Genomic DNA, 57,671 nt, shown 5'->3' with positions numbered 1-57,671 from the left:
GTTACAAGGGCCAATGGCTGCCGGCCACCGAAGCGCTGGCGATTGCCGGCCTCGAGCCACTGACCCTGGCTGCCAAAGAAGGCCTGGCCCTGCTCAACGGTACCCAGGCTTCCACGGCCTACGCCCTGCGCGGTCTGTTCCAGGCCGAAGACCTTTACGCTGCCGCCATTGCCTGTGGTGGCCTGACCGTCGAAGCCGCGCTGGGCTCGCGCTCGCCGTTCGATGCCCGCGTGCATGCCGTACGTGGCCAGCGCGGCCAGATCGACACCGCGGCCTGCTTCCGCGACCTGCTGGGCGACTCCAGCGAAGTGTCGCTGTCGCACAAGAACTGCGACAAGGTCCAGGACCCGTACTCGCTGCGTTGCCAGCCACAGGTCATGGGCGCTTGCCTGACCCAGCTGCGCCAGGCTGCCGAGGTACTGGGCATCGAAGCCAACGCCGTGTCGGACAACCCGCTGGTATTCGCTGCCGAAGGCGACGTCATCTCCGGTGGTAACTTCCACGCCGAACCGGTGGCCATGGCCGCCGACAACATTGCCCTGGCCATCGCCGAAATCGGCTCGCTCAGCGAGCGCCGCATCTCGCTGATGATGGACAAGCACATGTCCCAGCTGCCGCCGTTCCTGGTGGAAAACGGCGGGGTCAACTCCGGCTTCATGATCGCCCAGGTTACCGCTGCCGCCCTGGCCAGCGAAAACAAGGCCCTGTCGCACCCGCACAGCGTCGACAGCCTGCCTACTTCGGCCAACCAGGAAGACCACGTGTCGATGGCCCCGGCTGCCGGCAAGCGCCTGTGGGAAATGGCCGAGAACACCCGCGGCGTGCTGGCCATCGAATGGCTGGGTGCCTGCCAGGGCCTGGACCTGCGCAAAGGCCTGAAGACTTCGGCCAAGCTGGAGCAGGCGCGCCAGGCGCTGCGCAGCGAAGTGCCGCACTACGACCGTGACCGTTTCTTCGCGCCGGACATCGAAAAGGCCGTGGAACTGTTGGCCAAGGGTAGCCTGACCGGCCTGCTGCCGGCAGGTGTGCTGCCAAGCCTGTAATGCCCCCAGGGGCCGCTGTGCGGCCCATTCGCGGGACAAGCCCGCTCCCACAGGAGTACCAAAGGTTTCAGACCTTTGCGGTACCTGTGGGAGCGGGCTTGCCCGCGAATTGGCTGCAAGGCAGCCCCTTCGATCTCACGACCACAAAAACAATTTAAGGACGTGACATGCAACAAGCTCAAGGTCTAAAGCGCGGGCTAAATGCCCGCCACATCCGCTTCATGGCCCTCGGTTCCGCCATCGGCACCGGGCTGTTCTATGGTTCCGCCTCCGCCATCCAGATGGCCGGCCCGGCCGTGCTGCTGGCCTACCTGATCGGCGGCGCCGCCGTGTTCATGGTCATGCGCGCCCTCGGTGAAATGGCCGTGCACAACCCGGTGGCCGGCTCCTTCGGCCACTACGCTACCACCTACCTCGGCCCCATGGCCGGCTTCATCCTCGGCTGGACCTACGCCTTCGAGATGGTCATCGTTGCCATCGCCGACGTCACTGCCTTCGGTATCTACATGGGCTTCTGGTTCCCGGAAGTGGCCCGCTGGATCTGGGTGCTGGGCATCGTGTTCCTGATCGGCGGCCTCAACCTGTGCAATGTCAAAGTGTTTGGCGAAATGGAATTCTGGCTGTCGCTGCTCAAGGTCGGCGCCATCGTGGCGATGATCCTGGCCGGCCTCGGCATCATGGCCTTCGGCTTCAGCCAGGTAGGCACCGGGCATGCCATGGGTGTAAGCAACCTGTTCGACCACGGCGGCTTCATGCCTAACGGCGTGGGCGGCCTGATCGCGTCGTTTGCCGTGGTGATGTTCGCCTTCGGCGGCATCGAGATCATCGGTGTCACCGCCGGTGAAGCCAAGGACCCGCAGCGCGTCATCCCCAAGGCGATCAACGCCGTGCCACTGCGCATCCTGCTGTTCTACGTACTCACCCTGTTCGTGCTGATGTGCCTGTACCCATGGCCGCAAATCGGTAGCCAGGGCAGCCCGTTCGTGCAGATCTTCAGCAACCTGGGCATCGGCTCTGCCGCTGCCGTGCTGAACGTGGTGGTGATTTCCGCCGCCATCTCCGCCATCAACAGCGACATCTTCGGCGCAGGCCGCATGATGTACGGCCTGGCCCATCAAGGCCACGCCCCGCGCAGTTTCAGCAAACTGTCGAAGCACGGTGTGCCATGGATGACCGTCGTGGTGATGGGCGCCGCGCTGCTGGTCGGCGTGCTGCTCAACTACCTGATCCCGGAAAACGTGTTCCTGCTGATTGCCTCGATCGCCACCTTCGCTACCGTGTGGGTCTGGCTGATGATCCTGCTCACCCAGGTTGCCATGCGCCGCAGCATGAGCCGTGAAGAAGTGGCCAAGCTGCAGTTCCCGGTACCGTTCTGGCCGTATGGCCCGGCCATGGCCATTGCGTTCATGGTGTTCATCTTTGGTGTGCTCGGCTACTTCCCGGATACCCAGGCGGCATTGATCGTCGGCGTGATCTGGGTGGTGTTCCTGGTGGCGTCCTATCTGCTGTGGTGCAAGCCGCGCGCAGGGCAGGGCCAGCCAGTAGCAGAGCCTGTCGAGTTGCACCGCTAGTAAAAGGAGATTGTGCATGAGAACCGTCTGGCAGCATTGCCATGTGGCAACCATGGCCGAGGGCCGCTACTCGGCCATCGAAGACGCGGCCATCGTCACCAGCGCCGGGTTGATCGAGTGGATCGGCCCACGCGCCGAGCTGGCGCCGGTCGATGCTGAGCGCACGGTGGACCTGGACGGCGCCTGGGTTACCCCGGGGCTGATCGACTGCCACACCCACGCGGTGTTCGGCGGCAACCGCAGCGGTGAGTTCGAGCAGCGCCTGCAGGGCATGAGCTATGCCGAAATCGCCGCACAGGGCGGTGGCATCGCCAGCACCGTGCGGGCCACCCGCGCGGCCAGCGAGGACGAGCTGTTCGCCAGTGCTCGCCAGCGGGTTCAGGCATTGATGCGCGACGGCGTGACCACCCTCGAAGTCAAGTCCGGCTACGGCCTGGACCTGGCCAACGAGCGCAAGATGCTGCGCGTGGCCCGGCGCCTGGCCGACGAGCTGCCGCTGGCGGTGCGCACGACCTGCCTGGCCGCGCATGCCTTGCCGCCGGAGTACGCTGGCCGTGCCGACGATTACATCGCGCACATCTGCGACGAAATGCTGCCGGCCCTGGCCGCCGAAGGCCTGGTGGACGCCGTGGATGCTTTCTGCGAACACCTGGCGTTCTCCCCGGCCCAGGTCGAGCGGCTGTTCATCAAGGCGCGCGAGTTGGGCCTGCCGGTCAAGCTGCACGCCGAACAGCTGTCGTCGCTGCACGGCTCCAGCCTGGCGGCGCGCTACCAGGCGCTATCGGCCGACCACCTGGAGTTCATGACCGAAGAAGACGCCATCGCCATGGCCGCAGCCGGCACCGTCGCCGTGCTGTTGCCGGGCGCGTTCTACTTCCTGCGTGAAACCCAGCTGCCGCCAATGGACGTATTGCGCCGCCACGGCGTGAAAATTGCCTTGGCCAGCGACCTCAACCCCGGCACCTCGCCAGGGCTGTCGCTGCGCCTGATGCTGAACATGGGCTGCACCTGCTTCCGCATGACCCCGGAAGAAGCCCTGGCCGGTGTCACGGTGCATGCCGCCACGGCACTGGGCCTGGGCGACAGCCATGGCTCGCTGGAAATCGGCAAGGTCGCCGACTTTGTTGCCTGGCAAATCGAACGCCCCGCCGACCTGGCCTACTGGCTGGGCGGCGACCTGCCCAAGCGCGTGGTGCGCAAGGGCCATGAAATTTCCAATTGAGCGAGGCATGATGGACAAGGTACTGAGTTTTCACCAGGGCCGCCTGCCGCTGCTGATCAGCATGCCGCATGCCGGCCTGCGCCTGAGCGACGCCGTGCGCGACGGCCTGGTCGACCAGGCGCGCAGCCTGCCGGATACCGACTGGCATATTCCCCAGCTGTACGACTTCGCCCGCGACATGGGCGCCAGCGTGGTGGCGGCGGAGTATTCGCGCTTCGTCATCGACCTGAACCGCCCGGATGACGACAAGCCGCTGTACGCCGGGGCCACCACCGGGCTGTACCCGGCCACGCTGTTCGAGGGCGAGCCGCTGTTCAAGGCGGGCCTGGAGCCGACCAGCGAGCAACGCAAGCAGTACCTGGAGCAGGTCTGGCGCCCCTATCACGACACCATCCGCAACGAGCTGGACCGCCTGCGTGAACAGTTCGGCTACGCCTTGCTGTGGGATGCCCATTCGATCCGTTCGCTGATCCCGCACCTGTTCGACGGCAAGCTGCCGGACTTCAACCTGGGTACCTTCAATGGTGCCAGTTGCGATGCGGCACTGGCCGAGCGCCTGCAAGGTGTGTGTGCCCAGGCGCAGGGCTACAGCCATGTGCTCAATGGTCGCTTCAAGGGCGGGCATATCACCCGCCATTACGGCGACCCGGCCAACCATATCCATGCCGTGCAACTGGAGCTGGCGCAGAGCACCTACATGGAAGAGCGCGAGCCGTTCGCTTACCGCGAGGAGCTGGCACAGCCAACTCAACAGGTGCTCAAGCACTTGTTGCAAGCCTGCCTGGCGTGGGGCGCGGAACGATACGGGCGCTGAGCTTCGCCTGTGAAACCGGGGACGCGCGTGTCGATCATGCGCGTCGCAGGTGGTTGCAGGTACTCAGTTACTGTTGACCTGTGCAATGGTCAAGTCGCGCAGCAGTTCTTGTTCTTCCTGGTCCTTTTCCCGCTGCAAATCCTGCTGCAGGCTCAGTTCTTCCTGAAGCGGGTAATCTGCATTGGCCAGTTCGAGTACGCGTAGGCGGAAACGGGTTTCTATCTCGGCGAAACGCTCCGCAAATTCAGCGCGCAAGCGTGCAGTCCAGTCGTTGTTTGCCAGCATATAGTCGATGAGCGCACTGCCAAGCTCGCTGGTACGGACCTTCTCCAGCACGCTGGACAGCTCATCGCGTGCCAGATTCGCAGCACTTCGAAAACGCATGCTGTCGGCGATCGGCAGGTCCAGCTCCCTGGCCAGCTCTCGGCGGTAGGCCAGGCGTACCGACACCAGGTCGCCCGAACCGGACCGCTGGTTGGCCAACAGCTCCAGCTGTTCGATGCGGAACAGCTGCAACAGGCGCCGACGCAGCGTTTGCAGGGTATCGCCAGCCTCTACCAGCAAGCGCTGGCCCATCAGGTACAGCTCGATGTTGTTGAACTCCTGCAGGGCACCATCGTGACAGGTCTGCGAGCCGGTCTGCGGGTCTGGCAAGGCGGCGCTTGCGATGCTCTCCATGATCGGGCGTTCTGCTTCGTTGCTGGCTGCTACCACCAGCATCATGCGTACTCGCTCGCAGAAAGCGGCGCGGGTGTTCGGGTCAACGTAGGGTGCGGCATTGTGCAGGCGGCCGGTCAGGCGCAGCAGGTCGCTGCCCTCAAGCTGTTCCCAGCAGTCCTGCAGCGCCTCGTTCTGTGCCGCGCTGCCCAGCAGCCAGTCTTCCAGCCTGGGCGTGTCGTCACCCAACAGCGGGAAGTGAGGGTGATCGAGAGAACCTTCGCTCGACGAATCGACAAACATCAGGTCGCCGGGGATATCCAGGGCAAAGGAATAACTGTGCTGGCTGTCCGAAAACGTGCGAACGCGCAGGATGGTATCCAGTGGCAACGGGTTGTCGAACAGGGAAATCGACGAGATCGGCATCGGATTGTTCAGGTTGGAGAGGATGTGCTCGGGTAGTTCGGTGAGGTTGTTCGAGCTCAAGTCGAGCAGCTCGAGCGGCAACAGGCTGTCGCACCAGCTTGGCCAACTGTGCAGGTTCATGTTGGTGAGCCCGAGAGATTGCAGGTTGGCGGACAACCGTGCGGGGGCTTGGGCGATAGTGCCAACACGGTTCCCTGACAGGTCCAGCGATGTCAGCTGATCCAGCCTGGCGAATATTTCCAGCATGCCCTGGTCGACGTCCAGGCCCATGTTGCGAAACTCCAGGTGGGTGAGTTGGGGCAGGCGTACCAATGCAGATGCCAACGAGGATGTGGCTGCCTGGTGCGCGTCAATGGTCAACCGGGTGACGTTGGGGAAGCGGCGCAGTAACGCGTCCAGCTCGGCAGCGCTGCCGCTCAGGCGGGTCAGTGTCATGGCGCGAACCCGCTCACCGAAAAACGCAGGGAGGCGCCTGGGGAAGTGCGCGATAGCCACGTCCTCAAGTTGCAGCCACAAATGTTCCAGACCGCGCTCCTGTCGTTCCCAGAAGCGGCTGATAGCCGTTTCGATACGCTGCCGGTCTGCCAGAGCCCCCTGGGTCAGCGGGTTGCTTGAGCTTGAAGCCTGCGCCCAGCCGTCAATCGCGTCGCGCATCTGCTGGCGTTCGTTGCGCATGCGTGCAAGCCGGCCGCTCAGTTCCGGGGACTGATCCACGCTGATGCTGGCAGTCTCAGCCCGCTCGTTCAGCAGCAGGCGCTGCAGGTGGCTTTCGTTGATAGCGTTGCCCTGCAGCGAGATGACGGGCGGGCCGGGCAGCGTTTCCGCCTCGTTGAGCAGGAACGCGGGCAACGACCTCAAATTGTTGTTACGCAGGGACAGGTGGCCGATGCGCCCCAAGGCATCGCTACCAATGCCTATCGGCCATTGGCTCAGCTGCATCTGGTCCAGGCCCAGGTAGTCCAGGGCAAGCTCATGGAAGCTTGGGCTGTTGTTCTGTGCCAGGCGGTTGCCACTGAGATCCAGGTGCCTTAGCTGGCCAAGGCCGGCCAGCAGGTTCAGGTCACCCTCGGAAAGCGCAATGTTCTGGTTGGTCAGTATCAATCGGTTCAGCGCGGGCAAGCTCTCGGTGATGGTCAGGATGCTGAACAGGAAGGTGGAGGGCGTTGCCCTGGGGTCATATGGCCTGCTGATCTCCAGCGACCGGATATGCGGCATCTGCCTGAGCAGGCGTTGCAGCAGGCGTTCGTGTTGCGCCCAGCCGGCGAGCGCGCCCGAAGGCAAATCGAGCAGGCTCAGGCTGTGTACACGTGCGCTGAAGAAGTCGGGCAGGATCAGCGGGACATCCGCCAGCGGCACGCGCTGTATGCGCAGCTCGGCCGCATGTCCCAGGCCCTGCTCCAAGGCGCTGTCGTACCAGTGTTGCAGGATGGCTTCGCGCAGGGCGTGGTAATCGCTAGCTGCCTGATCCGTCGCCGGTGAAATGGCTTCGCTCCAGTCGTTCAGCCTGTCCAGCAAGGTGTTGCGTTGCTCACCTAACAACAGCAGGTGTTCAAGCGCCTGTTGCCTGGTGCGGCCCGAGGAAACGATCCTCAGCACTTGCTCCGCTGTCTGTCGTGTGTGCTCGGTCAGGCCGGTGGCGGTGGCGGCATCCAGCAATGCCTGGCGGGAAACGTCGCCCGATGCTGCCGAATGGCCGCCACTCAGCGGGTAGCCCAAGCGGCCATCGGCCAGGCGCATGGGCGAGTGGAAACCGGGGCGTACGGTTAGCATGCCGAGCACTTGCCTGAGGGCATTGCGCGGTAGCAAAGGTGCGTTCTGCACCTGCTGGCGCAGTCCGGCTTCATCTCCGGCCCCCAGGCTCGCCATCGCTTCAGGCAGTGCTTCGCACAGGGCCGCATAAAGGTTTGGATGTACCTTGGCGGTGGCTTCTGCCTGGGTTGCGAGGTGGACGATGTAGCCTTCCTCGGTACTGCTGATGGCCTTGATAGTGCGAGCCCGCACGGACCCTATGCTGTGGTGTTGGCTGGGCCAGTAGCTGTGCTGGTGTAGTTCAAGCCTGGTATCGGTTGGCCAGCCAGGCAACTGCTCAAGCGAATGTGCGATCAAACGGTCAGTGTCCCAGCTACGCACGCTGCCCAGGTACAACCCTTCGTAGGCGCGGGCCAGGCGAACCTGCTGCTGGTAATGGCGGATTTCCTCGGCAATGCGCAGCGGCACTTTACCGCCCGCCAGGCTCAGCTGTTCGGAGGCCGTGGCATTGCGCAGGAGTTCGTGGGCGATGGCCGTGGGCAGGCTCGGATAAACCCGTTGGATAATGCCTGCATCGGATGTTGCCAGTTGGCGATAGCGCTTCTCGAACTCGGCGTTGCGCGCCGAGATCCCGGCTTCCGGCAGTGCTTGGGCGACCTGCCGATCCAGTGCAAAGCGTTGCAGGGTGTCCTCAAGCAACGCTGGCAGCCGTTGGTTTTCGCTAAGGATTCTGCGTAGGACGTTTTCGTCCGTACAGCTGACGCGCAGTATCTGGCTTGCGCTCTGAGCGTCGAATCCCCGGGCCAGATGGCCTAGCCGGCGGAACAGCTGCATGCCGCCCCATTCTTGCGGCTCGTCAAGCTCATGCAGCCAGGTATCTGCACCATTATGATGCAGCTTCGGTTGGTAGCCGTGGGGGCGGGCAGGGTGTATCAGCCGGTGTTCAGCGTTCGTGCTGCTGACGGCGTAGGTGCTTTCTTCAATCGGCAGCCAGGTTTTGCCTTGGTGATGGTACAAGCCAAACCGATCAGGCTTCAGGCCGGCAGGCAGCACGATGTCATGAGCGAAGGGGCGTAGGTCGCGGCGCCAGAGGCGGACGTCGCCACTGGGGCTTTCCACGGGCTTGAGTTCTTCAATGAAGGAAGGGGTCTCCACAGGAATTTTGTCGATTGCAGGTTTTGCTCCTGCACCCGTTGTGGCCCCGAGTGCGCCGATCAAGGCCAGGTTCTCGACCACATCCATCAGGTAACCGAATGCTTGCTCGCGCTCGCCGTCGGCCCAGTCGGCAAGCCCTTCGAAAACCTCGTGGCCGAGTTGCAGCACGGTCAGGCCCAGCATCAACGGGGCCAGTCCGGGGATGAAGAAGGCGCCGATGTTCAGTGCGTTGAGGGCCAGTGATTCAAAGTAGGCCCAGCGCTTGGCTGCCGTTTTTTCGTCTTCCGCTGCAGTCGACACGGCGTGGAAGGCGGCATCGTCTTTCAGGCGCTGCTGCCGTTGGCTGGCCAGTGCATCCAGCAGCGGCTGGGCAAACGGTTGTAGATGAAGGGAAACCCAGGCGTTTGGGTCCTTTATGCGTTCCTGGTAACCCTTCGCCGGGTTCCAGGTATACGGTTCGAGCGTGTCCTGGAGTTTGCTCAGGAATACCGACTTGTCTCGTTCGGGTATCAACTGCAAGGCCTCGGCGCTGCGAAACGCAGGCAACTGTTCAAGCAGGAACGCTTCGGCCTGCTGTCGGGAAGTGTGCACGGTCAGCGGTGCAGGTGTGCCGGGCAGGTAGAGCACCACCCAACCACCATAAGGAAAGGTCAGTGGCGGAAACTTTCCGGAGGCGGTGGGGCCCGCGGCGGCAATGCCAAAGGCCACGGCGCCGGTAAGGGTGGCGTGCAGCAGGGTAATGCGCGAGCACAGCACCGGCTGGTCCTGATAGTTGGCGTGGCCAAGCGAGGCGAGCCTTGTCAGCACCTCATGCGTGGCGTCATCGATGGCGCCGCGAAGGTAAGCCAGGTGCACCTGCAGGCTCAAGGTGGCTTGCTCGGCGCGGCGCAAGGCGCCCTGGGCAGCCTCGCCAGCTATTGCCGCATCGACCAGGGCCTGATACTGGCCGCCGATATCCAGGTCACGCACCATCGCCGCGAACGCTTCGGGCACGATGGCTATCTGCCTGGCCGGTGAGCCGACAATGCTGACCTTGTTGCTGTCGAGGATCAGCGATGGGTTGCCGCCTGCTTCCAGTCCCCCAGGTTGAGCTTCGGCGGCTTCGAAGTTCTGCAGGGCGCAGTCCAGCAACGACTGCGTGGCCCTTTTCACGGCGCGATCGCTGGTAACGAACGGGTCGCCACTCATTGAGCCCTTGTAGGCCGCCGCCTTGCTTGCATTCAGCAGGTAAGTGGCGGTTACATCCAGGTCCAGTTCGAAGCGCTTGCGGACTTCTGCGCCGAGCAACGTGCTGGCGAAGGGCTTCAGCGCCGGCAGTGCCGCCAGCAGCGTGCGTACTTCGGCTTCTGCCTTGCGTTGTGTGCCGTACTCTTCAATCAGTTGGCGGGCGATGGCGGGGTGTGCCTGGCACGCCGCTGCAAACCATTTTTCCGGTTTGGCTGCGGCCTCGCGCATGTGCCAGTGTTCGTCAGGCCGGGTTCCGGCAACCCAGGCAGGCAGCTTGCTGGCGACCAGGGCCAGTGGCCGGGAAGGGTTGGGGGTTGTAGCAGCAGATGAGTCGATCATGCGGTGCCTCGCTTTTCGGGAAGCTCCGATGCTATTTACCCGCGTGCTGCGCAAGCACATAACATGATCTCGCCACAGACACATGCTCTTGGCGCAATTCAGGTTTATGATGGCCCACGGCCGAATAATCCTCACATGGAGTGCGCAATGCAGACCCTCTACCCGCAGATCAAACCCTACGCCCGGCACGATCTGGCCGTGGAAGCGCCGCATGTGCTGTATGTCGACGAGAGCGGCTCGCCAGAAGGTCTGCCGGTGGTGTTCATCCACGGTGGCCCCGGCGCCGGTTGCGACGCCCAGAGCCGTTGCTACTTCGACCCTACCCTGTATCGCATCATCACCTTCGACCAGCGCGGCTGCGGCCGCTCCACGCCGCACGCAAGCCTGGAGAACAACACGACCTGGCACCTGGTCGAGGACCTGGAGCGCATCCGCGAGCACCTGGGTATCGACAAATGGGTGCTGTTCGGTGGCTCGTGGGGCTCCACCCTGGCCCTGGCCTACGCCCAGACCCACCCGGAGCGGGTGCATGGCCTGATCCTGCGCGGCATCTTCCTGTGCCGCCCCCAGGAAATCCAATGGTTCTATCAGGAGGGTGCCAGCCGCCTGTTCCCGGACTACTGGCAGGACTACATCGCCCCGATTCCGCCGGAAGAGCGCGGCGACCTGGTCAAAGCCTTCCACAAGCGCCTGACCGGCAACGACCAGATTGCCCAGATGCACGCTGCCAAGGCCTGGTCTACCTGGGAGGGACGCACGGCAACCCTGCGCCCCAACCCGCTGGTGGTCGACCGCTTCTCCGAGCCGCAGCGGGCGCTGTCGATTGCCCGCATCGAATGCCACTACTTCATGAACAACGCCTTCCTCGAGCCAAACCAGCTGATCCGCGACCTGCCGAAAATCGCCCACCTGCCAGCGGTGATCGTGCACGGGCGCTACGACGTGATTTGCCCGCTGGAGAACGCCTGGGCGTTGCACCAGGCCTGGCCGAACAGCGAACTGAAGGTGATTCGCGACGCCGGCCACGCAGCCTCCGAGCCGGGTATTACCGATGCCCTGGTGCGCGCCGCCGACCAGATGGCCCGGCGCCTGCTCGACCTGCCCCTGGAAGAAGCATGAGGGGCCTGCTGCAGCGTGTGCGCGGTGCGCGGGTAGAGGTGGCAGGGGAGGTGGTTGGCGCCATCGACCAGGGTTTGCTGGTGCTGGTGGCGGTCGAGCCTGAAGATTCCCGCGAACAGGCCGATAAGTTGTTGCACAAACTGTTGAACTACCGTGTGTTCAGCGATGAGCAGGGCAAGATGAACCTGTCGCTCAAGGATGTTGGGGGCGGGTTGCTGCTGGTGTCGCAGTTCACCTTGGCGGCGGATACCCGCAACGGCATGCGCCCGAGCTTCTCGACGGCAGCGCCGCCGGCCCTTGGTGCCGAATTGTTCGACTATCTTTTGCAGCAAGCAAAGAGCCAGCACGCCGATGTGGCGAGTGGGCAGTTCGGCGCGGACATGCAGGTGCACCTGGTCAATGATGGCCCCGTAACATTTATGTTACAAATGTGAGGGAAAAAAACCCCTTGTTCATAGGAAAACAAGGCGTTTTGTACGATAAATAGTTGTTCCAGCCTGATGCGTTGTCACGCGACCTGCTGGATAATCGCGCGCTGCATGGACCTGCGTTCGCAGGTTCGTTTCACTCTGACTCGAGCATTGTCTGGATCCGTTTGGGGAATCATTACGCCCTCACGGGGTCCGAACAGTGCTCGCCAACCCGGCATTTGTCGCTGGCCGTTGGTTTCATGATCTGTTTTCGGCGAGGGTTGCTCGTGATTGTTAGTCCCCAAAATGCATCTAGAATCCCCGGAACCGGGCTGCGCAAGGCCCTGATGGCCAGTGTGGCACTGGTCGGCCTGATGAGCGCGGGCCAGCTGTGGGCATTCAATCTTGACGATGTTGCAGCCAAGGCAAAGGATCTGGCCGGCCAGAAGTACGAAGCTCCGAAAAGCAACCTGCCGGCTGTATTCCGCGACATGAAGTTCGCGGACTATCAGAAAATTCACTTCCTGCAGGAAAAGGCCGAGTGGGCCAAGGACAAGACCCCGTTCAAGTTGTCGTTCTATCACCAGGGCATGCACTTCGATACCCCGGTGAAAATCAACGAGGTCACCGCCACCAAGGTCGAGGAAATCAAGTACGACCCGAGCCGCTTCGAGTTCGGTGACGTGCCACACGACCCGGAAACCACCAAGAACCTGGGTTATGCCGGTTTCCGCGTGCTGTACCCGATCAACAAGGCCGACAAGCAGGACGAGATCATGACCCTGCTTGGCGCCAGTTATTTCCGTGTGGTCGGCAAGGGCCATGTCTATGGCCTGTCGGCCCGTGGCCTGGCCATCGACACCGCACTGCCGTCGGGCGAAGAATTCCCGCGCTTCACCGAGTTCTGGGTGGAAAAACCCAAACCAGCCGACAAGCACCTGGTGATCTACGCCCTGCTCGACTCGCCGCGCTCCGCCGGTGCCTACAAACTGACCCTGCGCCCAGGCAGCGACACCGTGGTCGACGTGCAGTCGCGGGTGTTCCTGCGTGACCACGTCAGCCGCCTGGGCATTGCGCCGCTGACCAGCATGTACCTGTTCGGCCCTAACCAGCCGTCCAAGGTCCTCAACTACCGCCCAGCCCTGCACGACTCCGAAGGCCTGTCGATTCATGCCGGCAATGGCGAGTGGATCTGGCGCCCGCTGAACAACCCGAAACACTTGGCCGTGAGCAACTTCAGCGTCGAGAACCCGCGTGGTTTCGGCCTGATGCAGCGTCAGCGCGCCTTCAGCGACTACGAAGACCTTGACGACAACTACCAGAAGCGCCCGAGCGCCTGGATCGAGCCGAAGGGTGATTGGGGCAAGGGCACCGTCGACCTGGTCGAAATTCCGACCGCCGACGAGACCAACGACAACATCGTGGCCTTCTGGAGCCCGGAAAAACTGCCGGAGGCCGGCCAGCCGATCGAGTACGCCTACCGCCTGCACTGGACCATCGACGAGCAGAAGTTCCAGGCCCCCGAGCTGGGCTGGGTCAAGCAGACCCTGCGTTCCACCGGCGACGTCAAGCAGTCCAACCTGATCCGCCAGCCAGACGGCAGCGTGGCATTCCTGGTCGATTTCGCCAGCCCGGCCCTGGCCGCCCTGCCGGAAGACACCGCCGTGCGCAGCCAGATCAGCGTCGGCGACAACGCCGAGGTGGTCGAGAACAATCTGCGCTATAACCCAGAGACCAAGGGCTGGCGCCTGACCCTGCGGCTGAAGGTCAAGGAAGCCAACAAATCGACCGAAATGCGTGCCGCACTGGTGCGTGATGTACCGGTCGAACCTGCCAAGCCTGCCCAGGAAACCAAGCAGGACAAGGCCGCAGCCAAGCATGCCAAGGCCGAGAAAGCAGCCAAGGCTGAGCAAGCTGCCAAGGCCGAACAACCTGCCGCCGATGCGGCGCCCACCAACGGGACCCCGGCCACCACCGAGAAGGTGCTGACCGAGACCTGGAGCTATCAGTTGCCTGCCGATGAGTAACTCAAACGCAAGGCCAGTATCGCTTGGCGAGTACCTGGCTCACTTACCACTGAGCGACGAGCAGCGGGCGGAACTCGCCAGCTGCACCTCGTTCGGTGAGCTGCACCAACGCCTGGCGGCCAACCCGGCCGCCAACGCTACCGAGGCCGTACAGGCCTCGGTAGGCCCGCGCCTGACCGTGGGCAGCGCCGCCGAGCTGGAAGACGCCGAAATGCTTGGCGTCGACGGCAGCGGCCGCCTGTGCCTGAAGATTGCCCCGCCGATCAAACGTACCAAAGTTGTGCCAGAGCCCTGGCGCACCAACGTACTGATCCGCATGTGGCGGCGCATGACCGGCCGTCCCAACGCGCCGCAGCCGCCCAAGCGCGAGCTGCCGCCGGCACGCTGGCGCACGGTCGGCTCGATCCGCCGCTATATCCTGCTGACCTTGATGATCGGCCAGACCATCGTTGCCGGCTGGTACATGAAAGGCATCCTGCCGTACCAGGGCTGGTCGTTCGTCGACCTCGACGAAATCCTCAGCCAATCGCTGTGGGACACGGTCGTGCAGGTGTGGCCGTATGCCTTGCAGACTTCCATTCTGGTGCTCTTCGGCATCCTGTTCTGCTGGGTGTCGGCGGGCTTCTGGACCGCGCTGATGGGCTTCCTCGAGCTGCTCACCGGGCGTGACAAATACAAGATTTCGGGCAGCAGCGCCGGCAATGAGCCGATTGCACCCGAAGCGCGTACCGCGCTGGTGATGCCGATCTGCAACGAAGATGTGCCGCGCGTATTCGCCGGCCTGCGCGCAACGTTCGAGTCGGTGGCCGCCAGCGGCAACCTCGACCGCTTCGACTTCTTCGTGCTCAGCGACACCAACGACACCGACATCGCCGTGGCCGAGCAACAGGCCTGGCTGGACGTGTGTCGCGAAACCAAAGGCTTCGGCCGCATCTTCTACCGCCGCCGTCGGCGCCGGGTGAAGCGCAAGAGCGGTAACCTCGACGACTTCTGCCGTCGCTGGGGCGGTGAGTACAAGTACATGGTCGTGCTCGACGCCGACAGCGTCATGAGCGGCGAATGCCTGAGCAGCCTGGTGCGCCTGATGGAGGCCAACCCGGACGCCGGCATCATCCAGACCGGGCCGAAAGCCTCGGGCATGGACACCCTGTATGCGCGCATGCAGCAGTTCGCCACCCGCGTGTACGGCCCGCTGTTCACCGCCGGCCTGCACTTCTGGCAGCTGGGCGAGTCGCACTACTGGGGCCACAACGCGATCATCCGCATGAAGCCGTTCATCGAGCACTGCGCCCTGGCGCCGTTGCCGGGCAAGGGCGCGTTCGCCGGTGCAATCCTGTCCCACGACTTCGTTGAAGCCGCGCTGATGCGCCGTGCCGGCTGGGGTGTGTGGATCGCCTACGACCTGCCGGGCAGCTACGAAGAACTGCCGCCTAACCTGCTGGACGAGCTCAAGCGCGACCGCCGCTGGTGCCACGGCAACCTGATGAACTTCCGCCTGTTCCTGGTCAAGGGCATGCACCCGGTGCACCGTGCGGTGTTCCTGACCGGGGTGATGTCGTACCTGTCGGCACCGTTGTGGTTCCTGTTCCTGGTGCTGTCGACCGCGCTGCTGGCGACCAACACGTTGATGGAGCCGCAGTACTTCATCGAGCCGTACCAGCTTTACCCGCTGTGGCCGCAGTGGCACCCGGAGAAAGCCGTGGCGCTGTTCTCCACCACCATCGTGCTGTTGTTCCTGCCCAAGCTGCTCAGTGTCATCCTGATCTGGGCCAAGGGCGCCATCGAGTTCGGTGGGCGGATCAAGGTCACCCTGTCGATGCTGATGGAGATGCTGTTCTCCATGCTGCTGGCGCCGGTGCGCATGATCTTCCACACCCGCTTCGTGCTGGCCGCGTTCCTCGGCTGGGCCGCGACCTGGAACTCGCCGCAGCGTGATGACGACTCCACGCCGTGGAGCGAAGCGGTACGTCGGCATGGTCCTCAGACCCTGCTGGGCATTGCCTGGGCCGGCCTGGTGGCCTGGCTGAACCCGAGCTTCCTGTGGTGGCTGGCGCCTATCGTCGGTTCGCTGGTGTTGTCGATCCCGGTATCGGTGATTTCCAGCCGCACGCGCCTGGGCCTGGCAGCCAAGGACGAGAAGCTGTTCCTCATCCCCGAGGAATACGCTACCCCGCAAGAGTTGCTGGCAACCGACCAGTACACCCACGAAAACCGCTGGCATGCCCTGCATGACGGCTTCGTGCGGGCCGTGGTCGACCCGCGCCAGAACGCCCTGGCCTGCGCCATGGCTACTGCCCGCCATGGCCAGGCGGCGCCGATCGAGGCGCTGCGTGCCGAGCGCGTGGCCAAGGCGATCGAAGTCGGGCCGAAAGGGCTGGACCTCAACACCCGCCTGGCCCTGCTCAGCGACCCGGTGGCGTTGACCCGCCTGCATGAGCAGGTGTGGGCCGAGCACAACGCGGCGTGGATCGATGTGTGGCGTGCCTCCATCAAGAACGACCCGCACTCGCCGCTGTTGCCCCTGCATCCGGAGAATGAGGGCCAACCGGCACTCGTCGGCGCCTGATCGGGATGCACGGCGCCTGACAGGGCCTATTCGCGGGTGAACCCGCTCCTACAGGGATACTCATTCCCATGTAGGAGCGGGTTCACCCGCGAAGCTTTTAGGGCCCTACCCCTATTTTGGCCAACAAAGTCCCCCCCAGCTCTAGGTCCCCGGCCCGCCATGCGTTAGCATCCCTCTCCGATACGACGCATCGGCCAGTAAGGTCGTGCCAACACAATAAGATTCGCTCTTTTCTTGCTAGGGGACTTGGTGATGATCAAGAAATACCTTTCGCGACTGCTGGTCGGTGTTACCGCCCTGGTCGCCGTGACGGCGGCGCAGGCGGGCGCCATCGATGACGCGGTCAAGCGCGGCACCCTGCGGGTGGGCATGGACCCAACCTACATGCCGTTCCAGATGACCAACAAACGTGGCGAGATCATCGGCTTCGAAGTCGACATTCTCAAAGCCATGGCCAAGTCGATGGGCGTCAAGTTCGAGGCTGTTTCCACTGCCTATGACGGCATCATCCCAGCCCTGCTGACCGACAAGTTCGACATGATCGGCAGCGGCATGACCCTGACCCAGGAACGCAACCTGCGCCTGAATTTCAGCGAGCCCTTCATCGTGGTTGGCCAGACCCTGCTGATCCGCAAGGAGCTGGCTGGCGAGATCAAGTCGTACAAAGACCTGAACAACGAGAAGTACCGCCTGACCTCCAAGCTCGGTACCACCGGCGAAATGGTGTCCAAGAAGCTGATCGGCAAAGCCAAGTACCACGGCTATGACAACGAGCAGGAAGCGGTGATGGACGTGGTCAACGGCAAGGCAGACGCCTTTGTCTACGACGCGCCGTACAACGTGGTGGCAGTAGAGAAGGCCGGTGCCGGCAAGCTGCTGTTCCTCGAAGAACCCTTCACCTACGAGCCGCTGGCCTTCGGCCTGAAGAAAGGCGACTACGACAGCATCAACTTCATCAACAACTTCCTGCACCAGATCAAGCATGACGGGACCTACGATCGTATTCACGACAAGTGGTTCAAGAACAAGGACTGGCTGAAGGAAATGGAATAAGGCCCAGGCCACAAGCCCGGCTTTATGACCCCGACGCGCAGGCAAACCCTGCGCGTTCGCATTTACGGAAGTACCCCACGTGATCAAACACAAGAAAGCCCAGTGGCCCTGGCATGGGCTGACCGCCCTGGTCCTGGTGGGCCTGGCGCTCAGCCTGTACATGGCCACCTCGATGATTTCCTACGAGTGGCGCTGGAACCGCGTACCGCAGTACTTCGCCTACAAGGCCGAAGAAACACAGCGCGCTGCCGCCTACGGTACCGTGCAGGAAATCGTCATCTCCGGCGATAACGCCCGCGTCACGCTGAAAGACGAAAGCGGTGCCGAGCAAGTACTCGATGTGGCCAAGGACAGCCTGCAACTGAGCCGTGGCGACGATGTTGCCGAAGGCGACCAGATTGGCGTCACCCGGCATTGGGCTGCAGGCCCGCTGGCCTGGGGCCTGTGGACCACCTTGTGGATTTCGGTGGTGTCCGGGGCGCTGGGCCTGGTAATCGGCCTGTTCGCCGGCTTGTGCCGGTTGTCGAACAACCCCACCTTGCGTGACTTGTCGACCGTTTATGTGGAGCTGGTGCGCGGCACGCCGCTGCTGGTGCAGATCTTCATCTTCTACTTCTTCATCGGCACCGTGCTCAACCTGTCCCGCGAGTTTGCCGGTGTAGCGGCGCTGGCGCTGTTCACCGGCGCCTACGTGGCGGAAATTGTCCGCGCCGGTGTGCAGTCGATCGCCAAGGGCCAGAACGAAGCGGCTCGCTCGCTGGGCCTGAACGCTGGTCAGTCGATGCGCCACGTCATCCTGCCGCAGGCGTTCAAGCGCGTGCTGCCGCCGTTGGCCGGCCAGTTCATCAGCCTGGTCAAGGACACCTCGCTGGTGTCGGTAATCGCCATCACCGAACTGACCAAGAGCGGCCGTGAGGCCATCACCACCTCGTTCTCGACCTTCGAGATCTGGTTCTGCGTGGCAGGCCTGTACCTGCTGATCAACCTGCCGCTGTCGCACATTGCCAGCCGGCTTGAGCGGAGGCTTGCGCAAAGTGATTGAAGTCCGTGACCTGCTGAAAGTCTTCGACACCCGTGGCCAGGTGGTACGGGCTGTGGATAACGTCACCACGCAAGTTGCCAAGGGCGAAGTGGTGGTTGTGCTCGGCCCCTCGGGTTCGGGCAAGTCGACCTTCCTGCGCTGCCTCAACGGCCTGGAGCATTTCGACCAAGGCCACGTGGCCATCGACGGCCTGCAACTGGCCGACCCGAAGACCGACATCAACGCCTACCGCCGCGAAGTCGGCATGGTGTTCCAGCACTTCAACCTGTTCCCGCACATGACCGTGCTGGAAAACCTCTGCCTGGCGCAGAAGGTGGTGCGCAAGCGGAACAAGGCTGACCGCGAGGCCAAGGCCCGGGCGTTGTTGGAGAAGGTTGGCATTGCACAGAAGGCCAACGAGTTCCCGTCGCGTCTGTCCGGTGGCCAGCAGCAGCGGGTAGCGATTGCCCGCGCCCTGGCCATGGACCCGAAAGTGATGCTGTTCGACGAGCCAACCTCGGCGCTCGACCCGGAAATGGTCGGCGAGGTGCTGGATGTGATGAAGACCCTGGCCCAGGAAGGCATGACCATGGTCTGCGTCACCCACGAAATGGGCTTTGCCCGCGAAGTGGCTGACCGGGTGCTGTTCTTTGACCACGGCAAGCTGCTGGAAGACTCGGCCCCGGCCGCGTTCTTCGCTGCCCCGAGAGACCCGCGTGCGCAGGCCTTCCTGCGCCAGGTGCTTTAACCGCTGGGGGCGCTTTGCGCCCCATCCGACCGGTCCGGCGCCCCGGCAAGGCCGCTCCTACAGGGGGACGCGATCTCCTGTAGGAGCGGCCTTGTGTCGCGATGGGCTGCAAAGCAGCCCCGGCGATCTCAAATGTTGAACCGCCCCACCATCCCCCGCAATTGCTGCCCCAGCTGCTCCAGCTTCCCACTCGAAGCCGCCGTCTGCTCACTGGCCGCACTGGTCTGATCCGACACATCCCGCACATTGATCACACTTCGGTTGATCTGCTCGGCCACCACACTCTGCTCTTCGCTGGCCGTGGCGATCTGCTGGTTCATGCCCTGAATGCTCGACACCGTATCGGTGATCTGGCCAAGCGCATGCCCGGCCCTGCGGCTCAGTTCCACGCTTTGCTCAGTCAGGTTCTTGCTGCTGTCGAGCAAGCGGGTCACTTCATCGGTACCGTTGTGCAGGCTGTCGATCAGTTGGCCAATCTCCTCGGTCGCTGTCGAAGTTCGCTGGGCCAAACCGCGTACCTCATCGGCCACCACGGCAAAGCCGCGCCCGGCTTCACCGGCCCGCGCCGCTTCGATCGCCGCGTTCAGGGCCAGCAGATTGGTTTGCTCGGACACCGACTTGATCACATCGAGGATGCTGCCAATGCGCTGGCTCTCGCCCGCCAGGTGCTGCATGGCCGCCAGGCAATGGTCCATTTGCCCGGCCAGTTGCTCAATACGGCCAATGGCTTCGGCCACCACCTGGTCGCCCACCTGCGCCTGCTGGTCGGCGTTGGTCGCGGCCTGTGAGGCCTGTTCGGCGTTCTGCGCCACTTCCTGCACGGTAGCGCTCATCTGGTTCATGGCGGTGGCGACCTGGTCGGTTTCCTCGCGCTGCTGGTTGATGCGCAGCTTGGTGTCTTCGCTGCTGGCGGCCAGCTGCGAGGCCGCCTGCGACAGCTGGCCGACGCCCTGGTCGATACCACCGATCAACTCGCGCAGGCTGATAGTCATTTCGCGCATGCTGGTCTGCAACTGGCCCATCTCGTCGCGGCGCTGCACCGCGTCGACCTGGCTCAAGTCGCCTTTGGCGATGCGCGCAGCCACGGTCAGCGTCTGGTGCAACGGTTGGGTGATCTGCAAGGTGATCAACCAGGCGGCCAGCACGCCCACTGCCAGCGCCAGCAGCGCCACGCTGGTCAGCAGCGAGCGAGCCGCGAGGGCCTCGCTGTCGCGTTGCTCGACCTTGCGTTTGCTCAGTTCAAGGCTCACTGCGCGCAACTCATTGCCCATTTTCTCCATGTTGTTCTGCAGCTGCTCGACGCGCACGGCGGCGCGACGGTACTGGTCCAGGCTGGCGCGGTACTTGGCCAGCTCGACCCCAGGCTGCTCGCTGACAGTGCGTGGCAAGCCCAGCGGCGCAAGGCCCCTGAGCAATTGCTCAAGGCTGCTGTCGGCAGCGTTCAGGGCGTTGTCGCCGACCTTGGCGAAGTCCTCGACCGGGGCAAATGTGTAGGCCGGCACCAGGCTCTGCTGATTGGCACCGTCGACATGCCGGCTGAGGGTGTCCATCAGGCCCAGCACACCGCTTTGCTGGCTGTCGGCAGCCATTTTCAGCAAGGCCTGGGTCTGCAGTTCGTCGATCACGTCGTTGAGTTTTTGCTCCTGCACCTGCATGGCTTCACGCAGGGCGATGCGGTTGGCAACGCTGCGCTGCAGCTCGCTGAAGTCATCACGCAGGCGCTGCAGCAACGTCAGCTTTTCGCTCAGCATCTGCCGTGATTCATCGACGTTGCTGCGTTGTTGCAGGGTGGTCAGCATGCTGTTCAGCTGGTCGAGGATGCTGGTGATACGTGACTGGCTGGCGTCGTCGTTGAGCACGCGGTAGGTGATGCGTTCTGCGCGCAGGTCTTTGGTCAGGTCGTTGATCAGGCCAATTTCGCTAAGTTGCTGCGAACGGACAATGGCGCCATCCAGCGCGCGCCAGCCGCTGACGGTGGTGGCCAGGGTAAGCAGCAGGACCACGGCGAAGCCGAGGGCCAGCTTGGCAGCGACACTGATGTTGCCGAGCTGGCGGTTGAGGTAGCCGAGCATGAGGAGTCTCCGTGCAAGTGAGAGAGGGATGCAGGCGGATTGCTGGCATCACACCTCTGCCCATCGGCAGCGGAGCTGTAGGACTTGACCTGATAATCGTGTAGGAAAATTCGCCGCAAAGAGTAGGAAGTTTTTCGCCTGTGCCGGCCTCTTCGCGGGTAAACCCGCTCCTACAAGGTACTGCATAGCCCTTGTAGGAGCGGGTTTACCCGCGAAGAGGCCAGAACAGGCGGCCCATTGCTTCAGATCAGAGCCTGAACCGCCCCACCAACCCCTGCAAATGGGTACCCAGCCGCGCCAGTTCCACGCTGGAACTGGCCGTCTCTTCACTGGCCGCCGAGGTCTGGTCGGAAATATCCCGCACATTCATCACGCTGCGGTTGATCTCTTCGGCCACGGCCGTCTGTTCCTCTGCCGCGGTGGCAATTTGCTGGTTCATCGCCTGGATAGACGACACCGTGCGGGTGATGGTCTCCAGCGAGCTGCCGGCACGTCGGGTCAGCTCGACGCTGCTGTCGGTCAGCTGGCGGCTGTTGTCCATCACGCTGGCCACGCGCTGGGTGCCGCTTTGCAGGCCGGCAATCAGCTCTTCGATCTCTTCGGTCGACTGCTGGGTGCGTTGGGCCAGGCTGCGCACTTCGTCGGCGACCACGGCAAAGCCACGCCCGGCCTCACCGGCGCGGGCCGCCTCGATTGCGGCGTTGAGCGCCAGCAGGTTGGTCTGTTGGGCTACCGACTTGATCACGTCGAGCACGCTGCCGATCTTGTCGCTTTCGGTCTTGAGCTGGTTCATCGCTTCGCTGGAGTTGACCACTTCGCCGGCCAGGCGCTCGATCTGCGCCACGGCCTCGCCTACCACGCGGTCGCCTTCGCGGGCTTGCTGGTCGGCCATCAGAGCGGCTTCCGAGGCCTGCTCGGCATTACGCGCCACTTCGTGCACGGTGGCGGTCATCTGGTTCATGGCGGTCGCCACCTGGTCGGTCTCGACCTTCTGGTTGTTGACCCCGGCGCTGGTCTGCTCGGTGACTGCCGAAAGCTGCTCGGCGGCGCTGGCAATCTGCGTAACGCCATCACCGATGCCGCCGATCAGCTCGCGCAGGCCCTGGGTCATGCGCTGCATGCTGGCCTGCAGCTGGCCCAGTTCATCACGGCGGTTCACCTGCAGGTTCTGGGTCAGGTCGCCACTGGCCACACGCTCTGCGGCGCGCAAGGTCTGGCGCAGCGGAATGATGATCTGCCGGGTGATCGCCCAGGCCGCCAGCAGGCCCAAGGCCAGGGCTAGCGCGGTGGCGATCATGAGCAGGGTCTTGGCCTGGGCGGCCGCAGCGTCGCGCACCTCGGTTTGCGAGGTGGTCATCGCCTGGCTGGTCTGTAGCAGCACCGAGCCTTGGTCGGCCATGTGTTGCAGGGCTTGCTCGCTGGCCGTCTGGGCGCTGCCGAACTGGTTGACTGCGTCGCGGTAGCCGCCCATGGCGGTAGCGGCATCGTCCAGGCTGGCGGCATATTCGGCCGGCAGCTTGGCCGGCAGGGCGCGCAGTTCAGCCACGGCCTGGTCAATGGCCTTCAGCGCTGTTTGCTGGAAGTCGGCATTGCCGCTGTAGGTGTAGCCACGCACCTGGAAACGGGCTTGCTGCAGCAGGGCGCTGACTTCCACGGCGTGCTGATACTGGTTGATGTCGCCGCCCTGCAGCAGGCGCTGCTGCACGCGGCCGACCAGTTCCACGGCCTTGTCGGCGCTGTCGCCCAGCATGTCACGGCTGGCTTCACGGCGCTGGCCAGCCTGCTTCAGCTCGTTGAATGACTGCTGGTAGATGCGCACGGCCTCGCGTTGTTGTTCCAGGCGCTGGCGGTCGGCGGGGTGTTCGATCTGCCCGAGCATCAACTGCACCTGGCGGTCGAGCTGAGTCAGGGCCTTTTCCAGCTCTGCCACCGAGGCTTCGTCACGCTGGCGTTGGTAATGCTGGCGGGCGATGCGCAATTCCTGGGTGTGTTGCTGGATGACCGAGATGTTCCCCAGCTTGTCGCCACGGTCGATGATGCTGTCCATGCCGTGCCAGCCGGTCAGGGTGATGGTCAGGGTCAACAGCAGTACCAGGCCGAAGCCCAGCCCCAGTTTGCGATTGACGCTCACATTGCCCAACGATTGGGCTAACCATTGATACATGTACGACTCCCCGGCGGCTTGGCAGCACAAATAGTTGTTGTGTTGCCAAGGCCATCGGCCCGGGAGAGGGAAACTTGATGGGCGAGAACGCGGCGTATGCGTCAGAAAATACGCGAAAGCAGCGCGGTGACGGCGGTCTCGACCCGCAGGATGCGGTCACCCAATTGCACGGGCGCCAGGCCGGCCTTGCCCAGCAGGTCGACTTCGTAGGGGATCCAGCCGCCCTCGGGGCCGATGGCCAGGGTCACGGCCTGCTCCACGGCGCGCGGGCAGGCGGGGTAGGGGCCGGGGTGGCCGACCAGGCCCAGGGTGCCTGCGGCGATCGCGGGCAGGCGGTCTTCGACGAACGGCTTGAAGCGCTTCTCGATGATCACCTCGGGCAGCACCGTGTCGCGCGCCTGCTCAAGGCCCAGGATGAGGTTGTCACGAATGCTGTCGGGCTGCAGGAACGGCGTTTGCCAGAAGCTTTTCTCGACCTTGTAGCTGTTCACCAGGATCAGCCGTGGCACGCCCAGCGTTGCCACGGTCTGGAACAACCGGCGCAGCATCTTCGGGCGGGGCACCGCCAGCACCAGGGTCAGCGGCAGCTTGGCCGGCGGCGGCTGGTCGAAGGCTACTTCCAGCTCGGCTTGGTGCTGTTCCAGGCGCAGCACTGTGGCCTTGCCCATCAAGCCATTGATACGGCCCACGCGCAGGTTGTCGCCCACCGCCACGCGGTGGATTTCCTGCATGTGGGTGAAACGCCGATCGGCAAGAACGACGCGGTCTGCCGAGACAAAGTCGGCCTCTTCAAGAAGCAACAGGTTCACGGTTGGGTCGCTGGTGGCTGGTCGTTATGGTCGTCGGCGGCTTCGTCGTGGGCACTGCGCTTGCGGATCAGGCTGCCGCACAGCACGCCAATCTCGAACAGTAGCCACATGGGCACGGCCAGCAGGGTCTGGGAGAAGATATCCGGCGGGGTCAGGACCATGCCGACCACGAAGCAGCCGATGATCACATAAGGGCGGATCTTCTTCAGGTACTTCACGTCGACCACGCCGATCCACACCAGCAGCACCACCGCTACCGGGATTTCGAAGGCCACGCCAAAGGCGAAGAACAGCGTCATCACGAAGTCGAGGTAGTTGGCGATGTCGGTCATCATCGCCACGCCTGCCGGGGTGGCGGCGGCGAAGAACTTGAACATCAGCGGGAACACCAGGAAATAGGCAAAGGCCATGCCGGCGTAGAACAACAGGATGCTCGACACCAACAGCGGAATGGCGATGCGCTTTTCATGGCGGTACAGCCCGGGTGCGATAAAGCCCCAGATCTGCTGGAGGATGAACGGGATCGCCAGGAACAGCGAGACGATCATGGTCAGCTTGAACGGTGTGAGGAACGGCGAGGCCACGTCGGTGGCGATCATCGTCGCATTGGCCGGCAAGTGATCACGCAGCGGCGCCGAAACAATGGTGTAGATCTGCTGGGCGAAGCTGAAAAGCCCGGCAAAGATCAGGAAAATGACCGCAACGCAGCGCAGCAGGCGGGTGCGCAGTTCGGTCAGGTGCGAAACCAGCGGCATCGGCTGGTCGTGTTCCGGATTCTCGCTCATGGGGCTCGCGGCGGTTGAGGCGGTTCAGAAGGGGCGGCCGGGGCGGCAGGTGTTTCCACCGGCCTGGCTTCGAGCCCGACAGGAAGCTGCACGGTGGCCGTGGTGACCGGTGGCTGCGCCGGTGGCGTCAGCGGGTTGAGGATGCGCTTGGCTTCCTCTTCCATCTGCAGGATGTGCTCGTTGTGCAGCTGGCGGCGGATGTCGTCGGCGCCGATTTCGCGCTCAACTTCCATCTTTATGCTGTTGAAGCTGCGCTTGAGCCGGCCGATCCACAGGCCTGCCGTGCGCGCGGCACCCGGCAGGCGCTCGGGGCCGAGCACCAGCAGGGCGACCAGGCCGACGAGCAGTAGCTCGCTGAAGCTGATGCCGAACATGGGTCAGTCTTTCCGCTGTGGCTCTTGGACCGGCTGGGCCTGGCCCTCGATGGTGTGGCCTTGCTGTGGCTGGGCAGTGTTCTGCACCGGCGGCACAGGCTGGGCTGGCGGCGGGGTTTGCTCGGCCGGCTTGTTCTCTTCTTCGTTCATGGCCTTGCGGAAGCCCTTGATCGACTCGCCCAGGTCACTGCCGAAGTTCTTCAGCTTCTTGGTGCCGAACACCAGGACCACGACCACCAGCAGGACGATCCAGTGTTTCCAGTCAAAGATACCCATTTCGTACTCCTGAAAATTGTGTGTTGGCCCTGCAGGGCTCGGTAAATCGTTCCGACGGCGCGTTCCACTGTGGGAGCGGGTTTACCCGCGAACACCGGCGCAGCCGGTGCCATACACCGCGTTGCATTCTTCGCGGGTGAACCCGCTCCCACAGGGGGGCGTGCAATGCGCCCTAAAATACATCAGGCCGAAGGCGTTCGTGCGGCCTTCTCATCATGCCCGGACAAACCAAAACGGCGGTCCAGCTCATCCAGCACGGCCTGCGGATGTTGGCCCAGCGCGCTGAGCATCACCAGGCTATGAAACCACAGGTCGGCAGTTTCGTAGATGACATCGCTGCAATCCTTGCTGACCGCAGCATCCTTGGCGGCAATGATCGTTTCGATCGACTCTTCGCCGAGCTTTTCAAGGATCTTGTTCAGGCCCTTGTGGTACAGGCTGGCCACGTAGGAGCTGTCGGGCGCCGCTTGCTTGCGTTCTTCAAGCACTTCGGCCAAGCGGTTGAGGGTGTCGCTCATGTCAGTGTCCTGCGCTGTAGATGGCATCCGGGTCCTTCAGGACCGGGTCGACGATTTTCCACTGGTCGCCTTCATAGACGCGGTAGAAGCAGCTTTCGCGGCCGGTGTGGCAGGCAATATGGCCCAGTTGCTCGACCATCAGGATGATCACGTCGGCGTCGCAGTCCAGGCGCATTTCATGCAGCTTTTGCACATGGCCGGATTCTTCGCCCTTGCGCCACAGCTTGCCACGCGAACGCGACCAGTAGATGGCGCGTTGCTCGGCGGCGGTCAGGGCCAGCGATTCGCGGTTCATCCAGGCCATCATCAGCACGCGTCCGGTCTTGTGGTCCTGGGCGATCGCCGGTACCAGGCCTTCGCTGTTCCACTTGATCTCGTCCAGCCAGTCTTTCATCGTCGACTCCAAAGCGGGCCCGCTCCTGTACCGGGCCCTTTACGCTAGTGTGCCAGCCACAGGCGCGGCTGGCTATTGGCGCACGATCAGGTAAAGGCCGGCAGCCAGCATCAGCCAGGCCGGCCAGGCAGCCGGGGCGGCCAGGCTGGCGGCTTCGGCGGCGCCGGCAGCAAGCACCGCGCCACCACCGAGCAGGCCGGCGCCCAGCAGGCGCAGCGCCCAGCGGTCGCCCTTACGGCGGCGTTCCGGCAGTTGCGGGTCGTGCAGGTGCGGTTGTGACAGGCGCTCAAGCAGGTCGCGGGTCATGCCGGCCAGGTGTGGCAGTTGCTCCACCTGGCTGTGCAGGTTGCCGAACATGGCCTTGGGGCTGTAGCGATCCCGCATCCAGCGCTCAAGATAAGGCTTGGCGGTGCTCCACAGGTCCAGGTCGGGGTACAGCTGGCGCCCCAGGCCTTCGATGTTGAGCAGGGTCTTCTGCAACAGCACCAGCTGCGGCTGCACTTCCATGTTGAAGCGCCGCGCGGTCTGGAACAGGCGCATCAGCACCTGGCCGAAGGAAATATCCTTTAACGGCTTTTCGAAGATTGGCTCGCACACGGTGCGGATTGCCGCCTCGAATTCGTTGACCTTGGTGTGCGCCGGCACCCAGCCCGAGTCGATGTGCAGCTGGGCGACGCGGCGGTAGTCGCGCTTGAAGAAGGCGATCAGGTTGCGTGCTAGGTAGTCCTGGTCCTCGGCGGTCAGGCTGCCGACGATGCCGCAGTCGATGGCAATGTACTGCGGGCTCCACGGCTTGACCGTGCTGACGAAGATGTTGCCGGGGTGCATATCGGCATGGAAGAAGCTGTCGCGGAACACCTGGGTGAAGAACACCTCCACGCCACGTTCGGCCAGCAGCTTCATGTCGGTGCGCTGGTCGGCCAGGGTGGCCATGTCGGTTACCGGCACGCCGTAGATGCGCTCCATTACCAGCACCTTGGGCCGGCACAGGTCCCAGTACACCTGGGGCACGTACATCAGCTCGGAGCCTTCGAAGTTGCGCCGCAGCTGGCTGGCGTTGGCCGCTTCGCGCAGCAGGTCGAGCTCGTCGTAGATGGTTTTTTCGTAGTCGCCGACGATCTCCACCGGGTGCAGGCGACGGGCATCGGCCGAGGCGCGTTCGGCGGCCTTGGCGATCAGGAACAGCCAGGCCAGGTCCTGGGCGATGACCGGTTTCAGGCCCGGGCGCACCACCTTGACCACCACCTCTTCGCCGGTTTTCAGGCGGGCGGCGTGTACCTGGGCCACCGAGGCCGAGGCCAGTGGCTCGACGTCGAAGCGGCTGAACAGTTGCGCCACCGGGGCGCCCAGCTGTGCTTCGATCAGTGCCACGGCCTGCTTGGGGTCGAACGGTGGCACACGGTCCTGCAACAGCATCAGCTCATCGGCGATGTCATTGGGCAGCAGGTCGCGGCGGGTGGACAGCAGCTGGCCAAACTTGATGAAGATCGGCCCCAGGTCCTGCAGCGCCAGGCGCAGGCGTGCGCCACGGCTCAGCTCGGTGGGCTTGCGCGGCAGCCAGCGCCACGGCATCAGCAGGCGCAGGCTGGCCAGCCACCATGGCAGCAGAGGCTGTTCGAACAGCAGGTCATCGAGACGGTAGCGGATCACCACACGCTGGATGCGAAAAAGACGGCGGACGGCGAGCAGCTTCATGCGTTATCGCTGGTATCAAGGGATCGGGAGAGGCGCTTGAGGCGCGCCTCGAGGCGTTCTGTGTCGAGCTTCAGGGCATCGAGCTCGCTGAAGGCGGCTTCGGCTTCGCGCTTGCCGACCAGGGTGCGGGACTCTTCGGCCAGGTACTCGGAAAGGTTCTGGTTGAAGCGTGCCAGGCCCTGGCGGGTCCAGCGTGCGCGCAGGCGAATGTGGCCTGCCAGCATGGCCGTGGCAACCGGGCCAAGCCAGCGTTGCAGCTCGTGCTCCCAGTCCAGCTCCAGGTCTTGCAGCACACCGAACAGGTCGAGCAGCACGGCGCTGTCGCCATGCAGCTCGACCTGTGGGCTGTGCAGTACGGCGGTCTTGTCCCGGGCCAGGGCCAGCTGAGCCAGGCTGCCGGCTGGGGCGCGCAGGCTGCAGTCGACTTCGCCTTGCCAGTGGGCGGCGAGCATCAGGCCCTCTTCATCGGGCAGGATGAACACCTGCAGGGCCGGTTGGCGGCAGTCGATCTCGATGACCTTGCCTTCCAGCGCGGCCAGCCGCGGCAGGGCCGTGCTGTCCATGCGCAGGACGCGGTTCAGGCCATGTTCGACGCTGGCGAGCAGCCCGGCCAGCAGCATCAGGGCTTGATACCGCGGTGCACGGCAACGATGCCGCTGGTCATGTTGTGGTAGGTGACGCGGTCGAAACCGGCCTCGACCATCATGCTCTTCAGGGTTTCCTGGTCTGGGTGCATGCGGATCGATTCGGCGAGGTAACGGTAGCTTTCCGAGTCATTGGTGATCAGCTTGCCGGCCAGCGGCATGAAGGCGAACGAGTAGGCGTCGTAGGCCTTGGACATCAGCTTGTTGGTCGGCTTGGAGAATTCCAGGATCAACAGGCGGCCACCGGGCTTGAGCACGCGCAGCATCGAACGGATGGCTTCGTCCTTGTGGGTGACGTTGCGCAGGCCGAAGGCAATGGTCACGCAGTCGAAGTGGTTGTCCGGGAACGGCAGCTTCTCGGCGTCGGCCTGGACGAACTGAATGTTGCCGGCCACGCCACGGTCGAGCAGGCGATCACGGCCGACCTTGAGCATCGAATCGTTGATGTCGGCCAGCACCACCTGCCCGGTCGGGCCGACCAGGCGCGAGAACTTGGCGGCCAGGTCGCCGGTACCGCCGGCGATGTCCAGTACGCGGTTGCCGCTGCGAACGCCCGACAGCTCGATGGTAAAGCGCTTCCACAGGCGGTGCATGCCGCCGGACAGCACGTCGTTCATCAGGTCGTACTTGGCGGCCACCGAGTGGAACACTTCGGCGACTTTCTTCGCCTTCTGGCTTTCAGGCACGTCCTGGTAGCCGAAATGGGTGGTGGGTTCGGCGTGGTCGCCTTTGCGCTGGTCGTTCATATCGCTTCACCGGAAAAAATTACCGCCATTCTAGGGCGAACGGGCGGATTTGTCTTGGCGGGGTGTGCCAGTGGGCAGGGGCGGGCATAATGCCAATTATGTCTACATCTTCAGGAACGCCCGCATGACCCAGATCAGCGTCGAACGCAAACACTCCCTCGGCCGTGATGCCGCCCGTGCCAAGGCCGAAGCGCTGGTCGACAAGCTCAGCCGCGAATACGACCTCAAGGCCACCTGGAACGGCGACCGCGTCGATGTGGCGCGCAGCGGTGCCAACGGCAGCGTGCACATTGGCGACGACAGCATTCGTGTGGAGTTGAAGCTTGGCATGATGCTGTCGATGATGAGCGGCACCATCAAGGGCGAGATCGAGCGGGCGCTGGACAAAGCCCTGGCCTGAGGCGAGGGCATGCGTGTGCCAACGGTTACGCGGCTGGGAACGGAATGATGTCGGTGACCTGCTCCAGGCGCAGGTCACCGCGGTAGATGTCCAGCCGTTCTGCTGCGGTGGTGGTGGCTTCAAGCCTGACTTCGCGGGCCATGCCGCGTGGCTCCCAGAACTTCAGGTGGCCCTTGACGAAGGCATGCGGCGCGGCATTTGCGCTGCGGTAGTGAAAATGCGCTTCCCAGAGTACTTTTGCCGGCGCCTGCACATCACGAACCTGATACACGTCCAGATAGTCATTGGCGTTGCGCAGGGCTTTGCGTGTGGTGGTCTGAGCGATCTGTAACCGGTTGGCCTGGTACAGGAAACGCAGGGCTTTGGCATCGGGATGCCGGGTATTCAGGTAAGCGTCCGTCAGCAGGCGGGCTTTTTCCGTCTCGATCAAGTCGGCTGCTGCACGCAACTCGGCAGAAAGGTTCGCGGCTTCCGGGGTGACGGCTTTATCCAGTAGCTGTGCAGCCTCACGCATATCCTCGATGTGCCAGTCCATGAGGTCGGTCAGGCTGTTGGGTTCATCGGCATAGCGCGAAGCTATCCTGATTCGCTCATCCTTTCGTTCCAGCAAGCGGTTGGCACGGCGCCTGAGTTCTGTCATGTCGTGCGAGGCGGGCCGCTCCTGGCCTGGCAGTTCGAGCCATTCATCGCCTCTCTGCTCGTAATTGCCCGCTGGTTGCTGGGTAAGCGGGTTGTGCTGGACTGCACGGTTGCCTGCCTGGTCATGCTCCACCAGCACCGTACGGCCCTTGGTGGTGCGAATCAAGGTGGGTTTGTTCGGCCTTACGCGGTAGGTCAGCCGCTGTGGCAAAGGCATGACACCGCTATCGATACTGGCCAGTGTGGTGCTTAGCTGTTGCTCTGAGCCGTGTACCAGTGCGGTCAGTTCATTGACGAACGCCTCCAGCATGGCCGAATTCAGCCCCGGCCCGGTAAAAATCTGCATGTAATAGGCTTTGCCAAGCGCTCCGCGATATTCGCGCAGTGCAGAGTTCAACACTTCGGCCTGCTGCTCGGCTGGCAGCTCTGCCGATGCAAGTCCATCGTGGCTCCATAGCGCCGCGGTGAACGCCTTGCTGGTAAGGGCGCCCTGCAGTGGCAACAAATCGGTGGCTGCCTCGGCCGTGAGCGAGGTCTTGTCCAGGGTCAGGTAGGCCAGGTCGCTGAGGATCTGTGCGCGAACAATCAATGTGGAGTTGGGGCGCAGCTTGATTTTCTCGTTGATCTTGGCGCGTTTGTGGCTGAAATTCACCCGAGGGTCTTCGAGCGCCTCTGCCAAAAGTTTGTCCAGGCGCTCATTGACCGTGAAAAGGCGACGGGTAAACGCCAGTGCATCCTCTGTAGCGCTACGAAATGCGTTGTAGTGATGCATCTGTTCCGGACTGTCCGGTAGCTGGGGCAGGCCTACTGCCAGCGTCTTGAGCTGGTCATGGTCAATCAGCTCCAGCAGGCGGCGCAGCAGCATCATGTCATTGTCGATGGCTGTCTCGGTCCAGTTGCTGAACCTGCGCTGATAGATGCCTGGCTGGTCGAGTTTGCGGAAGCGCGGCTCGAGCATCTGTCTGAAGATGTTTCTGTTCGCATGCAGCAGGGCGCTTTGTTTTTCCAGAAAGAGCATCGCGGCGTTCAGGTTCAGGCGATTATCCCTGCGCAGTTGCAGCAACTGCCGAAGCTGCGCGTTCAGTGGTTCTGGCAGTGCGGCCAGGTCTGGGTTGGGCAATGCAGTGTATGCCCCGGAGAATGCTGCTGCTGCTTGGTCATAGGCCTTGAGCTTGGTTTCATTGATGTCCATCAGCGTCTGCAGCTTATCAAGCGCTACCTTGTTCTCGGTGGCTTGGCTCTTCCAGGTATCGAACTGCTGCAGGTTCTCGGTATTGAGGTCAGCTCTGTTCCTGGGCATGCCACCTGCCAATTGCAAGTCCGGCATCCATTCACCATTCCAGCGTCTTAGCCACGGCCCCCTGCTACGCGTGCGCCCGACGATGTGGTAGCCATCGTCGGCTCCTCCCCAGCGTGCCTGCCACTCGCCCTTGCTAAGTTCGGGGCCAATGATCTGCATGCCGCTCCAGGTTTCCTCGACCTCGAAGGGGAGGCCTTGCAGTTTCACGTAGTGACGCTGTTCGACGGTGTACAGCCCTCGAAGGCGACCTTGCTGCACGGCGGTGTGGCCTTCGAGGGCGACTTTGGCTTGTAGCGCGTTCAATTGCCTGAGGGCATCGGCCGACAGGTTGCCCAGGCGTTGATTGCTGTGCCAACGGGTCACGCTGAGGCTGCCTGGCCTGCGTGTCTGTGGGGCTGATACCCAGTCCATGGTCTTTGGGGCTTCGGTCGACAGCGTGGTATACGAAACATGAGGTTCCAACCCGTCCAGGGCCAGGCGTGGTGTGGCCGAGAGCTCAACTGCAGCGGCGGGCGTGGCTCTTGCCGGATGTATCAGCAGCATGGCCAGGTTGCCTAGCAAATCTGCGGCCGCCAGGGTTTTTTCCTCGACACTGCCGTTAGCCAGCGCCGGCAGGTCATCTTTGAGCGCTGCTACTACAGTGATCAGCCAGGCCAGAACGGCTGCCGGGCCTCGCAGCATGGGCATGACGCTGTTGAACAGCATCCAGGCCAGGCGCTTGGCAATAGCCTGGCGCAGCTGCGCGCTGGACACGCTTTGCCGGGATGTAAACAGCAACAACGTGTTGATGTGTGCAGTGAACATGTGCCTGTCCAGACCACCGTCCCAGGGCTTGTAGACGGCGCGGACCGGCACCTTGAGGCGTTCCAGTACGGCATCGATCAACCCTGACTCGGTGCTGAGCAGGTGTGCCAGCTCGGTCAGGCGAGGGTGCAGGTGCGGGCGGGTGAAGCCGCCGTTTTCGTAGATCGCCCGGGCGTCCTCATCGAGCAAGTCCAGCAAATGTTGCTGCAGCGTGTGGTCCGTGCGGACCTTGTTCATCAGCGCCTCCAGGCTGGCGAACTCCAGCATTTGCTGGCCAGTGGCATAGGGGCAGTAGAGCATGAACACCTGCATGGCCGGGATGTCCAGCAAATATGCACCCTGCACGGTGTGGCTTGCCGATGCCCCCGGCGCGGGTAGAAACGCGAGGGGGGCGATGCTGAGGGTGGTATCGGTGTCACCCTGGCAAAAGTCGGATACTGCCTGGCCGACGCGTTCTGACAACCTGCCTTCGCACCTGGCCTGAAGCGCAGCAAACAGCAAGGTGCTGCGCCACTCCTTGGCGTAACGTTGAGTGCGCAATGCCTTGTCACTTTCATCCTTGAGCCTTTCCGCCACATAGCCGGGGTACGTGCCGCCGACATCCACGCTGTCGACAAGCGTGTTGACGTAGTCGAGGGTCATCCAGTCGGCCAGCGGCTTCTGGTCGGCACAGCTCAAACCCGAGGCGACTTCGTTTGCTTCCTCGTGCAGGCGAGTGATGCTCAGTTCTGTCAGGGTCACGGTTCTGAGGTCGGCCAATTCTGCTGGCCCGGTTGCGGAGATCTCCACGACCTGCGCTACCTTCACCAGCACCTGGTCGGGGTCGCAGCGCGTCAGGCCGGGATGGTCCAGCTGTATCTGCTGCTGCAGGCGGCTGGCGGCATAGCGGTCGAGTGTCTGGATGTCATCGAGCGCGGCAAACCCTTTGGCCTGTGCCTGGCTGGCGGCCAGCCACAGCAGCGCTGCACCATAGTCGAAGCGCTGGCTGGCGTTGGCAGAGCCGAGCCAGGCCGGCAGTGGTGCACCGAGCAGAGGTTGGTCGAGGAAGCTGGTAGAGGGGTCGCTCAGCGTGCTGAAGGCGTCTTCCAGCTCTTCGACCGTGCCGATACGGGTGATCTGCAACCGGTTTAGCCGGTCAAGAATGCCATTGAGCAGGGCGTGGGCCTGATGGCGGAACGGGGCCGAAGACAAGGGCTGGAGTGCCCAGTGCATCGCGTCGAACTGATACTGCTGTGCCAGTGTCACGTTCAGGTCCCTGGCAAAACTGGCCTGGTCCGGATAGCTGCGCAGTATGCCTGAAGGCTTGCACCAAATGAGCCGACCGGATGCAGCGCTGATCAACAGGTCGGGCAGGGGCAGGGGGCCTTCCGCACCCAGCGTGACTTGCAGGGCGTTGACGCGAGCTTTGTGGCAAGTGCCATCGAGCACGCTGTACAGCGCGGCCTTGTCGTCCTCGGTCAGCTCAGCTTGCTGGATCCCGCACAGCAGCGCAGCCTTTGCCGTTTGCGCCAGGCGGTCCAGGCGCGAGATGCCAGACGCGTCATCGCTGCCTGCCCAGTAGCTGATCTGCGCCTGCTGGAAGTCTCCGACCAGTGTCGACAGCAGTTCATCGAAGCCATTGCCCAGGTCGGCCATGTCCAGAGTGACCCTGGGTTGGGTCTGCGGGTCCGCCCCTTGCTCTTGAGGGTAGAAAGGCTGCGGCGGCGCAATGCTCAACGTATCTGCGACGGAAAGCACCACGCTGCGCGTGTTCAGCAAATGCTCGAGTAACAGTTGCAGCAAAGGTTGCCGGGCTGGCTGCACCGCCGCTGCGTGCATGACGGTGAAGGGTGCGAGGGATTGCAACTTCGGGTAGTTGCGGCTGACCCATGGATAGCGGTCTAGCAGAATTGCAAAGCCTGCCTTGGCAGTCACTTCACGCAGGCTTGGGCGGGTGGCGAACAGGTTTGCCATATGTTGCCTGAAAGTGCCGCCTTGTGGGGTGGAAGCATCGCTCATGGCGTTTGGACTCCAGTCGAGAAAAGGCTGGAACCCTAAGTCTGATGTCGGCCTGACTGGCGGTACATTGTTACTTCGCCATTGTGGGAAGCCGACCTTAGGGTGAGGTTTCTAATTTTTCTCCCTACCTTGTGCTCAAGCCCAACCTCCATGGGCGGTTCCTCCTCCACTCATGAGCATGAGGTACAAGACATGACCAAAGTGAATGTGAAGAAAAAGGACGACGCCCCGGGCACGCTGGGCGAAGTGCGCGGTTACGCGCGCAAGATCTGGCTGGCGGGCATCGGCGCTTACGCGCGTGTGGGCCAGGAAGGCTCCGACTACTTCAACGAGCTGGTAAAGGCCGGTGAGGGCGTCGAGAAACGTGGCAAAAAGCGCATCGACAAAGAGCTCGATGCCGCCAACAATCAGATCGACGAGGCTACCGAAGAGGTAAGTCGCGTACGTGGCAAGGTCGAAATTCAACTCGACAAGATCGAAAAAGCTTTCGACGCACGGGTAGGTCGCGCCTTGAATCGCCTTGGCATTCCGTCTAAACATGACGTTGAGGCGTTGTCCATCAAGCTTGAACAGCTGCATGAGCTGCTTGAGCGCGTCGCGCACAAACCATAAGGAGAGCAGGATGGCTGGCAAGAAGAATTCCGACAAAGAAGGCAGCTCCTGGGTCGGCGGGATCGAAAAATACTCCCGCAAGATCTGGCTGGCAGGGCTGGGTATCTATTCGAAGATCGACCAGGACGGCCCGAAGCTGTTCGACTCGCTGGTGAAGGATGGCGAGAAGGCCGAGAAGCAGGCGAAGAAGACCGCTGAAGACGTGGCGGAAACCGCCAAGTCGTCGACCACTTCGCGCGTGTCCGGGGTCAAGGACCGTGCGCTGGGCAAGTGGAGCGAACTCGAAGAGGCTTTCGACAAGCGCCTGAACAGCGCCATCTCGCGCCTTGGCGTGCCAAGCCGCAACGAGATCAAGGCCCTGCACCAGCAGGTGGATAGCCTGACCAAGCAGATCGAGAAACTGACCGGTGCTTCGGTTACGCCGATCTCGTCGCGCACTGCTGCTGCCAAGCCGGCTGCGAGCAAGGCAGCGGCCAAGCCACTGGACAAGGCAGCAGCGGCCAAGCCTGCGGCTAAAACTGCGGCGGCGAAACCTGCTGCCAAACCTGCAGCAGCGAAACCTGCGGCAGCCAAGCCAGCGGCGAAACCGGCAGCAGCCAAACCAGCGGCAGCCAGGAAACCAGCAGTGAAGAAAGCACCGGCCAAACCGGCAGAAGCCAAGCCGGCAGCGCCAGTGGCTAGCGCCGCTCCGGCCGCTACTGCAGCACCGTCAACACCTGCTGCCGCTCCGGTCAGCAACACGCCGTCGGCACCCACTGGCACCGGTACCCTGATCTGATACCGCGTCGCCTTCTTCGCGGGTAAACCCGCTCCCACAGGGACGGCGCCGATCTTACAGTCGGCGCTTTACCTGTGACTCCCACAGGTACTGCGCCGCTTGTGAGCTCAGCCTGGTCCCTGTGGGAGCGGGTTCACCCGCGAATGCGTCGGCCGCAGCAAAACATCCCCAACAGACCTACCCCTCCAGGTAGCGCACCGCCAACTGCTCCGCCGCCGCCCGCGCCTGGGGCTGCAGATGCGGCGCCACCAGCATCATCACCTGATAAACCACAATCCCTACATCCCCGTCGCGCCCTAGCACCCGCTGGTAATCCAGCGAGAACATCAGCGTCAGGGTGATCTGCTCCACCAGCTGCCCCAGTGCCTGGGTCTCACTCTCCACCAAGCCCTGGCCCTTGAGGCTGGCCAACAACGCCGCCAGTGTGCGCTTGAGCGCATTGATCAGGCTGCGCATGCCCCGCGCCAGCTTGGGTAGCCGGCCGGTCAGGTTCGACAGGTCCTGGAACAGGAAGCGGTACTGCGCCATGCGCTCGACGATCAGGTGCAGGAACAACCAGTAATCCTCGGCGTCCAGGCGCACCTCCAGGGGCGGGTCGAGCAAGGGCATCAGCGCTTCTTCGAAGCGATCGAACAGGCCGAGCACCAACGGCTCCTTGCCATGGAAGTGGTAGTACAGGTTGCCCGGGCTGATGCCCAGTTCGTTGGCAATCTCCAGGGTGGAAACGTTCGGCTCGCCCTGCTGGTTGAACAGTTGCAGGGCGCATTCAAGGATACGGTCGCGGGTCTTCATCCAGTCGGCTTGCTCATCGGGTCAGGACATAGGTGCCTGGCGCGGGGCCCAGCGGTGGGTAGGTGGCATTGCCCAGTTCGGTACGCGGCGCCTTGAGCGGGCCGGAACGTGGGGTGATCCACTCCAGCCACAATGGCCACCAGCTGCCCTCGTTGCGCTGGGCATCGTAGAACCAGGCGCGCGGGTCGCCGGTCAGCTTGGGGTTGGCCAGGTAGTAGGCCTTGGGGTTGCCGGGCGGGTTGATGATGCTCTGGATATGCCCGCTGTTGGCCAGTACGAAGCGCCGGTCGCCACCCAGCAGCAAGGCCGAGCGGTACACCGCGTCCCACGGGGTGATGTGGTCGTTGCTGCCGGCCACGGTGAAGCTGTCGAGGTCGACCTTCTGCAGGTCGATGGGGGTGCCGCACACTTCCAGGCCGGCCGGGTGGGTCAGCGGGTTGAGCTTGAAGAAGTCCAGCAGGTCGCCATGCAGTGCGGCGGGCAGGCGCGTGCTGTCGGCGTTCCAGTACAGGATGTCGAAGGCCGGGGGCGTCTTGCCCAGCAGGTAGTTGTTGACCCAGTAGTTCCAGATCAGGTCGTTGGGCCGCATCCAGGCGAAAATCCGCGCCACCTCGGCGCCGTCCAGCACGCCGCGCTGGTAAGAGCGGCGCTTGGCCGCTTCGATGGTCTGCTCGTCGGCGAACAGGCTGGCCGGGCTTTCGAACTTGCTGTCCAGCAGGCTTACCAGGTAGGTGGCGCTACGCACCCGGCGCAGCTGGTGCTTGGCTTGCAGGTGGCCCTGCAGCGCCGCCATGGTCAGCCCACCGGCACAGGCCCCCATCAGGTTGGGGTCGCGGTTGCCGCTGATGCTGCGGCAGGCGTTGAGCGCTTCTTCCAGGGCCTGCACATAGCTGGACAGGCCCCATTCGCGGTGGCGCGGGTCGGGGTTGCGCCAGCTGACCATGAACACTTGCAGGCCGTTCTTGAGCATGTACTGGACGTAGCTGTTGGTCGAGCTGAGGTCGAAGATGTAGTACTTGTTGATTTGCGGCGGCACCACCAGCAGTGGGCGGGCGTGCTGCTTCTCGCTCATCGGCTGGTACTGGATCAGCTCCAGCAGGTCGTTGCGAAACACCACCGCGCCGGGGGTGGCGGCGAGGTTGCCGCCCACTTCGAAGGCGCGCTCGTCTACTTGGCGTGGCAGGCCTTCGTTGTGGCGCAGGTCGTCGAGCAGGTGGGCCACGCCGCGTACCAGGCTCTGCCCGCCGGTGTTGAACAGTTCCTTGACGGCCAGCGGGTTGAGCAGTGAGTTGCTCGGCGCCAGGGCGTCGTTGATCAGGTTGAACAGAAAGTGTGCGCGGGCTCGGTCATCGCCGTCGAGGTGACTTTCTTCAATCCACAGGCGGGTCTGTTTCTGCCAGGCCAGGTAGGCCTGCAGGCTGCGACGGTAGAACGGGTTATGGCTCCATGTCGGGTCGTTGAAGCGCGCGTCGCGTGGGTGTGGCTGGTACGGCGTGTCACCGAGCATCACCCGGCCCAGCTGGCCGCTCAGGGCCAGCAGGTGGCGCGCGGTGTGCAGCGGGTTGCGCAGGCCGTGGCGGCCGACATTGCGCAACGTGGAAATCAGGTCGCGACCGCGCAGGCCGAGGATGGCGTTCTGCACGTTCATACTGGTGGCGGGGAGCGTTGTCGTTCCTTTGGCCGGTTTGTCTTTCATGGCAACACTCCCTCGTCCTGACCTGGTGCCTCATGACTAAACATACTCACTGACTTAGCAAGGACCTTGTGGGAGCGGGTTCACCCGCGAACACCGGCGAAGCCGGTGCCATGCACCGCGTCGCATGTTTCGCGGGTAAACCCGCTCCCACAGGGTTTTGCGGCGCGTTCACACGCCCGATGCCGGGCGGGGGTGCATGACTGCGCGCTGACGTTCTTGATGCAGGAACTTCATGATGATCGGGGCGACGGCCTCGGCCCGGGTAATCAGGAACAAATGGCCGTCGTCGATAATATGTAGCTGGGCATTGGGAATCCGCCAGGCCAGCAGGCGCATGTTGATCAGCGGGATCAGCGGGTCGTCGTCGCCGGCCAGCACCAGGGTGGGCTGCTGGATCTTGTGCAGCCAGTGGATGCTGGTCCAGCCAAGCCCGGCAAACAACTGCCAGTAGTAGCCCATCTTGCCGCCTGAGCGCACCTTGGCGGCATGTTGCATGGCCAGGTCCGGGTCACGCCGGAAGCCGCCGCCATAAATCATCGGCGCAATGCGGATGACATGCGATGGCTGCACGTAACGCCGGGGGCTGGCCATCATCCACAGTACCTTGGGCTTGCCTGGCACCATCACCGCGCCAGCGGCGGTGGCGGCCAGCACCAGCTTCTTGCAGCGCTCGGGGTAGTCGTGGGCAAACTGCTGGGCCAGCGCACCGCCCCACGACACGCCGATGGCATTGACCTGGCCGTAGTCGAGGTAGTCGAGCATCCGTGCCGTCAGTTTGGCCAACCCGGGGAAACGGTACGGGTGGCGCGGCGTGGATGAACCACCGACCCCGGGCACGTCGAAGGCAATGACTTCCAGGTCCGGGTCCAGTGCTTCGATGAACGGAAACACCAGCTCCAGGTTGGCGCCGATGCCGTTGAAAATCAGCAACGGCGTCAGGTGCGGCTTGCCTGGGCGGACGGCGGTGCGGATGGACTGGTTGTCCAGCTCGACGGTCCTGAAGATATAGGGTTGCGGCATGCGCGTGACTCTTGGGTGAAGTAAACACCGTGGCCCCCCGCAGGTGGCCACGGCGCTGCAACTCAACGCTCGTGAACGTAGGTGCCCGGGGAGGCTTCGCCGGCGGCATAGGCACGGTTGCCCAGGCGGGTCGGGGCCTTTTTCAGTTCACCGGAACGTTCGCCCAGCCAGTTCTGCCAGTGCAGCCACCAGGAGTCGGCGTGCTTGGTGGCGTTTTCCTGCCAGGCCACCGGGTCACCCGGGCGGTCGGCACCGGTCATGAAGCGTGCCTTCGGGTTGCCCGGTGGGTTGAGGATGCTCTGGATGTGGCCGCTGTTGGACAGCACGAACTCGATCTTGCCGCCAAACAGGTGCGCCGAGCGGTAGCACGACTGCCATGGGGTGATGTGGTCGTTGGTGCCGGCGAGGCTGTAGATGTCGCACTTGACCTGCTTCAGGTCGATTGCGGTACCGCTCACTTCCAGGGCTTCTGGGCGGGTCAACGGGTTGCTCTTGAACATTTCGATCAGGTCGCCGTGGAAGGCGGCCGGCAGGCGCGTGGTGTCGTTGTTCCAGAACAGGATGTCGAACACTGGCGGCTCGTTACCGAGCAGGTAGTTGTTGACCCAGTAGTTCCAGATCAGGTCGTTGGGGCGCATCCAGGCGAACACCTTGGCCATCTCGCTGCCTTCGAGCACGCCGGCCTGGTAGGAGTGGCGCTTGGCGGCCTCCAGGGTTTGCTCGTCGACGAACAATGCGACCTGGTTGTCCATGGTGGTGTCCAGCACACTCACCAGCAGGGTCAGGGCATTGACCTTGTTTTCGCCGAGGGCGGCATAGTGGCCCACCAGCGCGGTGCAGGTGATGCCGCCGGAGCAGGCACCGAGCATGTTCAGGTCCTTGCTGCCGGTAATCGCCAGCACCGCGTCGACGGCTTCCTTGAGGGCGTCGATGTAGGTGGACAAGCCCCACTCGCGCTGGGCCTTGGTCGGGTTGCGCCAACTGATGATGAAGGTCTGTTGCTGCGAGCGCAGGCAGAAGCGCGCCAGGCTTTTTTCCGGGCTCAGGTCGAACACGTAGAATTTGTTGATCTGCGGCGGCACCACCAGCAGCGGGCGGGCATGCACCTGCTCGGTGATGGGGCTGTACTGGATCAGCTCCAGCACATCGTTGCGATACACCACGGCACCTTCGCTGGTACCCAGGTTCTTGCCCACCTCGAAGGCGTCCATGTTCACCTGACTGGGCATGCCGCCATTGTTGACCAGATCCTTGGCCAGGTTGGACAGGCCGTCGAGCAGGCTCTTGCCGCCCGTTTCGAAGAAGCGTTTGACTGCTGCCGGGTTGGACAGGGTATTGGTCGGCGCCATGGCCTCGGTCATCAGGTTGATGACGAACTGGCCGCGGCTGATGTCCTGGGGCGACAGGTCGCTGTCACCGATCCAGTCCTGCAGCTCCTTGCGCCAGGCCAGGTAGGTTTGCAGGTAGCGGCGGTACAGCGGGTTGTTGCTCCAGGCTGGGTCATTGAAGCGACGGTCGTCGCTTTCTGGGGCAAGGCTGGACTTGCCCAGCAGCACGTTCTTCAGCTCCAGGCCGAAGTGGGCCACATGTTTGGCGCTGTGCAGCGGTTGGCGCACGGCCTGGCGCAGCACGGTGCGTGCCGAGCTCAACAGGTCCTTGCGGCGAATACCGATGACCGGGTTCAGCCCCAGGGTGTTTTCCGAGGCCTGCCGCTGCAGCTCATCGTTGTTCTTGTTACTCATCTACGACGCTCCGTTGTCCTGAGACGAGTACCGGTTGCTGTGGCGTGTGCACAGTTCTGAGCCCGGTACTGCTACTCGGGTGACCAGTGATAAGGAACAGCGGTGCTGCGAAGGGCTGACTACCTGCAAAGTGATGCAGGGAACTTGCCACCCCCCATTGGTTACCCGACTTTCATGTAATGCGCAAGACAGCCCGTCACTGGGCTGTCTGTAGGTCATTCAAACAGATGAAACTAGAAAATGCGCTCTAAACCTTGCGGGCGTTGCGCTAGAGCATGAATTTCACTACCGACTCGGCTGGGTCGCGGGACTTTCCGGCCTTGTGCAGTTCGTCGAGGTACTCGGCCCACAGCTGTTCCTGGCGCAGGCACAGCTGCTCAAGGTATTCCCAGGTGAACAGGCCGCTGTCATGGCCGTCGTCGAAGGTCAGTTTCAGTGCGTACTGGCCGGCAGGTTCCAGGCCTTTGATGCCGACGTTGATCTTGCCGAACTGCAGGATGGGGTTGCCGTGGCCCTGGACCTCGGCGGAGGGAGAGTGCACGCGCAGGAATTCGGCGGGCAGGGTGTAGACCTCGCCGGGGGCGTAGGTGAGGCTGAGGGTTTTCGAGGCTTTGTGCAGGTTGATGGCGGTGGGCAGGCGGGCCATGGGCAGAATCTCTCGGGAGCTGATGAAGCACAGCTTCCAGCTTATGGTGGAGGGATTCAAGGGCCCTTTCGCGGGTAAACCCGCTCCCACAGTGTTCAGCACAATCTCTAGGTATGTGCTGCCCCTGTGGGAGCGGGTTTACCCGCGAAGAAGGTGAAACCAGTCTTACAGGATGTAACGCGACAGGTCTTCGTTCTGCGCCAGCTCACCCAGGTGGCTGTTCACATACGCCGCGTCGATCTGGATCGGCGCTTCGTCATGGGTGCTGGCCAGGTCACCGGCACTGAACGACACTTCTTCGAGCAAACGCTCAAGCAGGGTGTGCAGGCGGCGGGCACCGATGTTCTCGGTTTTTTCGTTGACCTGGTAGGCAATCTCGGCCAGGCGCTTGATGCCGTCGGCATGGAACGCGATGTTCAGGCCTTCGGTCTTCAGCAACGCCTGGTACTGCTCGGTCAGCGACGCGTGCGGCTCTTGCAGGATGCGCTCGAAGTCTTCCGGGGTCAGTGCCTTCAGCTCCACGCGAATCGGCAGGCGGCCTTGCAGCTCAGGCACCAGGTCGCTTGGCTTGCTCAGGTGGAACGCACCCGAGGCAATGAACAGGATGTGGTCGGTCTTGACCATGCCCAGCTTGGTGTTGACGGTGCAGCCTTCGATCAGCGGCAGCAGGTCGCGTTGCACGCCTTCACGGGACACGTCGGCGCCGCCAACGTTGCCGCGCTTGGCAACCTTGTCGATTTCGTCGATGAACACGATGCCGTGCTGTTCAACCGCTTCCAGGGCCTTGGCCTTGAGCTCTTCCTCGTTGACCAGGCGGCTCGCTTCTTCATCACGAACCATCTTCAGCGCTTCTTTCACCTTCAGCTTGCGCGCCTTGCGCTTGCCCTTGCCCATGTTGGCAAACAGGCTCTGCAGCTGGTTGGTCATTTCTTCCATGCCAGGCGGTGCGGCAATTTCCACACCGACGGCATCGGCCACTTCGATCTCGATTTCCTTGTCGTCCAGCTGGCCTTCGCGCAGGCGCTTGCGGAACAGCTGGCGAGTGTTGGAATCGCTGCTGGTCTGCGCGGCTTCCTCGCTGAAGCTGGTTACGCGCGCCTGTGGCAGCAGGGCATCGAGGATGCGGTCTTCGGCGGCGTCTTCGGCGCGGTGGCGCACGCGGATGATTTCCTGCTCGCGCAGCATCTTCAGTGCGGCATCGGCCAGGTCACGGATGATCGACTCGACATCGCGGCCCACATAGCCCACTTCGGTGAACTTGGTGGCTTCAACCTTGAGGAACGGCGCGTTGGCCAGCTTGGCCAGGCGACGGGCGATTTCGGTCTTGCCGACACCGGTAGGGCCGATCATCAGGATGTTCTTCGGGGTTACTTCGGCACGCAGCTCAGCCGGGAGCTGCATGCGCCGCCAGCGGTTGCGCAGGGCAATGGCCACGGCGCGCTTGGCGTCGTCCTGGCCGATGATGTGGCGGTTGAGTTCGTGGACGATCTCGCGGGGGGTCATGGACATGATCAATAGGGTCCTTGGGCAGATGAGTCAGCGTGGAAAAGCCCCGTCACCGGGAAGGGGCGCCAGAACAGCTGAATCAGTCGGCCAGGTCCTGCTCCTCGATGGTCAGGTTGTGGTTGGTGAATACGCAGATGTCGCCGGCGATGTTCAGGGCGGTCTCGGCGATTTCACGGGCCGAGAGGTCGGTCTTGTTCAGCAGGGCGCGGGCTGCGGCCTGGGCGTAGGCGCCGCCGGAACCCATGGCGATCAGGCCGTCTTCGGGTTCGACCACGTCACCGTTGCCGGTGATGATCAGGGAAGCGTCCTTGTTGGCCACGGCCAGCATGGCTTCCAGGCGGCTCAGGGAACGGTCGGTACGCCATTCCTTGGCCAGCTCGACGGCGGCGCGCACCAGGTGGCCCTGGTGTTTTTCCAGCTGCCCTTCAAAGCGCTCGAACAGGGTGAAGGCGTCGGCGGTGGCACCGGCGAAACCGGCGATGACCTGGCCGTGGTACAGGCGGCGCACCTTCTTGGCGTTGCCTTTCATCACGGTGTTGCCGAGGGATACCTGGCCGTCGCCACCCATGACGACTTTGCCGTTACGGCGGACAGAAACGATGGTGGTCAAGGGGAGAGTCTCCACGCAGCGGGGCGAAAGTGCCTGATGCAGACTCATATGGGGGTGGGGGGAAGGATTTCAACCGTGGGGGATGAATGGTCGGCTCGCTCTGTAAACCAAGCGCGGTCGTTGTAGGAGCGGCCTTGTGTCGCGAAAGGGCCGCAAAGCGGCCCCAGCAATTCATGCATGATGCAGAAATCCTGGGGCCGCTGCGCGGCCCGATTGCGGCACAAGGCCGCTCCTACACAAAGCAGGTGCGCGTTTTGTCAGGCCTCGTGGCAAACATGCCCATCGACCAAGGTATAACGCACCGCGCTCGGCAGGCAGTGGCCGATGAACGGGCAGTTCTCGCCACGCGAGAACCACTGCTCGCCGGCAACGGTCGAGGCTTGCGGGTCGAACAGCACCAGGTCGGCCGCGCCACTCACCTTCAGCTCACCGGCCGGCAGGCGCAGGGCGGCTGCCGGGCCGCTGCTCAGGCGGGCCAGCAAGGTTGGCAGGTCGAGCAGGCCGTCCTGCGCCAGGGTCATGGCCAGCGGCAGCAGCAACTCGACGCTGCTGATGCCCGGTTCGGTAGCGCCGAACGGAGCCAGCTTGGCGTCGCGCTCGTGCGGCTGGTGGTGGCTGGAAATCGCCTGGATCACCCCCGACTTCACCGCCTCGCGCAGGCCGTCACGGTCAGCGGCGGTGCGCAGCGGCGGCTGCACGTGGTACAGGCTGGAGAACTCGCGCAGCGACTCGTCGGTGAGAATCAGCTGGTAAAGCGCCACATCGGCGGTCACTGGCAGGCCGAGTTGCTGGGCCTGGGCGATCAGCCGCGCGCCACGGGCACTGGTGATCTGGCTGAAGTGTGCACGCACGCCAGACTGTTCCACCAGCAGCAGGTTGCGCGCCAGGGCTACGGTCTCGGCGCTTTCCGGGATGCCCGGCAGGCCGAGAAAGCTGGCCATGGCACCTTCGTGGGCCAGGCCACCCTGGGCCAGGTCGCGGTCCTGGGAGTGGAACACCACGGTCAGGTCGAAGGTGGCGGCGTACTCCAGGGCGCGGGCCAGGGTACGGTTGTTGGGGATTTCCTTCAAGCCGTTGCCAAAGGCCACGCAGCCGGTGTCACGCAGGGCAACCAGTTCGGCCAGTTGCTCGCCTTCCAGGCCCTTGGTCAGGGCGCCGATCGGGTACACCTTGCTGTTGGCGGCCTCGCGGGCGCGGTCGAGGATCAGCTCGGCCACTGCCGAGGTGTCCAGCACCGGCTTGGTCTGCGGCGGGCAGCACAGGCTGGTGACACCGCCGGCCACGGCGGCGCGGGTTTCACTGGCGATATTGCCTTTGCGGCTGTAGCCCGGCTCGCGCAGGGATACGCCAAGGTCGACCAGGCCGGGCGCGGCGACCAGGCCAGCAGCCTGGATCGTGCGGCTGGCGCTGAATCCGGCCGGGGCGGCGCCGATCGCGGCAATGCGGCCGCCGTCCAGGTGCAGGTCGGTGACCTGGTCCAGGCCGCTGTTGGGGTCGATGACCCGGGCGCCGAGAATACTGATGGTCACTGGGCGTTCTCCTGGTCGAATTGACGTTGCGCGTTCTGCCCGCTCATGGCCATGGACAGCACGGCCATGCGCACGGCGATGCCGTAGGTGACCTGGTTGAGGATCACCGAGTGCTTGCCGTCGGCCACCGCCGACTCGATTTCCACGCCGCGGTTGATCGGGCCAGGGTGCATGACGATGGCATCGGGCTTGGCCCCGGCCAGGCGCGCGGTGGTCAGGCCGAACAGGCGGTAGAATTCGCCTTCGCTGGGCAGCAGGCCGCCAGCCATGCGCTCACGCTGCAGGCGCAGCATGATCACTACGTCGACGTCTTTCAGGCCTTCGGCGAGGTCGGTGTAGACCTTCACGCCATACTGCTCGATGCCGATCGGAATCAGGGTTTTCGGGCCGATCACGCGAATGTCCGGGCAACCCAGTGCCTTCAGCGCGAGCATGTCGGAACGGGCCACGCGCGAGTGCAGGATGTCGCCGACGATGGCCACCGACAGGTTTTCGAAGCTGCCCTTGTGGCGGCGGATGGTGAGCATGTCGAGCATGCCCTGGGTCGGGTGCGCATGGCGGCCGTCACCGCCGTTGATCACGGCAACGTCCGGGCATACGTGTTCGGCGATGAAGTGCGCAGCGCCCGAGTCGGAGTGGCGCACGACGAACATGTCGGCGGCCATGGCTTCCAGGTTGCGCAGGGTATCGAACAGGGTTTCGCCCTTGCTGGTCGAGGAAGTCGACACGTTCAGGCTGATCACGTCGGCCGACAGGCGCTGGGCCGCCAGTTCGAAGGTGGTACGGGTACGGGTCGAGTTCTCGAAGAACACGTTGCACACGGTCTTGCCGCGCAGCAAAGGGACTTTTTTCACGGCCCGGGCACCAACTTCCAGGAAGGAGTCGGCGGTGTCGAGGATCTCGGTGAGCAGTTCGCGGGGCAAACCGTCGAGCGAGAGGAAGTGGCGCAGCTGGCCCTGATCATTGAGCTGCAGCGGGCGCTTGGCGTCGATTGGCGTCATCGCGAGGGGACTCTTAAAGGGCGGAAGCGGAGGCGAGGTCCTGGCGCTCGAGGGCGAGCGGTGCGGGTCCGGTCAATTTTACCCGTTCATGGGCCGCCAGCGACAGGGTGGCACCGAGCACACTCGGGCGAATTGGCAGTTCGCCGGCATCCAGGTCCAGCAGGCAGACCAGGGTGACGCTGGCCGGGCGGCCATAATCGAACAGTTCGTTGAGTGCGGCACGGACGGTGCGGCCGCTCATCAGCACGTCATCCACCAGCACCAGGTGCTGGCCTTCGACTTCGAACGGCAGCTCGGACGGGCGCACCTGCGGGTGCAGGCCGTTCTGGCTGAAGTCGTCGCGGTAGAAAGAAACGTCCAGGGTGCCCATGGGGCTGCTGTCGCCCATGGCTTCCTGCAGGGCCTGGGCAACCCAGACACCGCCAGTACGGATCCCGATGTAGCGCGGCTCGCTGATGTTGCGGCGGGCCAGGTGGGCACGAAGGTCGACAGCCATCTGCCGGATCAGCTCGGCGGGATTGGGTAGGCTCATTGCGGGCTCCTCGGAGGGGTGCGCCGGGCGTACCCGGCGGCAAAGATGATCAGGTGTTGGCCTCCAGCCAGCCTTGTAGCAACAAGGCGGCGGCGATGGCATCGACCGGGTTGTCGCGGTAGCTGCCGCGCTGGCCGCCACGGGCCAGGCGCTCGCCTTTGGCTTCGAAGGTAGTCAGGCGCTCGTCGTGGGTGTGCACGGGCAGGTTGAAGCGGCCGTTCAGGCGGCGGGCGAACTTTTCGGCGCGGGCGCTCATTTCGCTGGGCGTACCGTCCATGTTCAGCGGCAGGCCGACGACGATGGCGTCGGGCTTCCATTCGGCAATCAGTTTTTCTACCTGGGCCCAGTCCGGCACGCCGTTCTGCGCCTTCAGGGTGCACAGTTCGCGGGCCTGGCCGGTGATCACCTGGCCAACGGCCACGCCGATCTGTTTGCTGCCGTAGTCGAAACCCAGCAGTAGGCGTAATTCTGACATCAGGCGTGGCCCGCCTGGCTGGTCAGCAGGTGCAGGTTGATGCCCAGGCTGGCGGCAGCGGCCTCCAGGCGCAAGTCGCTGGCCTTGCCGAAGATGATTTCCGGGTCGAACGGGCAGTTGAGCCAGGCGTTGTCGGCAAGTTCCTCTTCCAGTTGGCCCGCTTCCCAGCCGGCGTAGCCCAAGGTGATCAGGCTCTGTTTCGGGCCGACCCCGGCAGCAATGGCCAGCAGGATATCCTGCGAAGTGGTCAGCGACAGCCCTTCCAGTGCCACGGTGGCCTGGAAGCTGCATTCGCTGCTATGCAGCACGAAGCCGCGGTCGGTCTGTACCGGGCCACCCTGGTAGATCGGCACCTGCAAGGTGCTGGCCGGCGGCATTTCGTCCGGGCGCAACTGCTCGAGGATGTCGGCCAGGTTCAGCTCTTGCGGCCGGTTCACCACCAGGCCCATGGCGCCATGGGCGTTGTGCTCGACGATGTACGTGAGGGTCTGGGCGAAGTTCGGATCGGCCATGTGCGGCATGGCGATCAGGAACTGATGCTTGAGGTAGCTCGGCGTGAGGGTTTTCATGGGGGATAGTGTGGCGCCAGGTGGCGAGGCTGACAAGGTGCGCAACGAGGCTTGCGCGATCCCTTGTAGGAGCGGGTTTACCCGCGAATGCGTCCGACCAGGCGATATCAGTGCCTGATCGGACGCATTCGCGGGTAAACCCGCTCCTACAGGGACCGCGTAATGTCGCAGATCAATTACTGGACAGGCGGTCCCCACGGGCAAAGCGCCAGGTGCGGATTATCTCCAGTCGGTCAAACTCGGCCAGATCGCCGGTAAATGGCGCAAACGGCGCCGCCAGCCGCACGATGCGCTGCGCCGCCTGGTCCAGCACCGGCTGCCCGGACGATTCCAGCACCAGCACTTCATACAGCGAACCATCGCGGTTGATCGACACCATCATGCGCAAGTTGCCGTAAATCTGTTGCCGACGCGCATCGTCGGGGTAGTTCAGGTTACCCACCCGCTCGACCTTCTTGCGCCACTCTTCCTTGTACCAGGCACCCTTGTCGCGCATGGTCGAAGCGGCGTTCAGGCGGTGGATACGCGGGCGCTTGGCGTACATCTGCTGTTCGTTGGACAGCTCTGCCTCCAGGCTGGCGATCTGGCTGGACAGCTGCGAGCTGTCAAAGTCCGGTGCCGGTGTCGCTGGCTTTGGCTGCGCCTTGCTTTCCTTGGGCTTGGGCTCGACCTTCTGCGGCTTGGGCGCAGTGGTCGCCACCGCTGATTTTTGCGGGGTAGGGGGCGGTACCACCTCTGGCTTGGCCGCAGGCGGTGGGGTGATCTTGTTGATCTTGCTGTCCTGGAACGGCGCCAGCTCAGTGGTCTTGGGCACCGCTTTCTTGTCCAGGGTGCCGCTGCCCTGCTGGTTGTCCTGGGCCTGGAAGTCGGCCTTCTCGGGCGGTTTCTCGCTCTTGAAGGTGGCCAGGGTGATGTCCATGGTGTGGCGGATTTCGGCAGGCTTGACCACGCTGAAGCCGACGCCAAGGATCAGCGCCAGGTGCACAAGGGCAGCCAGGAACAGGGTGAAACCAAGCCGGTCTACCGGGCGAACACGGGGCGGCAGCAGGTCGGCGGGGATGTCAGCGGGCAGCGTCATCAGGTATCCAGCAACCGCAGGGCGGGGCAGCGGGTCAGGTAATAAGGACCCGCATCATACCCCACTCTGGTATTGCGCCGCGCGTTGCCGGTCAGCGCGCCTTCAGCTTGCGATCAATGGCGTCCATCAACTTGCCGCCGATATCGGTGTTGTAGGCGTTGTCGATTTCGCGAATGCAGGTGGGGCTGGTGACGTTGATTTCGGTGAGGTAGTCGCCGATCACGTCCAGGCCAACGAACAGCAGGCCCTTTTCGCGCAGGGTCGGGCCGACCTGGGCGGCGATCCAGCGGTCACGCTCGCTCAGCGGGCGCGCTTCGCCTCGGCCGCCGGCCGCCAGGTTGCCGCGCGTTTCGCCGCTGGCCGGGATGCGCGCCAGGCAGTAGTCGACCGGCTCGCCATCGATCATCAGGATGCGCTTGTCGCCGTCCTTGATCGCCGGTAGGTAGGCCTGCGCCATGATCTGCTGGGCACCCAGCGCGGTCAGGGTTTCGAGGATTACCGACAGGTTGGGGTCGCCCGCCCGGTGGCGGAAGATCGAGGTGCCACCCATGCCGTCCAGCGGCTTGAGGATCACATCGCCATGCTGGGCCGCGAACTCGCGGATAATGTCCGGGCGACGGCTGACCAGTGTCGGCGGCGTGCACTGCGGGAACAGCGTGGCAAACAGTTTTTCGTTGCAGTCACGCAGGCTTTGCGGGCGGTTGACCACCAGCACACCGTCGTTCTCGGCCTGCTCCAGCAGGTAGGTGCTATAGACGAACTCCATGTCGAACGGCGGGTCCTTGCGCATCAGGATCACATCCAGCTCGGCCAGGGTGCTGTCCTGCTCCTCGCCCAGCTCGAACCAGCGGGCCGGGTCGGCGAACACTTTCAGCGGGCGCATGCGCGCACGGGCCTTGCCTTCGCCCTGGTACAGGTCGCGCTGCTCCATGTAGAACAGGCTCCAGCCACGTGCCTGGGCGGCCAGCAGCATGGCCAGCGAGCTGTCCTTCTTGTAGGAGATGGACGCGATGGGGTCCATGACAATGCCGAGGCGAACGCTCATGGGGTGGTTCCTCTTGGCGGCGCGTGGCCGCGATGGATCGAAAGAAAAGTGGCTCAGGGTGGCGCTGTGAACGCCGCTGGTCAAGGGGCGGCGCAGATGGAACGGCCACCCGGAGTGTGCTAAAAATGCCAGTCACAAGGCTCCACAACAGGCCCGAAAGGGCGCGCGATCTTTGTGGGAGCGGCCTCGTGCCGCGAAAGGGCCGCGCAGCGGCCCCACGATTTCGGCACAAACAGCGACGGTAGCCCAAGTGATGGAACAACCCCTGAAGGTGATGGTGATCGACGATTCGCGCACGATCCGCCGCACCGCGCAGATGTTGCTCGGTGAAGCGGGCTGCGAGGTAATCACCGCCAGCGATGGCTTCGATGCCTTGGCCAAGATCGTCGACCACCAGCCCAGCATCATTTTCGTCGACGTGCTGATGCCGCGCCTGGACGGCTACCAGACCTGCGCCGTGATCAAGCACAACAGTGCCTTCAAGGACACCCCAGTGATCCTGCTTTCGTCGCGTGACGGCCTGTTCGACAAGGCCCGCGGCCGGGTGGTCGGTTCCGATCAGTTCCTGACCAAACCGTTCAGCAAGGAAGAACTGCTCGACGCGATCCGCGCCCACGTGCCCGGTTTTGCCGCAACCCAACAACACGCACCCTGACCACGCCCCGCCATGGCGCGGTCTTTCTTTCCTGATGGGGAACCAGCATGGCCCGAGTTCTGATTGTCGACGACTCGCCGACAGAGATGTACCGATTGACCGAATGGCTGGAAAAGCACGGCTACCAGGTGCTCAAGGCCAGCAACGGTGCCGATGGCGTGGCCCTGGCCCGGCAGGACAAGCCCGATGCGGTGCTGATGGATATCGTCATGCCCGGCATGAACGGTTTCCAGGCCACCCGCCAGCTCAGCAAGGACCCGGAAACCAGCGCCATCCCGGTGATCGTGGTCACCACCAAGGACCAGGAAACCGACCGTATCTGGGCCACGCGCCAGGGCGCCCGTGACTTCCTGACCAAACCGGTGGAAGAAGACGCGCTCATCGCCAAGCTCAAAGAAGTGCTGGGGGCTTGACCACCCGCCCGCAGGGCGCGTCGCTGACCGCCTTCGAGTTGTTGCTGGACATCGACCGGCGCTGCCGCCTGCTGGTCGCCGACCAGCCACCGCAGGACAACCGCCTGCAACAGTGGAGCGGCATCGGTTTTCGCATTGCCGGGCAGTGGTTTGTCGCGCCCATGGGCGAGGTGGCCGAGGTGCTGCGCGAACCGCGCAGCAGCCGCGTTCCTGGTGTACAGCCGTGGGTATGCGGGGTGGCCAACCTGCGTGGCCGGCTATTGCCGGTGATGGACCTGAGCAGCTTCTTTGGCCTTGGCCACGCAGCCCCGGGCAAGCAGCGGCGGGTGCTGGTGCTGGACCACGACGACTTGTTCGTTGGCCTGCTGGTGGACGAGGTACTTGGCCTGCAGCACTTTGCCCTGGACAGCCTGCAGCTGTCGCCGCCACAGCCGTTGATCCGCGCCGCTGCAGCCTTTGTGCAGGGGCATTTCCCGCGTGAACGCAACTGGGCGATCTTCAGCCCCTTCGCCCTGGCCCAGGCGCCGGGCTTTCTCGATGTGGCGTTATAGGACCTGCGAACGTGAACAAGCCTGCCACCCCCGTCACTGCAACTACCGTGACCCCACGTACCCGCAGCATCGCGCAGATCACCGTGCTGTTCCTGATCCTGATCCTGTCGATCATCCTGCTGTTCGCCAACTTTGCCTACCTGAACACCCAGTCCAACTACGACAAGCAGTACATCGGCCATGCCGGCGAACTGCGTGTGCTGTCGCAGCGTATCGCCAAGAACGCCACCGAAGCGGCCACCGGCAAGGCCCTGGCCTTCAAGCTACTGTCGGATGCACGCAACGATTTCGAGCGGCGCTGGGGCTACCTGCGCGAAGGTGACAAGTCCACCGGCCTGCCGCCTGCACCGGCTACGGTGCGAGACGAGATGGAAGCGGTACGCCGCGACTGGGAAAACCTGCGCAAGAACACCGACACCATCCTGGCCAGCGAGCAGACCGTGCTGTCGCTGCACCAGGTGGCGGCGACCTTGGCCGAGACCGTGCCGCAGTTGCAGGTGGAATACGAGAAAGTGGTCGAAATCCTGCTGCAGAGCGGTGCCCCGGCCAACCAGGTGGCAGTGGCCCAGCGCCAGTTGCTGTTGGCCGAGCGCATCCTCGGTTCGGTCAATACCGTGCTGGCCGGTGACGACACCGCAGCCCAGGCGGCCGACGCCTTTGGCCGCGATGCCGGACGCTTTGGCCAGGTGTTGGAGGGCATGCTCAGTGGCAATGCGGCGATCCAGGTGACCCGCGTCGAGGACGCCGACGCCCGCGCGCGCCTGGCTGAAATCGCCGAGCTGTTCCAGTTCGTCGCTGGCTCGGTGGACGAAATCCTCGAAACCTCGCCCGAACTGTTCCGTGTGCGCGAAGCGGCGGGCAACATCTTCAGCCTGTCGCAAACCCTGCTCGACGAAGCTTCGCACCTGGCCAACGGCTTCGAGAACCTGGCCGGCGGGCGCACCCTGGATACCGTTGGCGGTTATGCCCTGGGCCTGCTGGCGCTGGCCTCGATCATCCTCATCGGCCTGATCATGGTCCGCACCACCAACCGCCAGTTGCGCGAAACCGCAGAAAAGAACGAACGCAACCAGCAGGCGATCATGCGCCTGCTCGACGAAATCGAAGAGCTGGCCGACGGCGACCTGACTGTGACTGTGTCGGTGACCGAAGACTTTACCGGCGCCATAGCCGACTCGATCAACTATTCCGTGGACCAATTGCGCGACCTGGTCGCTACCATCAACCACAGCGCGGTGCAGGTTGCCGCCGCCGTGCAGGACACGCAGAACACCGCACGCCAGCTGGCCAAGGCCTCCGAACACCAGGCCGCGCAGATCAGCGAGGCCTCCGAGGCGGTTGGCGACATGGTCGAGTCGATCGACCGGGTGTCGGCGCATGCCTACGAGTCGGCCAAGGTGGCCGAGCGTTCGGTGGCCATCGCCAACAAGGGCAACGAGGTGGTGCACAACACCATCAATGGCATGGACAACATTCGCGAGCAGATCCAGGACACCGCCAAGCGGATCAAGCGCTTGGGTGAGTCGTCCCAGGAAATCGGCGACATCGTCAGCCTGATCGACGACATTGCCGATCAGACCAACATCCTCGCACTGAACGCGGCGATCCAGGCCTCGCTGGCCGGTGAAGCCGGCCGAGGCTTTGCCGTGGTCGCTGACGAGGTGCAGCGCCTGGCCGAACGCTCGTCGTCGGCTACTCGCCAGATCGAGGCGCTGGTGCGCACCATCCAGGCTGATACCAACGAGGCGGTGATCTCGATGGAGCAGACCACCGCCGAAGTGGTGCGCGGTGCGCGCCTGGCCCAGGATGCCGGGGTGGCGCTGGCCGAGATCGAAGGGGTATCGCAGAACCTGGCCGATCTTATCCACAGCATCTCCGACGCCGCCCAGTTGCAAACCTCGTCGGCCGGGCAAATCTCCCACACCATGGCTGTGATCCAGCAGATTACCGCGCAGACCTCCGCCGGCTCCGGTGCCACCGCCGACAGCATCCGCCACCTGGCCCGCATGGCCAGCGAGATGCGCCGATCGGTGTCCGGTTTCACCCTGCCGACACCTGCAGAGCCCAATTGAAGCGCCGTGCTGAGGAGTGCCCATGGCTTTATCTGCTGTAAGCCCCGAGCGCCACGACACGGTGGCACTGGCCTGGACAAAAGCCGCCATCCTCGACTGCCTGGGCCAGGCGCGCCAGGCACTGGAGCGCTTTGCTGGCGAACCGGGCGACCTGTCGATGCTGGCCTTCGTGGTCGACAACCTGCATCAGGTACACGGCTGCCTGCGCATGCTCGAATTGCGTGGTGCCACGCGCCTGGCCGAGGAGCTGGAACTGTTCGCCAGGGCCTTGGCCGACGGCCAGGTCAGCCCCCGCGGTGATTGCCTGGGCGCGTTGTTCCGCGGCCTGGAGCAGTTGCCCTCGTACCTGGAGCGCTTGCGCGGTGCCCGCCACGACTTGCCGCTGGTGATGCTGCCGCTGCTCAACCAGCTGCGCGCCTGCCGTGGCGAGGAGCCGCTGGCCCAGGCCAGCCTGATCAGTGGCGCCGCGCAGCGCTTTGCCGGCTCCGACGACCTGGCCAACCTCGACCTGTCGCTGGGCAACTGGCGCGAGCAGCTGCAGGCCGGGCCGGGCCGCGATGCCTTGCGCTCGGTGGTGAGCGCGCTGTGCGACGACCTGATGCGCATCAAGGAGCGCCTGGACCAGTTCGTGCGCGGCGACCGCCAGCACAGCGAGCAGCTCGATGCCCTGCTGGCGCCTCTGCGCCATGTGGCCGACACCCTGGCGGTGCTGGGCTTCCAGCAACCACGCCGGGTGATCATCGACCAGGTGCTGGCCCTGCAGGCCCTGGCCCAGGGCGAGCGGGCAGTGGACGACGCGGTGTTGATGGATGTGGCGGGTGCCCTGCTGTACGTGGAGGCCAGCCTTAACGGCATGGTCGGCCCGCTGGAAGAAAACGGCCAGGGCGGCCTGCCGGGTTCGGACTTGGCCGAGATACGCCAACTGGTACTGAACGAGTCGCTGAACGTGCTGCAGCAGGCCAAGGACCTGATCGGCGATTGCCTGGAATCCGGCTGGCCCCGGCAACGCCTGCAGCCTTTGCCGGGGCTGTTGCAGCAGGTTCGCGGGGCATTGGCCATGTTGATGTTGCCGGCGGTGGCTGAGCTGTTTGCCGGTTGCGCCGGCTATGTGCAGCGCTGGCTGCAGCACCTGGAGGTGGAGCCACCAGCCGACGAGCTGGCGCACTTGGCCGAGGCGCTGAGCGCCGCCGAATGCTACCTGCAGTGGCGGGTGGCCGACCCGCTGGCGGATGGCCAGCCGTTTATCGACATGGCGCGAGCCAGCCTGGTGGCGCTGGGCGTGCACTGCGCGTTGGTCGAAACCAGTGCCATTGTGGACGGCAGTGGCGATGGCATCGATGACGAACTGCGCGAAGTGTTCCTCGAAGAAGCCGGCGAGCTGCTGCCTGAAATCGAGCGCCACTGGCTGCGCTGGCGGGCCGACAACCAGCAGCGCGAGGCGCTGGGCGAAGTACGGCGGGCACTGCATACGCTCAAAGGCAGTGGCCGCATGGTGCATGCCGAGGCGGTGGCCGAACTGGCCTGGGGCGCCGAGCACTTGCTGAACCGGGTGCTTGAGGGCCGCAGCGTGCTCAGCCCGGAAGGCGTGGTGGCCCTGCAGCAGGTGTTCGTCCATCTGCCCGACCTGCTGGCCGACTTTGCCGCCGGCCAGTTGCCGCAACTGACTGAGATCGAGCAACTGGCCGGGCACCTGCACGCCTTGGCCGAAAACGATGCCCCGGCGCCTGCCGATATCGATGGCCTCGACCCGCAGCTACTGGATATTTTCCGCAGTGAGGCGCAGGGTCACCTGGCCAGCCTCGACGCGTTCCTGCAGGGCGCCGACGGCCACGACACGCCAGTGAGCGATGGCCTGCAGCGTGCCCTGCATACACTCAAAGGCAGTGCCGCCATGGCCGGGGTGATGCCGGTTGCCGAACTGGCCACCGCGTTTGACCGCCTGGCCCGTGAATACAAAGGGCATCAGTTGCCCCTGCAAATGGCCGAAGTCGAGTGGCTGGAAGCCGCGCGCTCGCTGTTCCACCTGGGCCTGGCGCAACTCGACAGTGCGCCGCTGGCGGCCATCCCCGGTGCCGCAGAGTTGATCGAGCAGGTCGGCCAGGCCGTGGATGGGCGCCTGGCCAGCTTGCATGACGACCCGCAGCATGCGCGGCGCAGCAAGCGTGACCCGCAGCTGGTCGCCAGCTTCCTGGCCCAGGCCATGGACATTCTGCTCGATGCCGAGACGATGCTGCTGGGCTGGCAGCAACAGCCCGGCCAGCGCGATGCGTTGGACAGCCTGCTCGACCAGCTGACCACCCTGGGCCACGCTGCGCACCTGGCCGAGCTGTGGCAGATGGATGACGTGTGCGAGGCCTTGCTTGACCTGTACGGCGCCGTGGAGGAGGGCAGCCTACCCGCCAATGCGCGTTTCTTCGCCTATGCGCAGCGGGCCCATGAAGCGTTGCTGGACATGCTCGACGAGGTGGCGGCCGGGCAGGACATTGCGCCGCGGCAGGCGCTGGTCGACAGCCTGCGCAACCTGTTGGGCCAGGCGTTGGCCGCAGATGCCACCGGCCTGGTGGGCATCGACACGGTCACACCGCTGCACCCGGACATGGACCTGGCCGATACCCTGGGCCTGGGGCTCCCCGGCAACCCGTCGCTGCCGGATGTGGCAGAAACACAGGTTGAAGAACCGGAAAGCCCTGGCGAAGAGCTGCTGGAAGTGTTTCTGGAAGAAAGCTCGGACATCGTCGAGAGCGCCGCCGCTGCCCTGGCGCGCTGGCAGGCCGACCCGCGCAGCAGTGTCGAGGTGGACAACCTGATGCGCGACTTGCACACGCTCAAGGGCGTGGCGCGCATGGTCGAAATTGCCCCGATCGGCGACCTGGCCCACGAACTGGAGTTTCTCTACGAACTGCTGGCCGCCGGCCGCTTACCGCCCAGCGCGCCACTGTTTGCCCTGCTGCAGAACTGCCACGACCGCCTGGCGCACATGCTTGATGCCGTGCGCCTGGGGCAACCGCTGCATGCCGCCACGGCACTCATCGACTATATCCGCAACTTCAGCAGCGCGGCGCTGACCGACAGTGCTGCGGGCCAGGGGCCGGTCGAAGCGGCGGCTGCCGAAGTACCGGCAGCGGCGCCGGAGCGGGCGCCGGGTGACATGGTCAAGGTCGATGCCGAGTTGCTCGACGACCTGGGCAACCTGGCCGGTGAGCACTCGATCATCCGTGGGCGTATCGAGCAACAAGTCAACGATGCGCAGTTCACCCTCAACGAGATGGAAACCACGCTTGAGCGCATGCGCGACCAGTTGCTGCGCCTGGACATCGAGACCCAGGGGCGGATTTCCAGCCGTCAGCAGTTCGAAGGCGATGCCTATGACGACTTCGACCCGCTGGAAATGGACCGTCACTCCCAGCTGCAGCAACTGTCGCGGGCGTTGTTCGAGTCCGCCTCGGACCTGCTCGACCTCAAGGAAACCCTGGCCCAGCGCGCCCAGGAGGCCTACAGCCTGCTGCAGCAACAGGCGCGGGTGAACAGCCAGTTGCAGGAAGGCCTGACCGCCACCCTGATGGTGCCGTTCGAGCGCCTGGTGC

At 63.8% G+C, this 57,671-nt stretch carries 46 protein-coding genes and 2 pseudogenes (2 of these 48 cut by a window edge); 19 read left to right on the top strand and 29 right to left on the bottom strand.

Going from position 1 to position 57,671, the window contains the following annotated elements; translation table 11 throughout:
• From hutH to hutG, 4 genes are all read left to right on the top strand, one after another.
• Positions 1-1,043 carry the 3' portion of a histidine ammonia-lyase gene (hutH, locus tag ACIP1G_RS00465; protein ID WP_400732538.1) on the top strand. It extends 490 nt beyond the left edge of the window, so 1,043 of the gene's 1,533 nt are visible here — the last part of the coding sequence; its start codon lies beyond the left edge, outside the window; its stop codon occupies positions 1,041-1,043.
• A 167-nt stretch (positions 1,044-1,210) separates the two neighbouring features.
• Positions 1,211-2,614, top strand: coding sequence for an amino acid permease (locus tag ACIP1G_RS00460; RefSeq protein ID WP_400732537.1), 1,404 nt, complete (start codon positions 1,211-1,213; stop codon positions 2,612-2,614).
• Between the two features lie 16 nt (positions 2,615-2,630).
• Positions 2,631-3,836, top strand: a complete 1,206-nt coding sequence (gene hutI / locus ACIP1G_RS00455) for an imidazolonepropionase (RefSeq protein WP_400732535.1) — start codon at positions 2,631-2,633, stop codon at positions 3,834-3,836.
• 10 nt (positions 3,837-3,846) lie between these two features.
• Entirely contained in the window at positions 3,847-4,650 is an 804-nt protein-coding gene (gene hutG, locus ACIP1G_RS00450; RefSeq protein ID WP_400733120.1) for an N-formylglutamate deformylase, read from the top strand.
• Positions 4,651-4,713: 63 nt separating this feature from the next.
• On the opposite strand, the gene ACIP1G_RS00445 is transcribed toward hutG, so the two are convergent.
• Positions 4,714-10,203, bottom strand: coding sequence for a dermonecrotic toxin domain-containing protein (locus ACIP1G_RS00445; RefSeq protein ID WP_400732533.1), 5,490 nt, complete (start codon positions 10,201-10,203; stop codon positions 4,714-4,716).
• 147 nt (positions 10,204-10,350) lie between these two features.
• On the opposite strand from ACIP1G_RS00445, the gene pip reads away from it, so the two are divergent.
• The 7 genes from pip to ACIP1G_RS00410 all read left to right on the top strand — a co-directional run bounded on the left by pip (position 10,351) and on the right by ACIP1G_RS00410 (position 19,147).
• Positions 10,351-11,322 carry a prolyl aminopeptidase gene (gene pip / locus ACIP1G_RS00440; protein WP_400732532.1) on the top strand — a complete coding sequence of 324 codons (972 nt, stop codon included), beginning with the start codon at positions 10,351-10,353 and terminating at the stop codon, positions 11,320-11,322.
• Entirely contained in the window at positions 11,319-11,756 is a 438-nt protein-coding gene (dtd, locus tag ACIP1G_RS00435; RefSeq protein WP_400732531.1) for a D-aminoacyl-tRNA deacylase, read from the top strand. Before pip ends, dtd begins: the two co-directional genes overlap by 4 nt.
• A gap of 263 nt (positions 11,757-12,019) precedes the next feature.
• Positions 12,020-13,759 (top strand): glucan biosynthesis protein G, encoded by a 1,740-nt coding sequence (locus tag ACIP1G_RS00430; RefSeq protein WP_400732529.1) that lies wholly within the window; start codon positions 12,020-12,022, stop codon positions 13,757-13,759.
• Entirely contained in the window at positions 13,752-16,325 is a 2,574-nt protein-coding gene (mdoH, locus tag ACIP1G_RS00425; protein WP_400732526.1) for a glucans biosynthesis glucosyltransferase MdoH, read from the top strand. Before ACIP1G_RS00430 ends, mdoH begins: the two co-directional genes overlap by 8 nt.
• 255 nt (positions 16,326-16,580) lie before the next feature.
• Complete coding sequence (locus ACIP1G_RS00420) at positions 16,581-17,378, top strand: transporter substrate-binding domain-containing protein (RefSeq protein WP_025752328.1); 798 nt, start codon at positions 16,581-16,583, stop codon at positions 17,376-17,378.
• A gap of 79 nt (positions 17,379-17,457) precedes the next feature.
• Positions 17,458-18,420 carry an amino acid ABC transporter permease gene (locus ACIP1G_RS00415; RefSeq protein WP_400732523.1) on the top strand — a complete coding sequence of 321 codons (963 nt, stop codon included), beginning with the start codon at positions 17,458-17,460 and terminating at the stop codon, positions 18,418-18,420.
• Entirely contained in the window at positions 18,413-19,147 is a 735-nt protein-coding gene (locus ACIP1G_RS00410; protein ID WP_400733118.1) for an amino acid ABC transporter ATP-binding protein, read from the top strand. Before ACIP1G_RS00415 ends, ACIP1G_RS00410 begins: the two co-directional genes overlap by 8 nt.
• A 128-nt stretch (positions 19,148-19,275) precedes the next feature.
• On the opposite strand, the gene ACIP1G_RS00405 is transcribed toward ACIP1G_RS00410, so the two are convergent.
• From ACIP1G_RS00405 to ubiE, 13 genes and pseudogenes are all read right to left on the bottom strand, one after another.
• Positions 19,276-19,980 (bottom strand): methyl-accepting chemotaxis protein, encoded by a 705-nt coding sequence (locus ACIP1G_RS00405; RefSeq protein ID WP_400733115.1) that lies wholly within the window; start codon positions 19,978-19,980, stop codon positions 19,276-19,278.
• Between the two features lie 198 nt (positions 19,981-20,178).
• Positions 20,179-21,219: pseudogene (locus ACIP1G_RS00400) on the bottom strand (methyl-accepting chemotaxis protein); the annotation flags it as partial.
• Between the two features lie 247 nt (positions 21,220-21,466).
• Complete coding sequence (locus tag ACIP1G_RS00395) at positions 21,467-22,180, bottom strand: methyl-accepting chemotaxis protein (protein ID WP_400733112.1); 714 nt, start codon at positions 22,178-22,180, stop codon at positions 21,467-21,469.
• 141 nt (positions 22,181-22,321) lie between these two features.
• Positions 22,322-23,266 (bottom strand): annotated as a pseudogene (locus ACIP1G_RS00390) (methyl-accepting chemotaxis protein); the annotation flags it as partial.
• A 218-nt stretch (positions 23,267-23,484) separates the two neighbouring features.
• On the bottom strand, positions 23,485-24,192 hold the full coding sequence (locus tag ACIP1G_RS00385; RefSeq protein ID WP_400732521.1) for a 16S rRNA (uracil(1498)-N(3))-methyltransferase: 708 nt from the start codon (positions 24,190-24,192) through the stop codon (positions 23,485-23,487).
• Positions 24,189-24,977, bottom strand: coding sequence for a twin-arginine translocase subunit TatC (gene tatC / locus ACIP1G_RS00380; RefSeq protein WP_400732518.1), 789 nt, complete (start codon positions 24,975-24,977; stop codon positions 24,189-24,191). Before tatC ends, ACIP1G_RS00385 begins: the two co-directional genes overlap by 4 nt.
• A complete protein-coding gene (tatB, locus tag ACIP1G_RS00375) occupies positions 24,974-25,351 on the bottom strand; it encodes a Sec-independent protein translocase protein TatB (RefSeq protein ID WP_400732516.1) in 378 nt (125 codons plus the stop codon). Before tatB ends, tatC begins: the two co-directional genes overlap by 4 nt.
• 3 nt (positions 25,352-25,354) lie before the next feature.
• Positions 25,355-25,627, bottom strand: a complete 273-nt coding sequence (locus ACIP1G_RS00370; RefSeq protein WP_085676666.1) for a twin-arginine translocase TatA/TatE family subunit — start codon at positions 25,625-25,627, stop codon at positions 25,355-25,357.
• Positions 25,628-25,809: 182 nt separating this feature from the next.
• Positions 25,810-26,145: a phosphoribosyl-ATP diphosphatase gene (locus ACIP1G_RS00365; RefSeq protein WP_400732514.1), complete on the bottom strand. Its 336-nt coding sequence runs from the start codon at positions 26,143-26,145 to the stop codon at positions 25,810-25,812.
• A 1-nt stretch (position 26,146) separates the two neighbouring features.
• Positions 26,147-26,539, bottom strand: a complete 393-nt coding sequence (gene hisI / locus ACIP1G_RS00360) for a phosphoribosyl-AMP cyclohydrolase (protein ID WP_400732511.1) — start codon at positions 26,537-26,539, stop codon at positions 26,147-26,149.
• A gap of 72 nt (positions 26,540-26,611) precedes the next feature.
• Positions 26,612-28,234 (bottom strand): ubiquinone biosynthesis regulatory protein kinase UbiB, encoded by a 1,623-nt coding sequence (gene ubiB, locus ACIP1G_RS00355; protein WP_400732509.1) that lies wholly within the window; start codon positions 28,232-28,234, stop codon positions 26,612-26,614.
• On the bottom strand, positions 28,231-28,854 hold the full coding sequence (locus tag ACIP1G_RS00350) for an SCP2 sterol-binding domain-containing protein (RefSeq protein ID WP_346645068.1): 624 nt from the start codon (positions 28,852-28,854) through the stop codon (positions 28,231-28,233). Before ACIP1G_RS00350 ends, ubiB begins: the two co-directional genes overlap by 4 nt.
• Positions 28,854-29,624, bottom strand: a complete 771-nt coding sequence (ubiE, locus tag ACIP1G_RS00345; RefSeq protein ID WP_400732507.1) for a bifunctional demethylmenaquinone methyltransferase/2-methoxy-6-polyprenyl-1,4-benzoquinol methylase UbiE — start codon at positions 29,622-29,624, stop codon at positions 28,854-28,856. The genes ACIP1G_RS00350 and ubiE overlap by 1 nt, the downstream gene beginning before the upstream one ends.
• Positions 29,625-29,748: 124 nt before the next feature.
• On the opposite strand from ubiE, the gene ACIP1G_RS00340 reads away from it, so the two are divergent.
• Entirely contained in the window at positions 29,749-30,024 is a 276-nt protein-coding gene (locus ACIP1G_RS00340) for a polyhydroxyalkanoic acid system family protein (RefSeq protein ID WP_003249289.1), read from the top strand.
• A gap of 25 nt (positions 30,025-30,049) precedes the next feature.
• Here the strand turns inward: ACIP1G_RS00340 and ACIP1G_RS00335 are convergent, their stop codons facing one another.
• On the bottom strand, positions 30,050-34,765 hold the full coding sequence (locus ACIP1G_RS00335) for a hypothetical protein (RefSeq protein WP_400732505.1): 4,716 nt from the start codon (positions 34,763-34,765) through the stop codon (positions 30,050-30,052).
• 192 nt (positions 34,766-34,957) lie between these two features.
• On the opposite strand from ACIP1G_RS00335, the gene ACIP1G_RS00330 reads away from it, so the two are divergent.
• Both ACIP1G_RS00330 and ACIP1G_RS00325 read left to right on the top strand, forming a co-directional pair.
• Positions 34,958-35,377 (top strand): phasin family protein, encoded by a 420-nt coding sequence (locus tag ACIP1G_RS00330; protein WP_400732502.1) that lies wholly within the window; start codon positions 34,958-34,960, stop codon positions 35,375-35,377.
• 10 nt (positions 35,378-35,387) lie between these two features.
• Positions 35,388-36,155 (top strand): phasin family protein, encoded by a 768-nt coding sequence (locus tag ACIP1G_RS00325; protein WP_400732500.1) that lies wholly within the window; start codon positions 35,388-35,390, stop codon positions 36,153-36,155.
• A 177-nt stretch (positions 36,156-36,332) separates the two neighbouring features.
• Here the strand turns inward: ACIP1G_RS00325 and ACIP1G_RS00320 are convergent, their stop codons facing one another.
• The 14 genes from ACIP1G_RS00320 to gshB all read right to left on the bottom strand — a co-directional run bounded on the left by ACIP1G_RS00320 (position 36,333) and on the right by gshB (position 50,396).
• On the bottom strand, positions 36,333-36,947 hold the full coding sequence (locus tag ACIP1G_RS00320; RefSeq protein WP_400732497.1) for a TetR/AcrR family transcriptional regulator: 615 nt from the start codon (positions 36,945-36,947) through the stop codon (positions 36,333-36,335).
• Positions 36,948-36,960: 13 nt separating this feature from the next.
• Positions 36,961-38,643, bottom strand: coding sequence for a class II poly(R)-hydroxyalkanoic acid synthase (gene phaC, locus ACIP1G_RS00315; protein WP_400732494.1), 1,683 nt, complete (start codon positions 38,641-38,643; stop codon positions 36,961-36,963).
• Between the two features lie 168 nt (positions 38,644-38,811).
• Positions 38,812-39,663 (bottom strand): poly(3-hydroxyalkanoate) depolymerase, encoded by an 852-nt coding sequence (gene phaZ / locus ACIP1G_RS00310; protein WP_400732491.1) that lies wholly within the window; start codon positions 39,661-39,663, stop codon positions 38,812-38,814.
• Positions 39,664-39,725: 62 nt separating this feature from the next.
• Positions 39,726-41,405: a class II poly(R)-hydroxyalkanoic acid synthase gene (gene phaC, locus ACIP1G_RS00305; protein ID WP_400732489.1), complete on the bottom strand. Its 1,680-nt coding sequence runs from the start codon at positions 41,403-41,405 to the stop codon at positions 39,726-39,728.
• Positions 41,406-41,673: 268 nt separating this feature from the next.
• Positions 41,674-42,051: a gamma-butyrobetaine hydroxylase-like domain-containing protein gene (locus ACIP1G_RS00300; protein ID WP_400732487.1), complete on the bottom strand. Its 378-nt coding sequence runs from the start codon at positions 42,049-42,051 to the stop codon at positions 41,674-41,676.
• Positions 42,052-42,216: 165 nt separating this feature from the next.
• A complete protein-coding gene (gene hslU, locus ACIP1G_RS00295) occupies positions 42,217-43,560 on the bottom strand; it encodes an ATP-dependent protease ATPase subunit HslU (RefSeq protein WP_400732484.1) in 1,344 nt (447 codons plus the stop codon).
• 76 nt (positions 43,561-43,636) lie between these two features.
• Positions 43,637-44,167 carry an ATP-dependent protease subunit HslV gene (hslV, locus tag ACIP1G_RS00290; RefSeq protein ID WP_003249309.1) on the bottom strand — a complete coding sequence of 177 codons (531 nt, stop codon included), beginning with the start codon at positions 44,165-44,167 and terminating at the stop codon, positions 43,637-43,639.
• 257 nt (positions 44,168-44,424) lie between these two features.
• The gene (locus ACIP1G_RS00285) at positions 44,425-45,696 is read right to left on the bottom strand and encodes a dihydroorotase (protein ID WP_400732482.1); all 1,272 of its coding nucleotides are present in this window, start codon (positions 45,694-45,696) and stop codon (positions 44,425-44,427) included.
• Positions 45,693-46,697 carry an aspartate carbamoyltransferase catalytic subunit gene (locus ACIP1G_RS00280; RefSeq protein WP_008099987.1) on the bottom strand — a complete coding sequence of 335 codons (1,005 nt, stop codon included), beginning with the start codon at positions 46,695-46,697 and terminating at the stop codon, positions 45,693-45,695. Before ACIP1G_RS00280 ends, ACIP1G_RS00285 begins: the two co-directional genes overlap by 4 nt.
• Before the next feature lie 13 nt (positions 46,698-46,710).
• Positions 46,711-47,229, bottom strand: a complete 519-nt coding sequence (pyrR, locus tag ACIP1G_RS00275; protein ID WP_400732479.1) for a bifunctional pyr operon transcriptional regulator/uracil phosphoribosyltransferase PyrR — start codon at positions 47,227-47,229, stop codon at positions 46,711-46,713.
• 49 nt (positions 47,230-47,278) lie between these two features.
• A complete protein-coding gene (gene ruvX / locus ACIP1G_RS00270) occupies positions 47,279-47,704 on the bottom strand; it encodes a Holliday junction resolvase RuvX (RefSeq protein WP_400732476.1) in 426 nt (141 codons plus the stop codon).
• On the bottom strand, positions 47,704-48,273 hold the full coding sequence (locus tag ACIP1G_RS00265) for a YqgE/AlgH family protein (protein WP_400732474.1): 570 nt from the start codon (positions 48,271-48,273) through the stop codon (positions 47,704-47,706). The genes ruvX and ACIP1G_RS00265 overlap by 1 nt, the downstream gene beginning before the upstream one ends.
• 172 nt (positions 48,274-48,445) lie before the next feature.
• Positions 48,446-49,351: a TonB family protein gene (locus ACIP1G_RS00260; protein WP_400732471.1), complete on the bottom strand. Its 906-nt coding sequence runs from the start codon at positions 49,349-49,351 to the stop codon at positions 48,446-48,448.
• 91 nt (positions 49,352-49,442) lie between these two features.
• The gene (gene gshB / locus ACIP1G_RS00255) at positions 49,443-50,396 is read right to left on the bottom strand and encodes a glutathione synthase (RefSeq protein WP_400732468.1); all 954 of its coding nucleotides are present in this window, start codon (positions 50,394-50,396) and stop codon (positions 49,443-49,445) included.
• A gap of 253 nt (positions 50,397-50,649) precedes the next feature.
• Between gshB and ACIP1G_RS00250 the strand changes: the two genes are divergently transcribed.
• The 5 genes in view from ACIP1G_RS00250 to ACIP1G_RS00230 are tightly spaced (at most 47 nt apart) and all read left to right on the top strand, a layout consistent with a single transcriptional unit that may run on beyond the window.
• A complete protein-coding gene (locus ACIP1G_RS00250; protein ID WP_170033184.1) occupies positions 50,650-51,051 on the top strand; it encodes a PleD family two-component system response regulator in 402 nt (133 codons plus the stop codon).
• 47 nt (positions 51,052-51,098) lie between these two features.
• Complete coding sequence (pilH, locus tag ACIP1G_RS00245) at positions 51,099-51,464, top strand: twitching motility response regulator PilH (RefSeq protein ID WP_012274551.1); 366 nt, start codon at positions 51,099-51,101, stop codon at positions 51,462-51,464.
• Complete coding sequence (locus ACIP1G_RS00240; protein WP_400732464.1) at positions 51,461-52,015, top strand: chemotaxis protein CheW; 555 nt, start codon at positions 51,461-51,463, stop codon at positions 52,013-52,015. Before pilH ends, ACIP1G_RS00240 begins: the two co-directional genes overlap by 4 nt.
• Before the next feature lie 47 nt (positions 52,016-52,062).
• Positions 52,063-54,087, top strand: coding sequence for a methyl-accepting chemotaxis protein (locus ACIP1G_RS00235; protein WP_400733110.1), 2,025 nt, complete (start codon positions 52,063-52,065; stop codon positions 54,085-54,087).
• A 22-nt stretch (positions 54,088-54,109) separates the two neighbouring features.
• Positions 54,110-57,671 carry the 5' portion of an Hpt domain-containing protein gene (locus ACIP1G_RS00230; protein ID WP_400732462.1) on the top strand. Its footprint extends 1,388 nt past the window's final position, so the window shows 3,562 of its 4,950 coding nt (coding positions 1-3,562); it begins with the start codon at positions 54,110-54,112; its stop codon lies beyond the right edge, outside the window.

Origin of the sequence: Pseudomonas sp. NPDC089392 (genome assembly GCF_044749595.1) — a bacterium.
Taxonomy (GTDB): domain Bacteria; phylum Pseudomonadota; class Gammaproteobacteria; order Pseudomonadales; family Pseudomonadaceae; genus Aquipseudomonas.
Note: the sequence above shows the minus strand (reverse complement) of the source record. Positions and strands in the feature narration are given on the sequence as shown.

What these genes read in the sequence shown, in the direction of transcription:
- ACIP1G_RS00460 (WP_400732537.1), top strand. Translation starts at nt 1,211, where the DNA reads ATGCAACAAGCTCAAGGTCTAAAGCGCGGGCTAAATGCCCGCCACATC.
- hutI (WP_400732535.1), top strand. Translation starts at nt 2,631, where the DNA reads ATGAGAACCGTCTGGCAGCATTGCCATGTGGCAACCATGGCCGAGGGC.
- hutG (WP_400733120.1), top strand. Translation starts at nt 3,847, where the DNA reads ATGGACAAGGTACTGAGTTTTCACCAGGGCCGCCTGCCGCTGCTGATC.
- ACIP1G_RS00445 (WP_400732533.1), bottom strand. Translation starts at nt 10,203, where the DNA reads ATGATCGACTCATCTGCTGCTACAACCCCCAACCCTTCCCGGCCACTG.
- pip (WP_400732532.1), top strand. Translation starts at nt 10,351, where the DNA reads ATGCAGACCCTCTACCCGCAGATCAAACCCTACGCCCGGCACGATCTG.
- dtd (WP_400732531.1), top strand. Translation starts at nt 11,319, where the DNA reads ATGAGGGGCCTGCTGCAGCGTGTGCGCGGTGCGCGGGTAGAGGTGGCA.
- mdoH (WP_400732526.1), top strand. Translation starts at nt 13,752, where the DNA reads ATGAGTAACTCAAACGCAAGGCCAGTATCGCTTGGCGAGTACCTGGCT.
- ACIP1G_RS00405 (WP_400733115.1), bottom strand. Translation starts at nt 19,980, where the DNA reads ATGAGCGCTACCGTGCAGGAAGTGGCGCAGAACGCCGAACAGGCCTCA.
- ACIP1G_RS00395 (WP_400733112.1), bottom strand. Translation starts at nt 22,180, where the DNA reads ATGAACCAGATGACCGCCACCGTGCACGAAGTGGCGCGTAATGCCGAG.
- tatC (WP_400732518.1), bottom strand. Translation starts at nt 24,977, where the DNA reads ATGAGCGAGAATCCGGAACACGACCAGCCGATGCCGCTGGTTTCGCAC.
- tatB (WP_400732516.1), bottom strand. Translation starts at nt 25,351, where the DNA reads ATGTTCGGCATCAGCTTCAGCGAGCTACTGCTCGTCGGCCTGGTCGCC.
- ACIP1G_RS00370 (WP_085676666.1), bottom strand. Translation starts at nt 25,627, where the DNA reads ATGGGTATCTTTGACTGGAAACACTGGATCGTCCTGCTGGTGGTCGTG.
- ACIP1G_RS00365 (WP_400732514.1), bottom strand. Translation starts at nt 26,145, where the DNA reads ATGAGCGACACCCTCAACCGCTTGGCCGAAGTGCTTGAAGAACGCAAG.
- hisI (WP_400732511.1), bottom strand. Translation starts at nt 26,539, where the DNA reads ATGAAAGACTGGCTGGACGAGATCAAGTGGAACAGCGAAGGCCTGGTA.
- ubiB (WP_400732509.1), bottom strand. Translation starts at nt 28,234, where the DNA reads ATGAAGCTGCTCGCCGTCCGCCGTCTTTTTCGCATCCAGCGTGTGGTG.
- ACIP1G_RS00350 (WP_346645068.1), bottom strand. Translation starts at nt 28,854, where the DNA reads ATGCTGCTGGCCGGGCTGCTCGCCAGCGTCGAACATGGCCTGAACCGC.
- ubiE (WP_400732507.1), bottom strand. Translation starts at nt 29,624, where the DNA reads ATGAACGACCAGCGCAAAGGCGACCACGCCGAACCCACCACCCATTTC.
- ACIP1G_RS00340 (WP_003249289.1), top strand. Translation starts at nt 29,749, where the DNA reads ATGACCCAGATCAGCGTCGAACGCAAACACTCCCTCGGCCGTGATGCC.
- ACIP1G_RS00335 (WP_400732505.1), bottom strand. Translation starts at nt 34,765, where the DNA reads ATGAGCGATGCTTCCACCCCACAAGGCGGCACTTTCAGGCAACATATG.
- ACIP1G_RS00330 (WP_400732502.1), top strand. Translation starts at nt 34,958, where the DNA reads ATGACCAAAGTGAATGTGAAGAAAAAGGACGACGCCCCGGGCACGCTG.
- ACIP1G_RS00325 (WP_400732500.1), top strand. Translation starts at nt 35,388, where the DNA reads ATGGCTGGCAAGAAGAATTCCGACAAAGAAGGCAGCTCCTGGGTCGGC.
- ACIP1G_RS00320 (WP_400732497.1), bottom strand. Translation starts at nt 36,947, where the DNA reads ATGAAGACCCGCGACCGTATCCTTGAATGCGCCCTGCAACTGTTCAAC.
- phaC (WP_400732494.1), bottom strand. Translation starts at nt 38,643, where the DNA reads ATGAAAGACAAACCGGCCAAAGGAACGACAACGCTCCCCGCCACCAGT.
- phaZ (WP_400732491.1), bottom strand. Translation starts at nt 39,663, where the DNA reads ATGCCGCAACCCTATATCTTCAGGACCGTCGAGCTGGACAACCAGTCC.
- phaC (WP_400732489.1), bottom strand. Translation starts at nt 41,405, where the DNA reads ATGAGTAACAAGAACAACGATGAGCTGCAGCGGCAGGCCTCGGAAAAC.
- ACIP1G_RS00300 (WP_400732487.1), bottom strand. Translation starts at nt 42,051, where the DNA reads ATGGCCCGCCTGCCCACCGCCATCAACCTGCACAAAGCCTCGAAAACC.
- hslU (WP_400732484.1), bottom strand. Translation starts at nt 43,560, where the DNA reads ATGTCCATGACCCCCCGCGAGATCGTCCACGAACTCAACCGCCACATC.
- ACIP1G_RS00280 (WP_008099987.1), bottom strand. Translation starts at nt 46,697, where the DNA reads ATGACGCCAATCGACGCCAAGCGCCCGCTGCAGCTCAATGATCAGGGC.
- pyrR (WP_400732479.1), bottom strand. Translation starts at nt 47,229, where the DNA reads ATGAGCCTACCCAATCCCGCCGAGCTGATCCGGCAGATGGCTGTCGAC.
- ruvX (WP_400732476.1), bottom strand. Translation starts at nt 47,704, where the DNA reads ATGTCAGAATTACGCCTACTGCTGGGTTTCGACTACGGCAGCAAACAG.
- ACIP1G_RS00265 (WP_400732474.1), bottom strand. Translation starts at nt 48,273, where the DNA reads ATGAAAACCCTCACGCCGAGCTACCTCAAGCATCAGTTCCTGATCGCC.
- ACIP1G_RS00260 (WP_400732471.1), bottom strand. Translation starts at nt 49,351, where the DNA reads ATGACGCTGCCCGCTGACATCCCCGCCGACCTGCTGCCGCCCCGTGTT.
- gshB (WP_400732468.1), bottom strand. Translation starts at nt 50,396, where the DNA reads ATGAGCGTTCGCCTCGGCATTGTCATGGACCCCATCGCGTCCATCTCC.
- ACIP1G_RS00250 (WP_170033184.1), top strand. Translation starts at nt 50,650, where the DNA reads ATGGAACAACCCCTGAAGGTGATGGTGATCGACGATTCGCGCACGATC.
- pilH (WP_012274551.1), top strand. Translation starts at nt 51,099, where the DNA reads ATGGCCCGAGTTCTGATTGTCGACGACTCGCCGACAGAGATGTACCGA.